At 50.3% G+C, this 57,671-nt stretch carries 50 protein-coding genes and 3 tRNA genes; 27 read left to right on the top strand and 26 right to left on the bottom strand.

Going from position 1 to position 57,671, the window contains the following annotated elements; translation table 11 throughout:
• Window positions 1–200: 200 nt before the first annotated feature.
• The 3 genes from G445_RS0107395 to G445_RS0107385 form a co-directional block, all read right to left on the bottom strand.
• Window positions 201–2,582 (bottom strand): hypothetical protein, encoded by a 2,382-nt coding sequence (locus G445_RS0107395; RefSeq protein ID WP_022866904.1) that lies wholly within the window; start codon window positions 2,580–2,582, stop codon window positions 201–203.
• A 155-nt stretch (window positions 2,583–2,737) separates the two neighbouring features.
• Window positions 2,738–5,146, bottom strand: a complete 2,409-nt coding sequence (locus tag G445_RS0107390) for a DUF6049 family protein (RefSeq protein ID WP_040430898.1) — start codon at window positions 5,144–5,146, stop codon at window positions 2,738–2,740.
• Window positions 5,143–5,682, bottom strand: coding sequence for an NUDIX hydrolase (locus tag G445_RS0107385; RefSeq protein ID WP_022866902.1), 540 nt, complete (start codon window positions 5,680–5,682; stop codon window positions 5,143–5,145). The genes G445_RS0107390 and G445_RS0107385 overlap by 4 nt, the downstream gene beginning before the upstream one ends.
• A 222-nt stretch (window positions 5,683–5,904) precedes the next feature.
• On the opposite strand from G445_RS0107385, the gene G445_RS10325 reads away from it, so the two are divergent.
• The 8 genes from G445_RS10325 to rplI all read left to right on the top strand — a co-directional run bounded on the left by G445_RS10325 (window position 5,905) and on the right by rplI (window position 13,973).
• Window positions 5,905–7,308: a CCA tRNA nucleotidyltransferase gene (locus G445_RS10325; protein WP_306718333.1), complete on the top strand. Its 1,404-nt coding sequence runs from the start codon at window positions 5,905–5,907 to the stop codon at window positions 7,306–7,308.
• Window positions 7,305–8,597, top strand: a complete 1,293-nt coding sequence (locus G445_RS0107375) for an MFS transporter (RefSeq protein ID WP_022866900.1) — start codon at window positions 7,305–7,307, stop codon at window positions 8,595–8,597. The genes G445_RS10325 and G445_RS0107375 overlap by 4 nt, the downstream gene beginning before the upstream one ends.
• 90 nt (window positions 8,598–8,687) lie before the next feature.
• A complete protein-coding gene (locus G445_RS10320) occupies window positions 8,688–10,007 on the top strand; it encodes an AI-2E family transporter (protein WP_022866899.1) in 1,320 nt (439 codons plus the stop codon).
• 20 nt (window positions 10,008–10,027) lie between these two features.
• Window positions 10,028–12,166 carry a transglycosylase domain-containing protein gene (locus tag G445_RS10315; RefSeq protein WP_022866898.1) on the top strand — a complete coding sequence of 713 codons (2,139 nt, stop codon included), beginning with the start codon at window positions 10,028–10,030 and terminating at the stop codon, window positions 12,164–12,166.
• A 163-nt stretch (window positions 12,167–12,329) separates the two neighbouring features.
• Window positions 12,330–12,620, top strand: a complete 291-nt coding sequence (rpsF, locus tag G445_RS0107360; RefSeq protein WP_022866897.1) for a 30S ribosomal protein S6 — start codon at window positions 12,330–12,332, stop codon at window positions 12,618–12,620.
• Window positions 12,621–12,641: 21 nt separating this feature from the next.
• Window positions 12,642–13,184: a single-stranded DNA-binding protein gene (locus G445_RS0107355; protein ID WP_022866896.1), complete on the top strand. Its 543-nt coding sequence runs from the start codon at window positions 12,642–12,644 to the stop codon at window positions 13,182–13,184.
• 81 nt (window positions 13,185–13,265) lie between these two features.
• Window positions 13,266–13,505, top strand: coding sequence for a 30S ribosomal protein S18 (rpsR, locus tag G445_RS0107350; protein ID WP_022866895.1), 240 nt, complete (start codon window positions 13,266–13,268; stop codon window positions 13,503–13,505).
• A gap of 12 nt (window positions 13,506–13,517) precedes the next feature.
• The gene (gene rplI / locus G445_RS0107345) at window positions 13,518–13,973 is read left to right on the top strand and encodes a 50S ribosomal protein L9 (protein ID WP_022866894.1); all 456 of its coding nucleotides are present in this window, start codon (window positions 13,518–13,520) and stop codon (window positions 13,971–13,973) included.
• Window positions 13,974–14,369: 396 nt separating this feature from the next.
• Here the strand turns inward: rplI and G445_RS0107340 are convergent, their stop codons facing one another.
• Window positions 14,370–15,698, bottom strand: a complete 1,329-nt coding sequence (locus tag G445_RS0107340; RefSeq protein WP_022866893.1) for an MATE family efflux transporter — start codon at window positions 15,696–15,698, stop codon at window positions 14,370–14,372.
• A 458-nt stretch (window positions 15,699–16,156) separates the two neighbouring features.
• Between G445_RS0107340 and dnaB the strand changes: the two genes are divergently transcribed.
• On the top strand, window positions 16,157–17,491 hold the full coding sequence (gene dnaB, locus G445_RS0107335) for a replicative DNA helicase (protein WP_040430923.1): 1,335 nt from the start codon (window positions 16,157–16,159) through the stop codon (window positions 17,489–17,491).
• 55 nt (window positions 17,492–17,546) lie between these two features.
• Here the strand turns inward: dnaB and G445_RS0107330 are convergent, their stop codons facing one another.
• The 3 genes from G445_RS0107330 to G445_RS0107320 all read right to left on the bottom strand — a co-directional run bounded on the left by G445_RS0107330 (window position 17,547) and on the right by G445_RS0107320 (window position 19,984).
• Complete coding sequence (locus G445_RS0107330; RefSeq protein WP_022866891.1) at window positions 17,547–18,230, bottom strand: HD domain-containing protein; 684 nt, start codon at window positions 18,228–18,230, stop codon at window positions 17,547–17,549.
• A 70-nt stretch (window positions 18,231–18,300) separates the two neighbouring features.
• Window positions 18,301–19,074, bottom strand: a complete 774-nt coding sequence (locus G445_RS0107325) for a YdcF family protein (protein ID WP_156825582.1) — start codon at window positions 19,072–19,074, stop codon at window positions 18,301–18,303.
• Between the two features lie 70 nt (window positions 19,075–19,144).
• Complete coding sequence (locus tag G445_RS0107320; protein ID WP_022866889.1) at window positions 19,145–19,984, bottom strand: aldo/keto reductase; 840 nt, start codon at window positions 19,982–19,984, stop codon at window positions 19,145–19,147.
• 100 nt (window positions 19,985–20,084) lie between these two features.
• Here G445_RS0107320 and G445_RS0107315 point away from each other — a divergent pair, with 100 nt between their 5' ends.
• Window positions 20,085–21,446, top strand: coding sequence for an alpha/beta fold hydrolase (locus G445_RS0107315; RefSeq protein ID WP_022866888.1), 1,362 nt, complete (start codon window positions 20,085–20,087; stop codon window positions 21,444–21,446).
• A 98-nt stretch (window positions 21,447–21,544) separates the two neighbouring features.
• Here G445_RS0107315 and G445_RS0107310 read toward each other — a convergent pair whose 3' ends face one another.
• Complete coding sequence (locus G445_RS0107310) at window positions 21,545–22,219, bottom strand: 1-acyl-sn-glycerol-3-phosphate acyltransferase (RefSeq protein ID WP_022866887.1); 675 nt, start codon at window positions 22,217–22,219, stop codon at window positions 21,545–21,547.
• A gap of 97 nt (window positions 22,220–22,316) precedes the next feature.
• Window positions 22,317–23,588, bottom strand: a complete 1,272-nt coding sequence (gene ilvA, locus G445_RS0107305) for a threonine ammonia-lyase IlvA (protein WP_022866886.1) — start codon at window positions 23,586–23,588, stop codon at window positions 22,317–22,319.
• 333 nt (window positions 23,589–23,921) lie between these two features.
• Between ilvA and G445_RS0107300 the strand changes: the two genes are divergently transcribed.
• The 3 genes from G445_RS0107300 (at window position 23,922) to tgt (ending at window position 27,275) form a co-directional block, all read left to right on the top strand.
• A complete protein-coding gene (locus G445_RS0107300; RefSeq protein WP_022866885.1) occupies window positions 23,922–24,692 on the top strand; it encodes a DUF4261 domain-containing protein in 771 nt (256 codons plus the stop codon).
• Between the two features lie 228 nt (window positions 24,693–24,920).
• A complete protein-coding gene (locus tag G445_RS0107295) occupies window positions 24,921–25,631 on the top strand; it encodes a queuosine precursor transporter (RefSeq protein ID WP_022866884.1) in 711 nt (236 codons plus the stop codon).
• Window positions 25,632–25,958: 327 nt separating this feature from the next.
• Window positions 25,959–27,275, top strand: a complete 1,317-nt coding sequence (tgt, locus tag G445_RS0107290; protein WP_022866883.1) for a tRNA guanosine(34) transglycosylase Tgt — start codon at window positions 25,959–25,961, stop codon at window positions 27,273–27,275.
• Between the two features lie 264 nt (window positions 27,276–27,539).
• Here the strand turns inward: tgt and G445_RS10310 are convergent, their stop codons facing one another.
• Window positions 27,540–28,883 (bottom strand): hypothetical protein, encoded by a 1,344-nt coding sequence (locus G445_RS10310; RefSeq protein ID WP_022866882.1) that lies wholly within the window; start codon window positions 28,881–28,883, stop codon window positions 27,540–27,542.
• A gap of 63 nt (window positions 28,884–28,946) precedes the next feature.
• Between G445_RS10310 and G445_RS0107280 the strand changes: the two genes are divergently transcribed.
• The gene (locus G445_RS0107280; protein ID WP_026421037.1) at window positions 28,947–29,894 is read left to right on the top strand and encodes a hypothetical protein; all 948 of its coding nucleotides are present in this window, start codon (window positions 28,947–28,949) and stop codon (window positions 29,892–29,894) included.
• Here the strand turns inward: G445_RS0107280 and G445_RS0107275 are convergent.
• The gene (locus G445_RS0107275) at window positions 29,891–31,414 is read right to left on the bottom strand and encodes a DUF1846 domain-containing protein (protein WP_022866880.1); all 1,524 of its coding nucleotides are present in this window, start codon (window positions 31,412–31,414) and stop codon (window positions 29,891–29,893) included. The genes G445_RS0107280 and G445_RS0107275 overlap by 4 nt on opposite strands.
• 148 nt (window positions 31,415–31,562) lie before the next feature.
• Here G445_RS0107275 and G445_RS10960 point away from each other — a divergent pair, with 148 nt between their 5' ends.
• Genes G445_RS10960 through G445_RS0107265 form a run of 3 tightly spaced genes read left to right on the top strand, consistent with a single transcriptional unit; the run spans window position 31,563 to window position 33,216 of the window.
• Window positions 31,563–32,006 (top strand): TetR/AcrR family transcriptional regulator, encoded by a 444-nt coding sequence (locus tag G445_RS10960; protein WP_156825581.1) that lies wholly within the window; start codon window positions 31,563–31,565, stop codon window positions 32,004–32,006.
• Window positions 32,000–32,179: a hypothetical protein gene (locus G445_RS11555; protein ID WP_040430895.1), complete on the top strand. Its 180-nt coding sequence runs from the start codon at window positions 32,000–32,002 to the stop codon at window positions 32,177–32,179. Before G445_RS10960 ends, G445_RS11555 begins: the two co-directional genes overlap by 7 nt.
• Window positions 32,180–32,238: 59 nt before the next feature.
• On the top strand, window positions 32,239–33,216 hold the full coding sequence (locus G445_RS0107265) for a diaminopimelate dehydrogenase (RefSeq protein WP_022866879.1): 978 nt from the start codon (window positions 32,239–32,241) through the stop codon (window positions 33,214–33,216).
• A 341-nt stretch (window positions 33,217–33,557) separates the two neighbouring features.
• Here G445_RS0107265 and G445_RS0107260 read toward each other — a convergent pair whose 3' ends face one another.
• On the bottom strand, window positions 33,558–34,136 hold the full coding sequence (locus G445_RS0107260) for a flavodoxin (RefSeq protein WP_022866878.1): 579 nt from the start codon (window positions 34,134–34,136) through the stop codon (window positions 33,558–33,560).
• Window positions 34,137–34,314: 178 nt separating this feature from the next.
• Between G445_RS0107260 and G445_RS10295 the strand changes: the two genes are divergently transcribed.
• Window positions 34,315–37,275 (top strand): ATP-dependent RNA helicase, encoded by a 2,961-nt coding sequence (locus G445_RS10295; protein WP_051127037.1) that lies wholly within the window; start codon window positions 34,315–34,317, stop codon window positions 37,273–37,275.
• On the opposite strand, the gene G445_RS0107250 is transcribed toward G445_RS10295, so the two are convergent.
• The gene (locus G445_RS0107250) at window positions 37,272–38,468 is read right to left on the bottom strand and encodes a hypothetical protein (protein WP_156825580.1); all 1,197 of its coding nucleotides are present in this window, start codon (window positions 38,466–38,468) and stop codon (window positions 37,272–37,274) included. The two genes, G445_RS10295 and G445_RS0107250, sit on opposite strands and share 4 nt — an antisense overlap.
• A gap of 220 nt (window positions 38,469–38,688) precedes the next feature.
• On the opposite strand from G445_RS0107250, the gene G445_RS0107245 reads away from it, so the two are divergent.
• Window positions 38,689–39,453 carry a hypothetical protein gene (locus G445_RS0107245; protein ID WP_022866875.1) on the top strand — a complete coding sequence of 255 codons (765 nt, stop codon included), beginning with the start codon at window positions 38,689–38,691 and terminating at the stop codon, window positions 39,451–39,453.
• Between the two features lie 151 nt (window positions 39,454–39,604).
• Here the strand turns inward: G445_RS0107245 and G445_RS0107240 are convergent, their stop codons facing one another.
• On the bottom strand, window positions 39,605–40,723 hold the full coding sequence (locus tag G445_RS0107240; protein WP_022866874.1) for a hypothetical protein: 1,119 nt from the start codon (window positions 40,721–40,723) through the stop codon (window positions 39,605–39,607).
• Window positions 40,724–40,989: 266 nt separating this feature from the next.
• On the opposite strand from G445_RS0107240, the gene G445_RS0107235 reads away from it, so the two are divergent.
• Genes G445_RS0107235 through G445_RS0107225 form a run of 3 tightly spaced genes read left to right on the top strand, consistent with a single transcriptional unit; the run spans window position 40,990 to window position 43,821 of the window.
• Entirely contained in the window at window positions 40,990–41,925 is a 936-nt protein-coding gene (locus tag G445_RS0107235; RefSeq protein WP_022866873.1) for a metal ABC transporter substrate-binding protein, read from the top strand.
• A 37-nt stretch (window positions 41,926–41,962) separates the two neighbouring features.
• Window positions 41,963–42,937, top strand: a complete 975-nt coding sequence (locus G445_RS10290; RefSeq protein ID WP_022866872.1) for a metal ABC transporter ATP-binding protein — start codon at window positions 41,963–41,965, stop codon at window positions 42,935–42,937.
• A gap of 8 nt (window positions 42,938–42,945) precedes the next feature.
• The gene (locus tag G445_RS0107225) at window positions 42,946–43,821 is read left to right on the top strand and encodes a metal ABC transporter permease (protein ID WP_022866871.1); all 876 of its coding nucleotides are present in this window, start codon (window positions 42,946–42,948) and stop codon (window positions 43,819–43,821) included.
• Between the two features lie 200 nt (window positions 43,822–44,021).
• Here G445_RS0107225 and G445_RS10285 read toward each other — a convergent pair whose 3' ends face one another.
• The 8 genes from G445_RS10285 to G445_RS0107185 all read right to left on the bottom strand — a co-directional run bounded on the left by G445_RS10285 (window position 44,022) and on the right by G445_RS0107185 (window position 50,444).
• Window positions 44,022–44,576 (bottom strand): ArsR/SmtB family transcription factor, encoded by a 555-nt coding sequence (locus tag G445_RS10285; protein WP_022866870.1) that lies wholly within the window; start codon window positions 44,574–44,576, stop codon window positions 44,022–44,024.
• A gap of 9 nt (window positions 44,577–44,585) precedes the next feature.
• Window positions 44,586–45,602, bottom strand: coding sequence for an urease accessory protein UreD (locus G445_RS0107215; RefSeq protein WP_022866869.1), 1,017 nt, complete (start codon window positions 45,600–45,602; stop codon window positions 44,586–44,588).
• Between the two features lie 11 nt (window positions 45,603–45,613).
• Window positions 45,614–46,228 (bottom strand): urease accessory protein UreG, encoded by a 615-nt coding sequence (gene ureG / locus G445_RS0107210; RefSeq protein WP_022866868.1) that lies wholly within the window; start codon window positions 46,226–46,228, stop codon window positions 45,614–45,616.
• Between the two features lie 85 nt (window positions 46,229–46,313).
• Window positions 46,314–47,045 (bottom strand): urease accessory protein UreF, encoded by a 732-nt coding sequence (locus G445_RS0107205; protein WP_022866867.1) that lies wholly within the window; start codon window positions 47,043–47,045, stop codon window positions 46,314–46,316.
• 19 nt (window positions 47,046–47,064) lie between these two features.
• On the bottom strand, window positions 47,065–47,541 hold the full coding sequence (ureE, locus tag G445_RS0107200; RefSeq protein ID WP_022866866.1) for an urease accessory protein UreE: 477 nt from the start codon (window positions 47,539–47,541) through the stop codon (window positions 47,065–47,067).
• A 499-nt stretch (window positions 47,542–48,040) separates the two neighbouring features.
• Window positions 48,041–49,762, bottom strand: coding sequence for an urease subunit alpha (gene ureC / locus G445_RS0107195; RefSeq protein ID WP_022866865.1), 1,722 nt, complete (start codon window positions 49,760–49,762; stop codon window positions 48,041–48,043).
• A 46-nt stretch (window positions 49,763–49,808) separates the two neighbouring features.
• On the bottom strand, window positions 49,809–50,117 hold the full coding sequence (locus G445_RS0107190) for an urease subunit beta (RefSeq protein ID WP_022866864.1): 309 nt from the start codon (window positions 50,115–50,117) through the stop codon (window positions 49,809–49,811).
• 24 nt (window positions 50,118–50,141) lie between these two features.
• A complete protein-coding gene (locus G445_RS0107185) occupies window positions 50,142–50,444 on the bottom strand; it encodes an urease subunit gamma (RefSeq protein WP_022866863.1) in 303 nt (100 codons plus the stop codon).
• Between the two features lie 353 nt (window positions 50,445–50,797).
• Here G445_RS0107185 and G445_RS10280 point away from each other — a divergent pair, with 353 nt between their 5' ends.
• Window positions 50,798–52,009: a DMT family transporter gene (locus tag G445_RS10280; protein ID WP_022866862.1), complete on the top strand. Its 1,212-nt coding sequence runs from the start codon at window positions 50,798–50,800 to the stop codon at window positions 52,007–52,009.
• Window positions 52,010–52,299: 290 nt separating this feature from the next.
• Here G445_RS10280 and G445_RS10275 read toward each other — a convergent pair whose 3' ends face one another.
• The 4 genes from G445_RS10275 to G445_RS0107160 form a co-directional block, all read right to left on the bottom strand.
• Entirely contained in the window at window positions 52,300–53,127 is an 828-nt protein-coding gene (locus G445_RS10275) for an ABC transporter ATP-binding protein (protein WP_022866861.1), read from the bottom strand.
• Window positions 53,120–54,214 (bottom strand): FecCD family ABC transporter permease, encoded by a 1,095-nt coding sequence (locus tag G445_RS0107170; protein WP_022866860.1) that lies wholly within the window; start codon window positions 54,212–54,214, stop codon window positions 53,120–53,122. Before G445_RS0107170 ends, G445_RS10275 begins: the two co-directional genes overlap by 8 nt.
• A gap of 18 nt (window positions 54,215–54,232) precedes the next feature.
• Window positions 54,233–55,222, bottom strand: a complete 990-nt coding sequence (locus G445_RS10270; RefSeq protein WP_022866859.1) for an ABC transporter substrate-binding protein — start codon at window positions 55,220–55,222, stop codon at window positions 54,233–54,235.
• Window positions 55,223–55,678: 456 nt separating this feature from the next.
• Window positions 55,679–55,754 (bottom strand) — tRNA-Arg (locus tag G445_RS0107160).
• Between the two features lie 205 nt (window positions 55,755–55,959).
• Here G445_RS0107160 and G445_RS0107155 point away from each other — a divergent pair.
• From G445_RS0107155 to G445_RS11810, 4 genes are all read left to right on the top strand, one after another.
• A complete protein-coding gene (locus G445_RS0107155) occupies window positions 55,960–56,943 on the top strand; it encodes a DUF1684 domain-containing protein (protein ID WP_022866858.1) in 984 nt (327 codons plus the stop codon).
• 81 nt (window positions 56,944–57,024) lie between these two features.
• Window positions 57,025–57,115: transfer RNA gene (locus tag G445_RS0107150), tRNA-Ser, on the top strand.
• 53 nt (window positions 57,116–57,168) lie between these two features.
• Window positions 57,169–57,258, top strand: a tRNA-Ser gene (locus G445_RS0107145).
• A 190-nt stretch (window positions 57,259–57,448) separates the two neighbouring features.
• The coding region (locus G445_RS11810; protein WP_211210517.1) for a hypothetical protein at window positions 57,449–57,671 on the top strand (223 nt) is incomplete at its 3' end.

The raw sequence follows: 57,671 nt of genomic DNA, 5'->3' as shown, positions 1-57,671 counted from the left end.
AGCTTCACGAGAGATTGCCCGGAAGAAGGAAGAACGACGAAAAATCTTCCTTAAACTGCCCTATATGGGTGTATCCGATAATGGCGGGTATGTATAACGACTAAAAATCCCCGTTCCAAAATCATCTTAAATTCGGAGAGCTTTTTAAATACGAAGTGCCATCTTAAAGGGATAAAAATAAACGACTATAGAAAGCGCGTTTATTGGACAGTTACCTCAAAGAGTTGCAAACTCCATGAACCACGAGAATCCTTAGGAAGTTCAGTTACCCACAAAATAATTGTGTCGGTTTTCTCCGGCTTTGGTGGAGTAATCGTTGTTTGAGGAGCTAAAGCTGTTTGAGTAATAAGATCTCCCGACGACGGATTAGAGGACGTCGTTCTACGCCACTCAACCATGCCACCAGAACTGCCGGTGTTGAGAGTAATGGAGTGAACATCTGTAGGTTGTTTCAACTTAATTTCAAAGCCAAACCCCGGTTTGAGCCCAGAGAACTGGGCATTTGCCGTGTAACGCCACGATGTCCAACGGCTTTGAGGATTTTTATCGAAAGCCCTTGTTAACAAGCCAGGATTATCTTCATTAGGTTCGCCGGCATTCGGATTAATGAGTTGATAAGAAGCAACTTCAGGCGGTGGAGCCGGAGTTGTTGGTGTAGGTGAAGGAGTTGGGGAAGATTGAGCTGCGGACTCCTGTTTTTCCTTTTCCTCGTCCTGTTTTTTATTTTGGGAACTCGTAATCGAAGGACGAGGTTTCTGGTTCACCGTTGGAATAGTGAAAAAGTTCTTGGCAGCAAAGAACAAAGCGAAAATAACAAGCAATACAGTTGCCGTCACAATAAGTTTCGACGAGTTAAAAATACGCTTAGAAATCGGTTTATCCGTTTGGGTATCGCGAATAATGGCGCGCGAAAGTATATTTTCGTGAAGTTTTTTCGGATCAACCGTCAAAGGTGACTTCTTTTTAACATCATGCGCAGAGTTTTCCGGTTCGGGCGGTTGTCCCGTTTTTGGGAAACTAGGCTGAAGATGAGATGGAATATCCGTTTCCTGAAGGCGAGTCGCACCACTAGAAAGGGGGTGAACAGGGATTGAAGCAATTCCCTTTGTTTGGGGTGTACCGGTGTCTACATCGGCAGAAATAGACGGTTCGCCTTCCTTCTCAACGTTGGAAGGTGGAACTTTTTCGTCGTCACTATGTGGAGGTGTGCTGTTCGAAGAATTTTCAAAATGTACCGACGGGAAAGAAACCTCTTGCGTCAGATGAACATCACGAAGGACATCGTCACCATGAGCGACGTCAAGTTTATCAATATGTGAGGTGACATCAGGTGCAGGTGGTTTCGTGGAATCTGCCGTATCCGCCGGCGGATTTTCTTTGGTATCGCCCTGAGGAGAAGGTTGGGTTTGAGGTTCCTCAACTGCACCAGGGAAATCCCACTGGGGTTGTAAGTGGACGTCTGCCGGTGTAGGAGCTCCAAGGAGAGGGTCAACATTTTCTTGGAAATCGGAGGACTTTAAGGATGAAACATCAATCGGTACCTTACCGATAACCGTTGTGTCCTCAGGTGTTTGAGAATCTGCAGGCAAGAGTTGTTCAGATGTTACGTCAGGTGTGGATTCTCCAACTGCGTCCGTCGGCAACACATCAGATGCATTATCGGGTGAAGAAGTAGGAGAGTTACCGTGCGGCTCATGTTCTTGTGACCCATCGTTTTCAGAAATTTCGGACGACGAAAGGCCCGGAGCTGATTCTTGAGAATCTGTTTTCTGAGGGGACGAAGAATGAGGGTGAGAACCTTCCTTTTCACTATTTTGATCAACAGCGAAAACAGGAGAATATTCACGGTAAGGAGGAAGTTGGTGCAAATTAACTTTGTCGAAGGGCGCTAAAACACGGAGCACTTCACCCGGAGAAAGAATTTTAGTTTCAGAAGATGAGCGACGGAAAACTTCACGGATATCGTCGGGAAGAGAAGTGTCTGAAACAAGAGATGAAACCGTTTCATCAGACGCAGGTTTCCCTGTAATTAATGTAGCTAAGAAAATGGTGAGGCCTTCTGCCTCCATATTGTCTGCGCTCGTCAGATAGGTGGTATTTGGGTGAATATTTGCGAGGGCGGCGTCGATAGCTAAACCGTCTACATACACATCGCCAGCATCTCCAACACGAACGCGACTAGGAACAAGACGCAAATGACGCAAGCCATGCGAGGCAGATTGTGAAAGAATAGCAGCCAGCTCACCAACAATTGCTTTAGCGACACTCGGAGAGAACTCGTAACCATTTACGTAACCCTGGAGGGACTTGCCCAAAGGAACTTCTGTGACAACATAATTAGAACCAACAGATAAGGTGCGAACCACGTGTGCGTCCTCAATTAAAGAAGCACGTCGCGCAGCATCGAGCGCATCAGGACGAGTGGGAATGTCGTCAATAAGAAGAATACGAACAGTGGTATTTAAAGCTAAATCAATCGCGAGCCACTGCTGGGTTCCAATAATATCAAGCTGATCGGAATAAGGCTGGAGTAACTGGTAACGCCCAGCAATTTCAAGGCCTTGAGAACCCAAGGTATTCACTTATCCTCCTCAGAACATAAACAACAACACTATTCTACTAGGAAATCTTGTTGAAATAATGGATTTATTCCGATATAAGAAGATATATATTTTAGTATGATGATGCAAAAAAGATGGGTGCGTGAAGCGTTATCGAACTATATTATGTTGCGTCGTCATGTTGCGTCGTTATCCGGAAAAGACGTATCTGAACGCAAGGATTCCAGATGGCTGTCGGGATTAACTTGTGGGGAACGGCGTCCGCGCCTCAAGGAACGCGAAATACCGAAAACGAAAAGAGCGACCGTAGCTACCCCAACAATAATGATGCCCGTATTTTCCCAGTGTGCACGCAAACGAACCTTGATTTCGGTTGATCGAGTTATAGTGCGACCATCTTGAGTTTCCAAGGAAACCAAAATGTTAATATTCCCGGAACCCCTTGCAGTAATGGGAAGAGAGGCAGTCACAGTGCTTGCCGGCGGAATAGTTATCTTCACAGGAGCGTCAGACACAAGACGATAATCTGGTGAATGTAAATGAACAAAAACAGTTGCCTGCGTAGGTAACGAATTTTTCACGTGAACGGGAAAATCAGTTTTCTCAGAAATAACATTCACTGTTGAGGATTGATCAACCGTTAATCCGCGTTGAACATAGTCACTCAAAGAACGAACCTGCGTGAGGAGCTTTGCCCGCTCTTTCGTGTGCGAACGCAAAGACACCGATGAAATGAAGCCAACATAGTCATTCAATTTTTCTTGAATGAGGTCAAAATGATCCAAAGAAGAAGCAAAATGTTCAATATTTTCAATATTTTTAAAGACGCCATTCAACTGGGAAGGATTAAGAGAAGAAGATGAAGAATTCGGGTTAAGGGGAACAATGGTGTCCGTTGGAGATTGGAGAACGGAAGGAAGAGGTGTCGGCTCCAACCAGGGCGCACTCAATAAAATATTGACATTTTTTGCAAGAACCTGGGGAGATAATGATGAATTATGGGAACGTTTCGGCCCCGCCCACGCCACATCTTCACGGTCAATAACAATATTGTGTGAAGCGTCCTTTGTGTTATTTGATTGATAGGAAATCGCGGAAAGAGCTAATGCCAGCTGGCGCCCCTTATCAGAATTTAAAGGTAAAGAATCAGAATTCGTGGAATAGTAATCTTTGTTCGACGGATTAAGTGCATTCGCCTGTTTTTCTGTGGGAAGAACACCTGATAACGCTGAGGACATTAGGGACGACGAAACAATAACTTTTGGAGCGCCCGATGAATTACGCGAAGAAGCCTGTTGGGAAGAAAGGTAAACCGTTCCCGTACCTACCTGAGAAGAGGACAGACGAGCATCGGCGTCGCTGACCAAAAAACCCCCATAATTGAATGAACGTACAAAATCTGCGGTGACGTCGTCAAAAGATTGAGAGCTGAAAAAAATATTCGAACTTGCCTGAGGGCCTAAAGAAGTGGTAACCTGATTCGCTTTTTCTATTGCTTTACGAGGGAAATCGGCACGTTGAGTATGAGCAAAAGGAGCAATATCGAGATCTCCTGCCGGAAGAACAAGAACATGTGTCCCCGAAACCGCAGCAAAACGGCGAATAGCTTCAGCGTCCTGTTTATTGTCCATGAGTAAAGGATCAATGGCAATGGTGACCCCAGGTAGCGCCATAGTGGTTAAATAATCCAGGCTTTGGGCGGAAAGAATAGGTTTTTTACCCTGAGATGTCTCAAATTTTGAGGAACTTTCTGTTGGTGAAGAGACTGCGGAAGGGGACAGTGTTTGAGAAGGGTGAGAAGAGGACCGTGAAGATTCACCAGTGGGTGTGTGGGAAAGTTTAGGTGAGGGGGATTGGGACGGTTCATGAGTCGGAGTTTGTTCACTGCCTTTAAAAAGATCCTTGAACTCTTGAACAGCGTTTTTTTCGACTAAAGACTGTGAATATTGAGCGGTGATGGGGATAGTTACCGTCACCGGAATTTTTTGAACAGGAGTCGATGGGGCAAAAATAAGAAAATTACGGTCAGTGAATTCCTCATCACCCAGGGAGGCACGAATTTCCATGCCACGTGGTCCCCACTGAGAAGGGAACATTGATCGAGGAAGTGAAAAAGAAATATCTGTGGAGGAACCCGGGGCTAGACTCGTACCCACAACTTTTTTCTCGTAGAGAGCAAGATTATGTGTTTCTCCACGCAAAAACGCGAGAGCAGCATTCGCGGTGGAGGGAATGCGTCGCTGAGCATAGAAAGACACGTGAGAAAGACGGAGTTCAGTATTTTTAGTATTTGTAATACGAGCCGTTACCTCAACCTTTCCGTCATGTTCAATAATCGGCGCTCCGTAAGAGGTTAACGAAATAACTCGTTTCTCACTTTTCGTGTTATCTCGCGGAAAAGACATAGTTGACGACGACGTAGCGTGCGCCAAAACCCCCGAAGAAGAGGAGGATAAAGAAGCGCGCGAGGAAACCGTCGTCGAAAAAGAAGGAAAAAACGAAGAAAGAGCGTAGGGCGACGAAGCGTTCGCAACACACAATCCCGCACATAACCCCGCAACAAGGCGCGACAAGCGAGGCATCATTCATCCCCCGCTAAAAGTTGTAGAACAGAAGATATAATTCGGCGCTCATTCGGGTAAGCCAAACGTGAAGCAACACGATCCAAACGAACCCATTCAGCTTTTTCTGCCTCATGATCCGGGTCGTTTTCCACAGAAATAGTCCCAGATTTAGCTTCCATGAGGTAATGGTGGACAACCTTGTGGACACGATGATTAGTTCCGGAAAACCAATAATCAATTGTTGCTAAATGCATAATGACGCGCCCATGAATACCTGTTTCCTCGGCAACTTCACGAACCGCGGCCTGGCGAGGCGTTTCTTTACCCTCCAAATGACCTTTAGGAAGGCACCATTCTAAGCGCTTTCCGCGATTCAAACGGGCAATAACAGCAACATAGGCATGTCCATTTTTGACGGTGAGGACAACTCCGCCCGCACTAGTTTCATTCACAATGGGCAGAGAATGACGTCGAGCAGCAACCTTACGAGCGGCACCACTGTGCCACAAAGATTTACGGCCTTTAAATTGAGAAGGCAGGGGGGCTGAACTCGACATACATACACATTAACAGTTTGACGGCTCAACACCCATCGTACTCGCCACATTATTACGTTAATTTTTCGTAAAGTGTGTAAAGTGGCGAACTTAGAGAATGTTCGCCCTGAAAGATATGCACCAGGAATGTAACATAAAGGATGTGTAAACAAGGGTGTGAAGATAATCGAACAGAAATTAGGTGTTATGAATATTTCTGCGAATAATAACGCAAAAGCACTTATGCTCATGCGCGGGCAGCAGACGTTCTCCCGGATGCCTGAAGAAATAGTGAAGTTAGGTGAACTCTTCACGAAGGAAGGCGAAGAACTCGCGCTTGTTGGCGGACCGGTACGAGACGCATTCTTGGGTAAACCTATTCATGACTACGATTTCACCACCTCTGCACGCCCCGATGTCACCCAAAAAATATTGAACACGTGGGGAAATACGTGGGATATTGGGAAAGAATTTGGAACTATCGGGGCGCAAAATGCCGGCTATACCGTCGAAATAACAACATATCGCACCGACGAATACGATATGGAATCCCGTAAACCAGAGGTGACCTACGGAGATACTCTGGAAGGCGATCTCACGCGCCGCGATTTCACGGTTAACGCAATGGCAATACGCCTGCCGAATATGCATCTTGTAGACCCATGTAATGGGCTTGATGATCTTGAACGTTACGTATTGCGCACACCCGTGAATCCCGCACAATCTTTCGACGACGACCCGTTGAGGATTATGCGCGCGGCTCGATTTGCTGCGCAGTTAGGTTTCGATATTTCCCCAGACGTTTTACGCGCCATGGAAGATTTCGCTCCGCGGCTAGAAATTGTTTCCAGAGAACGCATCCAGAGCGAGCTTAAGAGGCTTATTACCTCACCTCAGCCACGACGTGGCATAGAAGCCCTAGTACACACGGGAATCGCGGACGTTGTACTTCCCGAAATTAGCATGTTAAAAAACACGGTCGATGCACACCATCGCCACAAAGATGTTTACGAACATACCCTTCAAGTCCTCGATAATGCGATCGCTTTGGAAGACGATGAACTTCCCGGCCCGGATTTTGTTCTTCGTTTCGCAGCATTAATGCACGATATTGGTAAACCGAAAACACGAAAATTTGAAAAAGACGGCTCCGTAACCTTCCGTTGGCACGACGTTGTTGGCGCAAAAATGGCAACACAACGGATGAAAGAACTGCGTTTCGACAAGAAAACAACGCAGGATGTTGCCCGGCTTGTGGAGCTACATTTACGCGCTTTCGGTTTCGCTGATTCGGGGTGGACAGATAGCGCAGTACGTCGTTTTGTGAAAGATGCGGGGCCACTGTTGTCGCGGTTGTTGCGTCTTATACGCGCCGATATAACGTCACAAAACCGTCGAAAAGTAAATATTCTTCAAGCGGCCAACGACGAACTTGAACGGCGCATTATTGAACTTCGCGAAAAAGAAGAACTTGATGCGGTTCGCCCCGATATTGACGGTAACGAAATTATGGAAATCCTCGGAATTTCACCGGGGAGAACCGTGGGTGAAGCATATAAATATATGTTGAATATACGGCTTGAAGAAGGCCCTTTAGAGCACGACGAAGCCGCCAAGCGCCTAAAAAAATGGTGGGCTGAAAGATGAAACTCGTTGATGACCTGAAATCGCTACTGCGTTCGCGTGGCTTTTTTAAACTCCTTGGGGTTCGGCTTGTCACCCAATGTGGGGATGGAATGTTTCAAGCCGGCCTAGCGTCCCTCTTTTTCTTCAACCCCGCAGCCGGCGCAAACGTTACAGATGTTGCGATTTCCTTCCTCGTCCTTCTGCTACCGTTCTCCCTGGTGGGTCCCTTCACGGGACCGTTTATTGATCGCTGGCCACGTCGTCAAATATTGTTCTACGGGAACCTGATACGTGGATTTCTTGTTGCATGTATTGTTGCGGCAACACTTTCGGGAATAGGTTGGCTTACCTATGTTATCGCCCTCACCGCATTGGGCGTGAACCGAATGCTTCTCGCGTCTTTGTCCGCATCGCTACCTAACGTCGTGGAATCGAATCAAAGGCTTCTTACAGCAAATTCTCTTGTTCCGACATTGGGTGGCGCCTCAACACTGTGCGGGGCGGCCATTGGTTTTCTTCTGCGCCTCATGCTTCCCACCCAAGCCCTCCAACAAACCGGAGCACTTATTGCTGCAGGTATTTTGTACGTATGCGGTTCGGGCGTGGCAACACTTCTGGGTAAACAAGAGCTTGGTCCGAAAGAAGTTCCCGGAGGAACTCTCTTCACTGCACTTCGCACAGCGGTAAAAGAACTTGCAGACGGCGTTCGCTACCTTATTCGCAGAGGAACACCAGCCGCAGCCCTTGGCACCATGAGTCTCCACCGTTTTATCTACCAGCTCCACGTCATGATGGTGATTTTGGCGGGAAGAAATCTCTACGCAGATCCTGCCAACGCAGATGCGGGAATAGCTTTCTTCGGGGGCCTTTTTGGCGCGATGGTAGCCGGGCACGGAATATCCATTATTCTTACCCCTCTCGCCCACGAAAAAATGCGCCCCCACACGTGGATTGTGTGTTGCCTGATTGGGGGAGCGGTTGGGCAAATCATTATCGCCTCAACCCCGGCATATTCCAGGGTTGTTGCCGGCATGTTTATTTTTGGCATCGGTATTCAGGGCGCCAAAATCGCGGTGGACACCATCGTCCAATCAGATACGGCAGACACCTACCGTGGACGCGCTTTCTCACTCTACGACGTATTATTCAACATTTCCGAATGTATTGCCGCGGTTGTTGCTATCTTTATTTTTCCGCCCGTGGGATGGTCGCGCGGAATAGAAATAGGGATGATTGTTTTCGTCGTCCTTACAGCTGTATGGTACGCAACAACCATTAAAAAATTTAAAGGAATTCCGCGTAAAGTGTAAGTCACGATAAGAAAAACGTGCCGTTTGATCATCTTCCGAATTTTCCTGGCAAAATAGAATAAGCGTTCAAAAAATATTCAAGGAGAACTCATGTCTACTGGTGTCGGACCGGGTAACTTACCCCAAACAACAGTCCATGAAGGCATAGAAGTTGCGAAGAAAAATCAACTTCGAGCGGCTTTATCTCGCGGTAGTCAACCTTTCGGTTTGAAACTTTTACAAGTGTGTGCGTTCGCAGTTATTGTGTGTGCGGGCATGTACATGTTGCAAGATATTATTGCCCCTGTTTTTCTTGCGTTAACGCTGGTATTAACGGTTCGTCCTGTGCATCGCGCACTCATTAAAAAACGTGTCCCGCCCGCAATATCCGGCATGGTGACGGTTCTTATTATTGTTGCTGTTCTTGTCACAATGTTCGGTTTAATGGCGTGGGCAATTTCCGGTTTACCGGGTTTCCTCAGGGGATATAGCGATAAATTCGCCATGCTTTTCACCGAGTTAAAAGGGTTCCTCAACGGGTGGGGAATTGACGCAGAACTCATGTTCAAAGAGGCCGGAAATAACGTCAATGTAGATATGATCGTAAGTATTATTTCTTACGCATCTCAAACGTTACTTTCCGCTAGCTCACTTCTATTTATTCTCACCATCGCCATTTTCTTCACGACGATTGACACCTTATCTATTCGCCACCGCGGTTGGGTTTTACGCAAGTACGACGAAAACCTCTATAACGCTTTAGCTTCCTTTGAAGGGCGTGTTCGCCAATACTGGCTTGTGGCAACGATTTTCGGGCTCATAGTATCCGCTATTAACTACGCGGTGATGCTGTGGCTCGCTGTTCCCATGGCTTTCGCGTGGACACTGTGGACCTTTGTGACGAACTATATTCCTAATATTGGTTTTATTATTGGCGTGATTCCTCCGGCGCTTGTAGGTTTATTGGATTCAGGATGGGGAACATGCATAGCTGTTCTCGTTATTTTCACAGTCGTGAATGTTAGTATCCAGGGTGTGGTTCAGCCAAAAATTGTGGGAGATGCCGTGGGGTTGTCCACAACGGTAACATTCGTCTCGTTGCTGTTTTGGGCTGTTGTTTTGGGCGGAATGGGAACGATTCTTGCTGTTCCCCTCACCTTGTTCTTCAAAGCTGTTTTCGTCGATTCCTCACCACTCACACGGTGGACTGAAGCATTCCTTATACCAGAAGCAGAAGCGAAGAAAAATAGGTATGAAGGGCATTATGACGGCGAAGCCCCCGTCGAAATTTTTCAAGATTTCTTGCATCGCGATCGGGACGGTAGCGCTTCGCGCGATGTAAGCGAAAGCACGGAAACGAACACGGAGAAAAAACGTCGATCTAGGTTCCGTTCTGTTTTACGCAGATCACGTGGCGTTAAAAATAGGTAGTGTTTGGGGTAAGGAGCAACGTGACTAAGAAAAAAATTCAGAAGAGAAGGAAAAAAACCAAGTTTTGGAATTATCCACGCGCCGGAAAAGGCCCTGTTCATCGTTGGATTCCGTCGTGGCGTTTTACAGTAATCAGTACATTCACTCTCTTTTTGACAGGGTGCGCAACAATTTTGGGAATGTATTTTAGTTTGGGCATTCCCGAACCTGACGAATTAGCACTTGCTCAAAAAACAACCGTTTATTACAACGACGGAAAAACAGGGATGGGCGATATTTACGAATATGATCGTACGCCCGTACAGTTAGATACCCTGCCGAAATATATTGGGGAATCTGTTATCGCATCTGAAGATCGCACGTTTTACACGAACTCAGGTGTTGATTTTGCGGGAATAGTCCGCGCGGCGTGGAACAATATTCGTGGCGGGGCGCGCCAGGGAGCTTCAACTCTTACCCAGCAGTATGTAGAAAATTATTATTTGGGTAAAACCCGTGGATATTTGGATAAACTCAAGGAAGCCCTTCTCGCTATCAAGGTTGATAGGAATATGGGGAAAAACGAGATTCTCCAGGATTATCTCAACACGATTTATTATGGGCGCGGTGCTTACGGTATTGAATCCGCAGCTATTCGTTATTTCGGGAAACATGCTTCCGAGATTGATCTTAATCAGGCAGCACTTTTGACTGCCGTTATTCCAGCTCCCTCTTCGTGGGATCCGGCGGTAAATCCGAAAAAAGCGAAAGAACGATTTAATCGTGTTATTAAATTGATGCGAGAAGATGGTTATATCACCGATGAGGACGTGAAAAAAGCGACGATGCCACAAACTCTTCCGCCGTCGAAAGGTAATCAGGAACAGTATCGTGGCCCAAAGGGGTATTTGTTAGACCAGGCTCAGCGTGAGCTTATCGCCACCGGTAAATTTACCGAGGACACTTTGCGTCAAGGTGGATATAGGATTACGACGACGATTGATCCGACACTGCAAAAATATGCGGAAGAAGCGATTGGGACTTTGCCGACGAGCCGGCCTGCAAATAATTACGTTGGGTTGCTGTCCGCAGATCCGCGAACCGGCGAAATTTATGCCATGTATGGTGGAGCCGATTATTTGGCACGTCAACGCAATAGCGCTACCCAAGATCATGCGCAGGCAGGTTCGACGTTTAAGGTGTTTGGAGCCTTAGCTGCTTTGGAGCAGGGTAAAGGTATTTATACGACGAAATACGATAACACTTCCCCGGTTCGTGTGGGTGGCATGAGTTTTCAAAATTACGGAAATTATTCGTATAGTCCCAGCGACATGTATGTTGCGACTCGTGATTCTCTGAACACGTACTATATTCAGCTCAATAGGGATGTGAAGCCGAGGAACACAAAGGCGGCCGCTATTCAGGCAGGTATTCCTGAAAATACGCCCGGTTTGGACGATGGGTTATCGAATGTTTTAGGTTCTTCTTCTCCACGAAATGTTGATATGACTCGCGCATATGCGACTTTTGCGAGCAGGGGAATTAAACATGACATTCACATTGTGAAGGAAGTGCGCGATAGTTCCGGAAACATTGTCTATTCTGCGGATACCAAAGGAAAACGTGCAATCGATGAAAAAGTCGCGGACAACATGAATCTTTTGTTGGGTGCCGTTACAGGCAGTGACGGTACGGCTTCGGTAGCGGGCAGGCTAGGTTTTGATGTTTCTGGTAAAACGGGGACATCTTCAGGGCCGGTTTCTGCGTGGTTTGCCGGATATACGCCCGAGATGGTGACTGTTGTGAATATGTATCAAATTGGTGCGAATGGAGAAGAAGAAGTTTTGACTGGTTTCGGGCGCCATGCACGAACAATGACGGGTGGCGATTATCCGGCCGAGGTGTGGGTTGCCTATATGAAGAAGGCGTCGAAAGACGTTAAGATGTCGAAGTTTGAGAAGGTTGAGACGCCGATTGGCGGGAAGCCCACGTTTGCGCCACGTCCGACGGGTGATCCACAAACAGAGGGGGAGAATCCCGAAAACGGGCAAAATAATGATTCTGGACAACAACCTCAGCCTGCTGGGCCACAGCCACCTCAGCCCGCTGGGCCTGCCCAGCCAGCTCAGCCTGCTCAGCCCGCCCAACCTGCTCAGCCCGGTCAGCCCGGACAACGATAATGTGGCGGAATACAAAGGATTATTCCTAGAATTCACCACATTAGACAGGTATAGTTAATAGATGTGTTTCTTCATCACATAGGGTGGTGGAGAAAGGCAAAGTCGCATAACCCTCCTGCCATGGAAGGACCATGGCCGTGTAGTCCAAAGGAGGTGGGTGTACATGCGTGATTACGAGATGATGATTATTCTCTCCGCCAACGTTGATGAACGTAATTTGTCCACAAACGTTGAAAAAATGCTCCAGGTTGTTCCCAATGAAGGCGGAACACTTGAAAAAGTTGATATTTGGGGTCGTCGCAAGCTTGCTTACGAAATTAACAAGCAAACGGAAGCCATTTATATCGTCGTGACGATGAAGTGCACTCCTGCAACCGCGAAGGAACTTGATCGTCAGCTTGGCTTGAACGAATCCATTATTCGTACCAAGCTCCTTCGTTTGGAAGAAAAGTAAGAAACGGGCATAGGAGCAATCATGGCTAATGAACCGAATATTACTATCGTCGGGAATCTGACAGCTGATCCTGAATTGCGTTTCACGAATAGTGGCATCGCTGTTGCAAGCTTTACGGTTGCCCAAACGCCACGTAAAAAGAACGCACAGGGAGCGTGGGAAGATGGCGATGCCATGTTCTTCCGTTGCAGCGTATGGCGTGAATATGCCGAAAACGTTGCAGAATCCTTGAAGAAGGGCGCACGTGTAGTGGTGATGGGGCGCATGAGCGTCAGCAATTACACCACACAAAACGGAGAACAGCGTCAAAGTTTGGAAATCCAGGTTGATGAAATTGGTCCGTCGTTGCGTTACGCGAAAGCTGAAGTTACGAAAGTAACCGGTGGCGCGAATGCTGGCGGAAACTACAACCGTGGTGGCGGGCAAGGTTTTGTAAACCAAGGCGGAAGCGGGCAAGCCCACAACCAGCCAACATATAATGCCCCCCAAGGTGGATCAGCTTATGATGCGTGGGGTCAACCGCCTGCCGGTGGGTCACCTTACGATGATCTTCCTCCCTTCTAAAGCGTATTCTTTACCGCGAAATCACATATATTAACTTTGCATAACCCCGTGTGGGTATGCGTATTATTCAAGGAGAACATTATGGCGAGGGGAAATCTTCGCAAGCCGGTTAAGCGCAAGATCGTTCCGGTCAAGGCGATTAAGGTTGGCAATATTGATTACAAGGACACCGCAACACTGCGTAAGTTCATTTCGGACCGTGGCAAGATTCGAGCACGTCGCGTAACCGGTGTCAGCACACAGGAGCAGCGCTTGATCGCCAAGGCGATTAAGAACGCCCGCGAAATGGCTCTGCTTCCCTACTCGAGCAACGCACGCTAAGGAGGCAGAAACATGAAGCTTATTCTTACACACGATGTTGATCGTTTGGGCGAAGCTGGCGATGTTGTAACAGTCAAAGATGGTTACGGCCGCAACTACCTTCTTCCACGTGGCTATGCTCAGCTGTGGACAAAGGGTGCTCAGAAGCAGATTGATCAGATGGCAGAAGCACGCCGTAAGCGCGCTATCAACGATCTTGAAGCAGCTCATGCACTTCGTGATGCCATTTCGGAAGCAAATATCCAAATCAAGCGTTCCGCAGGCGACAACGGCCGTCTTTTCGGCGCCGTCAAGCCGCGTGACATTGCGCATGCCGCAACCGAACAGCTCGGTAAGACAGTGGATCGTCGTTGGGTTACGTTGGCAAAGCCGATTAAGTCGCTTGGCCACTACACCGCAACCGTAAAGTTGCACGACGACGTTCTTGCAACAATGGCTATTGAAGTTCAGCCTGCTCCCAAGAAGTAGCGCTGGATCCGGGTGTGTGATGCGTGCATGAAGGTGCATGTATCGTCGTCGTTATATCTGTAGAAAAACGACGAAACGTGCCCTTAACATTATCTCTATACCCCGTTATTTATGGGACTTGTTTTCACAGTTCCGTAAGTAACGGGGTATTTTGTGGGTTAGGCGTCAAAATGGGGTTTAGGACGGCGTATAGGACAGATCGTATTGGTTTTTAGGATTTTTTGCGGGGTGGTGTTGTGGTGTGTCGTGTGGATGCTTTATTTAGGAGTAGAGGAGAAAATCGGAGGAATATAGGACAAAAGAGAGGATGCGGGGTCTAGTTTTCGTTGGCGTGCTGGGGGAAAGTTGGGTTGGCTGTTGGTTGGCGCGTTGAGTTCTGGTTGGAGCGCAAAGTGTTTAAGTGCCGAGGGTAATCCAGGCATCTGTGCGCACACGAAGATATGTGGCAAGCGCACGCGCACCCATGCACACGCCCGCATATCCTCCCCACAACCACATGAAACCATCCGCGCCTTTTCCCCACATATACAGTGAGCCGGCAACGGGCGCGAAGGCGAGGAGCGGAATAAGCATGAGGAAGGCGAGAGCTTTCATGTCGTCGGCGCCCATAAGAACTCCGTCGAGAATAAATGCGACGGAAATCAGAGGCATAAAGAAAGAAACCATGAAAAGACCAAGCATGGCGGCCCAACGAACCTGAGAATCGCTCGTCATGAGCATGGGGATGAAGGGGGAGGAGCAGATAAGTGCCGTACCGACGAGAGCGCCGATCCACAAACCCCGGCGTAAACAACGTGAGAGGACGAGGCGAACGCGGTCTTTATGACCCGAACCGGAGGCTTGGCCCACAAGGATTTGGGCAGCCATGGCGAGTGCATCGAGGCCGTAAATCGCGAAAGTCCATATCGACATGACCACCTGGTTGGCTGCCAAAGCCTGAGTTCCTAACTTTGTGGCGACGGCTATTTCCATGAGGATAATGACGCGGAGAATCACGGTGCGCATCATGAGCGGTATGGCGTTATTCAATGCGCCAAGAACGCCTGCACCGCGCGGTGTGAGGCTTACCTTTTCGACGCGGCATCGACGAATAATATGTGCGGTGAGGAAAAGTCCGCCAACGGTTTGGGCAATGGCCGTGCCGAGCGCCGCCCCTGCAACACCCATGTGTGAGGGGTAAATGAAAATGTAGTTGAGGGGAATATTGAGAACAGCGGTGAGGAGTGAAGCGTGGAAGGGAGTACGGGTATCTCCTAGTCCGCGTAACGTTCCTGTTGCGGCTAAAACGAGGAGCATTCCGGGTAGCCCAAAGGAACTAAAACGCACATAGTGGTTTCCTTGAGTAATAACGTTACCTTCAGCTCCGAAGAGTCCAAGAATTGAGGGTGAAAATATGGCAAGAAGCGCGCCGAGAATAACGCCCAAAAGGAGCGCGAGCCATATTCCGTCCACCCCATAACGTAGGGCGCGCCCAATTTTTCCGGCGCCCATGAACCGTGCTGTAGATGCGGTTGTGGCGTAGGCAAGGAAAATACATAGACCGACGATGGTGCTCAAAATAGTTGAGGATAGCGATAGACCCGCAAGAGAATCTGTTCCCAGATGCCCGACCATAATCGTATCTGTTGCGACGAGGACGGGTTCAATGAGAAGGGCTCCGAGGGTGGGGAGGGCTAATCTCAAAATGTCTTTGTCAATGGTATTGATATCGTCTTGTGTGGTCATTTCAGTAAGCATACCTAGGGTCGATAGAAATGGATATGTTCCACGCTATAAGGGGAGAGGGGGCGGGAGCTCGTGCGGGGATTTTTGTGTCGAGGTTTACTCATATGCAGGGGCGAATGTCCTAGAGACGACGAAAACATCACGAAAGAAAAATGAAATGTGACGTACACAACAGCGTGCGCATGTGGGTAATTTTATCCCCAATTGTGGATAAAGTCGGGGATGAATTCTCGCCCTTTTAGGTACTTATATCCACAGAATGTAAACATTGTGAATAACTCTGGGGATAAGTAGGGGTTTTATCCACCACTTATCCACATAATTAAAGACTTAATGACATGGTTATCCACAGTTAACTTTATGGCACGGGTTGAAATCCACAACCTTAAGCTATTAGAGATAGCACCAGAAGATATATGTAACGACTGAGGGAGCCATACGTGTCCGTACAACAGGGGATGAACAATTCTTCCTTTGAACGAATTCCACCCCAAAATATTGAGGCTGAAATCGCCACCTTGGGTGCCATGATGCTCTCCAAAGACGCCATTACTGACGCCGTAGAAATATTGACGGCAGATGATTTTTATCGCCCAGCCCATGCCACAATTTTCAGCATTATTTTGGATCTTTTCGGGCGAAGCGAACCGGCTGATCCCATTACAGTATCTGCCGAACTGAAGAAAAATGGTGACCTTGAACGTGTTGGCGGCGATACCTACCTCCACACCCTTATCGCTACCGTACCTACCGTTACGAACGCAGAGCATTATGCACATATTGTGCGCGAACAGGCGCAACTTCGTCGTCTTGTAGAAGTAGGTACACGAATCGCCCAACTCGGATATACCACCGATGGCGCCGATGTCGCGGGACTCATTAACATGGCGCAGTCCGAAGTCTTTAATATGAGCAACTCGCGCGAAAGCACAGAATATTCGAGTTTGCGCGACCTTCTTCCAAGCGTTTTGGAGGAACTTCAAAAAAACGAGGCACGTGGAGATAACGTTGAAGGAGTATCCACCGGGTTCGTGGCTCTCGACGATAAACTCAATGGTTTACGTGAAGGACAAATGATTATTGTGGCCGCCCGCCCCGGTGCGGGTAAATCAACGCTCGCCATGGACTTTTGCCGCAATGCAGCCGTACATGAAGGCAAGCCCTGCCTTTATTTCTCCCTGGAAATGAACCGAACCGAGCTTGCCATGCGTCTGCTCGCAGCCGAAGCCAGCGTATTCCAAGATCGCATGATAAAAGGAGAAATGGAGCAAAAAGACTGGGAGAGAATGGTCAAAGCGATGGAACGGGTAGAAAAAGCCCCGCTCCTTGTAGACGATTCACCTAATCTTACGCTCGGTGAAATACGCGCGAAAACGCGACGCCTCAAACAACAACACGATATTCAACTCGTCGTCATCGACTACCTGCAACTCCTCTCCTCCGGTGGACGCACACCCGAATCGCGCCAACAGGAAGTGTCCGAATTTTCACGATCAATTAAACTGCTCGCCAAAGAGCTGGAAATCCCCATCGTTGCCGTAGCCCAGCTGAACCGTGATTCCGAACGACGGAACGACAAGCGTCCACAGGTGTCGGATCTACGTGAATCAGGGTCGTTGGAACAGGATGCGGACGTTGTGTTGTTGATCCACCGCGAGGATATGTATTCTCAGGACGACGACGTGAAAGGCATGGCTGAAATTATCGTCGGGAAACAACGAAGTGGCCCCACAGGTTCAATCCAGGTAGCCTTCCAAGGGCACTATGCGCGTTTCGCGAATCTTGCTGAATGACGGTGTTTTTCATAGTTACGTTGGTTGATGAGTTCGCCCCTTGGTGTACGTGTATCTAATCAAGATAGGGTAGAGCGCTACCGAGTTGCTCGCGCAAACCCACGAAAAATGATTCTTGGCGTTCGAGTGCCTCAATCCAGAGGCGTTGGGCGCTACGAGTTGCACAGCGATAGGTGCGTTCGTTGGCAAGGCGTTCTAGGTAACCGTCGATAAAATCAATTTGCCGAGGGACGTTCAACGCGGCAAAATTCTTGTACATGAGCGTGTCATGAATCCGATAGAGTGAAAAACGATCAATATTATCGCAATCCCCAACACTACGCGCAAGAATAGTTGGTTCCTCGGGGAAATCAATTTTTCCCGAAAAATTTGGGGATTCCTCGGGATAATTCGGGCGACCATCCGTATGCATTGCAATTCCCTGGCATATTTCTTCAACACTTGTGGTGTCCATGCCTAAATTAAGTAAAAACGGGCGGATAAGTGTTGCCGCAACCCGGCCATGATCAACGTGCCAGGTGGCATCGAATTTTCCAATATCGTGAAGAAGGCACGCCAATTCTAAACGGTTTGGGTCAAGCCCTTCGGACTCGGCAACTCGTCGCCCAATACTCGCAACTCGTAAAGAATGTAGAAGACGATACGTGCGTGCACTTTTCGACACCTGAGCATTTTCAAGATGGGAACGTAGGAAACCGATAGACGGTTCGAGGTAGGGATTCGTCGTTGAAGTAACCATATATCTACTTTAGCCCGGAACAAAAGGTGAAGAACAGTTGGTGAAAAATGTTGATAAAAAATAGTTTGGATTAATGGCGACGGCGAAAACTTTGAATTTTATGGAACGAACCGCGGATTATTCCCATAACAATAGCGCCGCTTTCCCAAAGGAGAGATTTGGGTAGAAGATCTAGGGGCACATTGACGCCTCTCATGACAGGGTCGAAATCGTAGTAGAGCGCCCAGAGGCGGGAGCGGAAGGTGTGAATCCAAGATGTGAGAATAACGCAGGCGATCCGGCCGTCGGGAAGTAGCCCCGGAACATTGGGGAGCGGGCTTGGAGTGTTGGGGAGCGAGTTTGGGGCGCCGGTAAGCGGTTTCGGAATGCTTGGAAGTTGGCTCGGGCTTTCGGGAAGTGAGCGTAGGAGGCGCGCGGTGCATCCGAAATTCTCTTGGGTGGTGCGCGATAATTCTTCACGAATAATTGAGGATTCGGGAATTCCGTGGGAGATGAGCCAGGACGCCATAACGGCGGCTTCGCTAGGCGAGTTTTCGGTGGCCTGCCCGCCACTGCACACAATGAGCGGGCGATGATTGGCGTGAAGCGCGGCTTCGTATTCTTTGATTGCGCCGAGCAGACGAAGCTGCAGACCGCGACCGGGCGCGCCGTTCACGGTTTTTCCGCCCAACACAATAATGACGGGAGTTACCGGGAGAAGTGGGGTGGGCTGTTCGACGGGTGATGGCGTGGATTGGGTACCGGTGGGGTTGGAGGCTGGTTGAGTTGTGGAGCTGTGGGCTGGTTGTGTTGTGGGGTCGGAAAAAGGCGAGCCACCTCCAGAACCGTCATTCACACGTGACATAATAATCATCCGCTCCTTAATGACAAGAAAGTTGGGCGCCAAGGGCGCCCAACCGTCGTCATACTATATCTTATTCACCCGGACGCTTCATGGTGTCGGGATGCATTCCAATACGCCCGGCCTCAAACTCATCGAGCCCATCAATCAACTCAACATCTTCCTTGAGGAGCTGAACCTGAGTGCTTTTGAAATTCTCAACAAGATGCTTGCGACTGGACGCCTTGGGGAAGAGAACCCGCGCGCGGCTGAGGTGCCAGGCGATAACAAGCTGCGAAACCGCACAACCCTTCTCCGCCGCCAACTCAACCAAAACAGGATCCGTGAGAATACGCCCGCGAGCCAACGGCGACCACGCCTCAACAACAATCCCGGCATCATAGCAATAATTACTCGCCACAACATTCTGGAAATAGGGATGGAGTTCAATCTGGTTTACGGACGGAAGAATCTCAGAATTAAAACGCAAATTCTCCAGGTGGTGAGGTTCAAAATTGCAGACACCCAGGGTTTTCACGCGCCCGTCAGCAACGAACTCCTCCATGGTTTTCCACGCATCCACGTAGCTACCGGTGAGCATCGGCCAGTGAATCATGAACATATCCACATAGTCGGTGCCCAAATCGCGAAGCGACTGTTCGAAAGTGCGACGAACATCGGCAGGCGCATGATTGGGGTTATTGAGCTTCGTGACGAGGAAAATATCTTCACGATCAACGCTGGTTCGGCGCAAAGCCTCGCCAACTTCTGCTTCATTCGTGTACATCTGGGCGGTATCAATATGGCGATAGCCGATATCGAGAGCCTCAAGCACAGCATTCGTGCATTGCTCGCCAAGGAGCTTGTAGGTTCCTAGGCCAAACTGGGGAATTGTGTGACCGGACAACATTGGCAGTCGAGAAATCGTATTCATGCTTATATATGTTACTAATATTTGGACAAGATAATGAGAGTTTAGGTACATTGCGTGAAATTTATGTAGGAACGAAACTTATTTCAGTACCCTGGAATGTATGAGTGCTTTTACAATGCGTGTCAACGGACACACGGTGATCGAACACTGGATACAAGTTCCCTACGATTATTTTGGAGCCTTTGCGGAGCTTTCCGGGGAAGATAAGCCTAATTTTGTGCCAGGAAAGATTGAACTGTATGCTCGCGAAATTGTGCGCGACGGTAACGAAAAAGCACCGAGGTTACTGTATCTTGAGGGAGGGCCTGGGAACAGTGCTCCGCGCCCCTCGCCACTCATGGGGTGGATGGATGAGGCGCTCAACCACTACAGACTCGTGTTGATGGATCAGCGCGGGACGGGAAATTCGTGGCCCATGGATGCGCACACAATATCAATGTTTGGGAGCGCGCAAGTTCAGGGAACACTACTGTATGCTTTGCGTCAAGATTCCATTATTCGCGACGCTGAAATGTTGCGTCGTTACCTCCAGGACGACGAACCGTGGAGCATTTTAGGGCAAAGCTATGGTGGTTTTTGTGCACTCAGCTACCTGAGCGACGCCCCGAAGGGTTTGCGGGAAGTGATGATTACGGGAGGGCTTCCATCCTTGCGTAAACACGCAACGGATGTTTACCGCCACACGTATGTGGAAACGTCACGAAAAAATAAAGAATATTTTGAACGCTACCCTCAGGATGAGGCAACGACTTGGTTTATTGCGAAACACCTTGCAGATGTTGAAGAAATATTGCCGACGGGAGAGCGTTTAACTCCTGGGCGTTTTAGGATGCTCGGTTTAGGGCTCGGTTCCCATTACGGTTTTGAGAAGTTGCACTACCTGTTGGAAGATCCGTTCCGAACCTTCTATGGGCAACGCCGTTTGCGTCCCCAATTATTGGCGAAGGTGGGTCAGGAACTTTCCGCCACTCACCATCCGCTGTATTGGGGGATTCACGAAACGATTTATGCGCAAACCATGACGGGTTCAATTAACTGGGCTGCTCATCGCGTGCGAAGCGAATTCCCCGAGTTCTACCTGCCGAATATCGAACAGGGTGGTGCTGGCGAATCCGATTTGCAACGTGAAAAATACGGTTTCCGTTTCACCGGCGAACACGTTTACCCCTGGCAATTTGAACAGGATCCCACGCTCACACCCATGCGCGATGCCGCTCAAAATCTTGCTTTCCGCACCCAGTGGAAAGACATGTATAACGCGGACGTCCTGGCGGAAAATCAGGTACCCGTTGCCGCCTATATTTATTATGACGATATGTATGTTCCCCGCGAGTTTTCATTGGACACTGCCGAGCGTGTGCGTGGATTGAAGCCGATTATTACGAATAAATATCAGCACGACGGTTTGCGCGTCGACGGGAAAAACATTATCCGCGACCTGTTAGGTAAGTTGCGCGCCTAACTAGCTTAAGTTACGTTGCAATACCTAGCCAACTGCGAGGTGATTTCGTGGGTAAGTTGGGCGCCTAGATTCCGGGGTTCGCAGTCACCGGCGAAAAACTACTCGGTTACCCCCAACCCGCCCGTGGATTTATTCATTTCGATTGCGTAGGCGCGCGCTTCCTCAAGGTCAATTCCCTGGAGAAGGCGTTCGCGAGCAACTTCATCCTCTTCTGCGCGAAGAATCGGGTTGGCAATTTTCTTGCTACGCATACCCACTTTCCCTTCAAAATGGCGGCGAATAACATCCATATCGGCAACAACGTCGCCGGAAAGATACATGTGCCCGGACCACCCGAACGTTTTGGTTGAAGAATCAATGAAACCGAGAACAATCGGAAGGCGCGTTTCCAAACCCATACGGTAGAAGCCCGAACGCCAGTATTTCACAGGTTTACGAGTGGCTTCCGGCGCAATTGCCAGCGTGAAAGTTTCCTGATTCTTTGCGGCATCAACAATTGAACCGACCATGCCACGCGGATGCTTACGGTCCACCGCCAGCCCGCCCGCAGCCTTCACAATTGAACCGAGAACCGGGATTTTCATGAGCGAATTCTTCACAAGGAACTTCATATTCCGCCCCTCGCGCCAAAACGCCACAACATTCATCACACCGTCCCAGTTGGATGAATGAGGCGCACCAATAAGAATAATTTTCTCTGGAATTCGTGTGCGAATCAGCTTCCAACGGCTACACGCCAAATACATGCGTGCAAGCAGACTTTTGCAACTCATTTCTTCTCCTCAAGTACGCCGACTCAGAGCGATCGGCACGTGGTTAGGGGTAATGTACGACGAATGATTGCCACGCGGTTATTCGTCGTCGAAAAAATTAAATAAAGAACTGGAACTCTGGGGAATCCGGTTCAATCTTTTGAATATGGATACCTGAATTTTTCATACGGGCCAGAAGGGAATCAATATTTGCGGGGTTGTCAATATCGATGCCAACAAGCGCAGGGCCGGTGTCGCGATTATTCTTTTTCGTATATTCAAAGAATACAATATCCTCGTTATCCGTGAGAACGTCGCTGAGGAAGTGAAGCAAAGCGCCCGGTTTTTGCGCGAAGGTGACAAGGAAATAGTGGCGCAAACCCTCGTAGACGACGCTGCGTTCAATAATGTCCGCATAGCGCGAAACATCATTATTTCCGCCAGAAATAAGAGCAATGACGGGGCCGGCGGGCAGATCGTTGAGGCTGGGCAGGAAGCGTGCAACTGCGCAACTCGCAAGCGCCCCACTCGGCTCAGCAATAATGCCCTCAACCTGATACAGGTCAAGCATTTCCGTGCTGAGCGCGCCCTCCGGAACGTGGACAAGTTCATCGACGAGTCGGTGCGAAATCGAGTAGGTGAGATCGCCAACGCGCGCAACCGCGGTGCCATCGGCGAAAGTATCAATAGAATCCAAAGAAACCGGGCCGCCGTTATTAAACGCAGCCTCCATGGAACGTGCCCCATCCGGTTCCACGCCAATAACTTTGACGTTCGGGTGGAATTGTTTCGTCCACAGAGCTGTACCGGAAAGGAGACCTCCTCCACCAACAGGGACGACGATGGCGACGGGTTCCTCGCCGGTTTTCGCGACGCACTGTTCGAAAGATTCTTTAACGAGGGTGCCCTGGCCGGCGATGGTGAGCGGGGCGTCGAAGGGGTGAACGAAGGTTGCGCCGGTTTTTTTGGCGTAGTCAATGGCGGCGGCTGAGGCTTCGTCGAAGGTTGCTCCGCCAACGATTTGTTCAATCCATTCGCCACCAATATCGGCGATGCGCTCGCGTTTTTGGCGGGGGGTTGTGGCGGGGAGAAAGACTTTTCCGTGAATGTTGAGTTGGTTGCAGGCGAAGGCAACACCCTGGGCGTGGTTTCCTGCCGATGCGCAGACGATACCTGCGGCGCGTTCCTCGGCGTTGAGGGAGGAAATGTAGTTGTAGGCTCCACGAACTTTGTAGCTTCGGCCAACTTGGACATCTTCGCGTTTAAGGTAAACTGGGCGTCCAATTTTTGTGCTCAGGCGTTCGGACAGGAGGAGCGGGGTGCGATGAACGGTATCGCCGAGAGTTTGAGCGGCGATGACGACATCTGCGCCGGTAGGTTCTTGAGTCATATGTTTATTGTGCTATCTTTTGGGCGAAAAAACATCTTGCACGTGCGTAATGTGGTGGGTGTGACGTTCTAGTGATGGTGATGTGTTGTTTTTTTAGGGCGGGAATGTCTTGTTTTTTAGGGCGCTTCTTTGAGGTTCTTGGGGCGCTCCGGGGAGATTTGGGGGGGCGCTGCGAGATTATGGAAAGGTATTTCGCGGACATTACGAAATATAAAATCTAGTGTCATGTTTCAAACATGTGCACACTGCGATAGCACCCTTCCTCGTGAGGTGAGCACGAGGAAGGGTGCTATCGTTTAGACGGTGCGTAGTCCCGATTGCTAAGCTTGTTTTATGAACAGAATTCCCACCAGCACAATTCACCCCTCAGCGCCTGATGCATTAAGCGCCATCGCACTTTTCACCGCACCTATTAATTGCGAAGAGGTTCTCGAACGGGTGGAATTTCACGGGAAACCCCTCAAAGTTAACGTCGAAGAACACGAGGGACGCCACATTTTTTCCGCAGAAGCTGAGGAATTCACGCTACTTCTTACGCCCGTCAGTGGCACGGCGCCCATAAAAGGAACGCTACCACCACACAACTTTTACGTCGTCGTAACAATTATTTCTCCACTCGGTCGCGCTCGCGTTGATCTTCCCGCAAATCTTCCCGATGACGTCACCGCACAACTTCGCGCAACGATGCGAGATATGCATAATCTTTACACTCCGCTCATGTGCTCCCTTATGGCGGAGGACGCTGCTGTCGGCGTTGCGCGGCCGGAGCTTAAAGCTGTTTTCCCAGCGCATGTTGTTCTGTCCTACGGAACAAACGAGGACATGTCCTTTATGTTGTGGATTCGAGTGGCGGTGAACCGTGGCGATGTACGAAGCGGGCGAACATACGGGCTGAATCTTTTTGGGCATCTTGACCTTCTTATAGCGGAAAGTACCCGCCCGGCTGAGGATATTTACGATATTCTCGCCAACACTGCGGGATACATTATTACGAATGACGCGGTGCTTATGCCCGGGCAAACCCTGGGAAAAACGGAAGATCAACAGATTGCGATTGTTCAAGGCGAAAGCGAAGGCGTTTCCTTGCTGCGCTTAATCGTGTAGGCGCTCCTTATTTCCAAGCTACGACGTTTCATGTGCGTGGCAAAACGTTTTTAGTTTCACGTGGAACATTAGCCGCTTATCGTCGTACTAATATAAACGACGAAAGCCGTGCCCCCTTAAGACATTGTGCGCAAAAGTGGGGTGAATCGGGGACGCGGTATATAATGGAGGGGTCCGTGCGGTGGCAGAGCCGGACACATGTGTTGTAACTTTCGCGAAAGGTCCGTTATGGCTTCCCAGCCCACCGCGCGTTTTGCAGATATTACGCGCTCCAAAATTTTCGTATATGTGGCAGTGTTTTTTGTGTCATTCCTGCTTATTTCTAACATTGGCGCAACGAAGCTCATTTCCTTCCATATTTTAGGTATGGAAATTTATACCGACGGTGGCGCGATTCTTTTCCCACTCACCTACATTATTGGTGACCTTCTCTCCGAAGTGTATGGATTTAAATCCGCCTCCCGCGTGATTGTGCTCGGGTTTGGTGTGCAGATTTTGGCGTCGTTCAGTTTCTGGCTTGTGCAAATCGCCCCGCCCGCAAGCGATTACCAGAATCAGGCGGCGTTCGAAGCAGTTTTGGGTATTGTTCCGCGCTTTGTGGCGGCCTCGCTCATGGGATTCCTGTTTGGGCAGCTCCTCAATTCTTACGTGCTTGTATGGTTGAAGAAGCGTTTCGGAGAAAATGCCCTGTGGGTGCGGCTCATCGGTTCCACGGTTGTTGGGGAGCTGGCGGATACGCTGATTTTCTGTTTCATTGCGTGGACACCCGATATTATTGCCGGAAACGTTGAATTCGGTTCCATTATGAACCTCACGATTGTGGGGTGGATCTATAAAGTTGGCGTGGAGGTCATTCTGCTTCCTGTCACGTACGTTGTTGTGGCGGCCGTGAAACGCGCGGAAGGAATTGCGCCGAAAAAGGCGCGGATAATCGCTTAGAAGGTAAAGTACTCGTAGATGCGTGATGACATTCGATGTACGACGGTGGCCGGTGCGCGTCAATAACCGGCGCGCGAAGGTAGCCGATGTGCGTCGATAAACAGTGTGCGACGGTGGTCGGTGCGCGCAGACGTGCGGCGCGTGTCAACAACCGGCGCCCGTCGTAACACGGCGCGTGTCAACAACCGGCGCCCGGCGTAACACGGCGCGTGTCAACAACCGGCGCCCGGCGTAACGCGGTGCCCGTCGTAACCCGGCGCGTGATAAGCAAAAATTGTTACGCGCCCGCGCAACAATTGAAACGTGAACAACCACAAAAGGAGAAAAGTGGACAAAGTAGGATTTACCGTCGAAACTCGCCTTGACGTCCGGTGCGGTAGCGAAACGGGGAAATCCCTAGGGAGAACTGGTGTTATTCACACACCACACGGCAATATCGCTACCCCCGCATTCATTCCCGTGGGTACAAAGGCGACGGTAAAAACTCTGAATCCCGAACAGGTGAAGGGGGTGGGCGCCCAAGCTGTTCTTTCTAACGCCTACCACCTCTACTTGCAGCCGGGTTCCGATGTTGTGGACGAGGCCGGCGGGCTGGGTGCATTCATGAACTGGGATGGCCCAACATACACGGATTCTGGCGGTTTCCAGGTCCTTTCCCTCGGTAGCGGTTTCAAAAAAGTGTTGAGTAACGAATATGCGTCGAAGGCGGATGGTCGGGCGGATATGGAAACAGCAACCGATCGGGAGCGTTTGGCAAATGTGGACGACGACGGCGTATGGTTCCGTTCTCACCTCGACGGTTCCAAGCACCGTTTCACCCCGGAAGTTTCCATGGGGATTCAGCACGAACTGGGCGCGGATATTATGTTTGCCTTCGATGAGCTAACAACTCTCCTTAATTCGCGCGGATACCAGGAAACGAGTTTGGAGCGTACCCGTTTGTGGGCGCAGCGTTGCCTTATTGAGCATCAGCGTTTAACACAGGAACGTGTGGGCAAACCCTATCAGCAACTTTTTGGTGTTGTTCAGGGTGCTCAATATGAGGATTTACGGCGTAAAGCGGCGCGCGATTTGGGTGCGATGAATATGAACGGCCAGATGTTCGACGGATTTGGCATCGGTGGTGCGCTGGAAAAAGAAAACCTGGGCACGATTGTTGGTTGGGTTTCGGAGGAACTCCCGGAAAATAAGGCACGGCACCTTCTGGGTATTTCCGAGCCGGACGATTTCTTTGCGGCGATTGAGGCCGGTGCAGATACCTTTGATTGCGTGAATCCCTCACGAGTTGCGCGTAATGGAGCGATTTATTCGCCAGATGGACGGTTTAACGTGACACGCTACCAGTTCCGTCGCGATTTTAGGCAACTTGTTGAAGGATGCGAGTGTTATACGTGTTCGAACTACACCCGCGCTTATCTCAACCATTTATTTAAAGCAAAAGAAATGCTTGGCTACGCATTGGCGACGATTCACAACGAGCACTACACCGTAAAACTTGTGGATGATATTCGTGCAAGCATTGAAAATGGCAACTATACCGACTTCAAGGAAGAAACCCTGGGGCGTTTTTATGCAGGAAACTGGGGGCGTATTGACGCAAAACCTAAATCTGCGTTGAAAAAGCGCGGTGAAAAAGCGCGGTGAAAAAGATCGGTGAAGGATAGGAAAAACAGGATAGGAAAAACCGAAAACACTTGAAGCGGGGAAAGCGAGGCGAGCTGTAGACGCCAAGGCGAAGCGCGCAAGAAGCCACTCTGTAAATTTGCCACCCAGAACCGCGCAACTCAAGACTGCGCAGTGAATACGCTACTCAAACAAGTCAGTTAATACGCACCCGCGACCAGGCAGTAACACAATGAAAATCACGAGTTAACAATGTAGCTTGGCGATACACACCTTGAGATTGTTCTAGATTGTTCGGTGTGATTGGGACTTCAGAGCCTCGCGGGTTGCCTTGTCTGGAAAATGCGTAATTTCGTAGCGTGGTGGCCAGACTTTGGGCATAGGTTTAATGCCCTCCGGCCATACATCTCTGGCAACCTCAAGGCTGAGCGTGATGGGTTCCGTCGTTGTATCATCAATATCATCCACGAAGGTAATGTAATCCGCTTTAGGAATTGATCCGGCAGGGTAGGATTCTTTCCACACAGTTGAGGAAACCGTTCCTGAAGGCAGTTTGTGGACGTCGTAGGTGGCAAGTTTTCCAACATCTATGGACCAATGCAACATGTACTCCAGCTGGGCATCGTAGATGCGGGAACGGAAATGGGAGCGCATCTGGGACAGAATTTTTGACGCCGGGTGCCCGGGCAAGGGAATCCATTCCATCCAACCATCAGCCGCAATCGTGTGGGGAAGCGGATAAATCATGTCCTGATCCGGGTAGTGCATAATATTTTCCAGTGCTTCCGGAAGGAACTCATCATCGGCTCGAACAATGAATAGAGCGTATGGCGTGGCGGGAATAAAAAGGAAAAGGGTATCCGGATACTCTTCCTTAAGAGATTCCGCAACCGTTCTGAGCATTTCCACATCGGCGAACCAGGCACACTGGTGGGGCGAGGGCGTTTCCATCATAAAGACTTTGGCGCCATTTCCTTCATATACGCCAAGTTCGATACGCGCTGCTTTTCCGTCGGAATTCAATCGGTGAAAAGTGTGGACGGCGTCGTGGAATAAGGGGTATAAATCATCGGTTTCGGGATCAAAACCGATGTCGTTGAAGAAGATGGTTTGAATATCGTCGCCTTCGACACTACTAAGGCCTACGCCGATGAAATCTGTCAGGGGTATGAAAATCGGGGAGTCTTCTGTTCCGTTGCGGAGGTTGACGAAAAAATCTGCTGCGCGTACAAGAGGGATAACTGGGCTATCCTCGGAAGGAATTTTCCCAATAATACTGTCAATAATTTGTTGCTTACGTTCTTCTTCGCTTATTTGGTAGGCCGACGGGTGGTCATCATGTGACGAAGTGTTCTCTCCAGGGTGAGCGCGGTTGGCGTGGTCTGACAGGCTTGGCTCTTCAACGCTGGCTTTTGTGGCATTGCTAATGCCGATGGTGAGGAGTTGTATGAGGCGTTTTTGACGTACGTCCGGGGGAAGGTTATCTCGAATAAGTTCGAAAGGGCGGAAGCGGAAAGTGCGTCCGTCTGCCAGAAGAATATCGAGCCAGGGACCAGATGTTGTAATAAGCGCATCGGCGAGCTGGGGATGTTTTGTGGCGACCTCAAGGGCCCAGTGCATGTCGGACATAGGATAATCATCTCAAAATTTAACGAGAGAGTCATTATTCTTGGCACAAGAGTTGTGGATTGTATGAATTTCGTTCGGTATGTGGATAAAAATGTCCACAAACTGTGGATAGAGCTCGTCAAGGAAGAGGGGCTGTGGATAGAGAAAATAATGCTGGACGGAGAGTGGCAAACTAGGCGAAACGGAAGGAGATATATGGGCACAGTTCTTCAAGCACGGACTGGACAGCATCACATGCGGTTGCGTCCGGGAGAAATTTGCACGGTAGGGAAAAACGGTTTATTGAAGATGTCGGATATTCCGGACGCGCCTGGGATACCTCCAATATTCCTGAGCTTAGCTTGGGTGTATGACTCGTGGCGGATAACAAATATTGGGCGCGCAATAAGCGTCGATATTCAGGTTTCGGCCCCAGAAGGAGGCCGTGAATTCGCAAGTCTTCAGGAGGCAAGTTCGTGTTCGTTACCGCGCGGAAACTATTCTGTGGCAATACACCATTGTTACGGAACATACGATGTAGAGATTTCCGTAGGGCACATTTACGTCGTGAAAGGACCAACGGATTCGGGGATGCGGTTTACATCGAGCCAAAAGAAGTTGCTGGTTGCTTTAGGCGAGCGCATATTGCGTAAAGCGCACAACGAAAGTGTAGAGGAAAAATTTCGCGGAGAAAATGCCGGCAGGTTTCGCGAATATTCTGCGCGTTGCAGTGGATTAGTCGACGGGCAAGCATACGGACATAGATGCGGTGAACAGCCTTTCTGTAGTCACATGTTGTACGACGAGGACATTCCTCCGTCGTACATTATTGCGGAAAAACTCGGGTGGAGAATGACGCAATTTAACCGAAAACTCGATAATGTGTGTCAAAAATTTGCGCGCCTTGGTGTTGAAGGCATGCTTGGAAACCGGAAGCAGAAAGCAATGTTTCGACGAAATAGGGCGGTCGCCTATGCTCTGTATACGGGGGTGATTACACCGCAGGATGTATCCTTACTTGCCGCAATCTAGTGCTTTTGGAAAAGTTTTTTCTGCTGGAACTCAGGTTCGCTGGTGGTGTTGACTCCGAGGTTTCGGAAAATTCCTTCATCGACGGATCCGAGAATCGTCGTCGTGTGAACGTCACATCCGTGGAGTTTATGGAGACTGTTGAGAGCTTCCTGAGCCAGGGGGTTCGACGCGGCAGAAACGGCGAGCGCAATCAGCACTTCATCTGTGTGAAGGCGGGGATTGTGTGAACCTAGATGTGTGGTTTTGAGATTCTGGATAGGAGCAATAATTTCCGGGGCGAGGAGCTTCACGGAATCATCCATTCCGCACAAAACTTTCAAAGCATTAAGAAGCATTGTGGATGAGCAACCGAGCAGAGGCGTTGTTTTTCCGGTAACAATTGTTCCGTCGGGAAGCTGAATGGCTGCGGCTGGGCCTTTCGTGGATTTAGCCTTGGCACGTGCGGGTGGGACAACTGGGCGATCTGTTGCTTTTAAACCAAGTTTGGACATGGTAATAGCGATACGCCCAGAGGCAACGGATTCTGATTCTGCACGTTTCTCCTGGACGAGCGCGTGATAGTAGCGACGAATAATTTCTTGCCTTGCGGCTTCTTGGCACACGGCATCGTCGGAAATGCAGAATCCGACCATGTTAACGCCCATATCCGTCGGGCTTTTGTACGGGGTGTCTCCGGTCAGTTCGCGCAAAAGAACTGTTAGGAGGGGGAAAACTTCAACGTCGCGATTGTAATTCACGGTTTGTATGCCGTAGGCAACAAGATGGAAGGGGTCAATCATGTTGACATCGTCCAAATCCGCCGTTGCGGCTTCATAGGCAAGGTTAACAGGATGATCGAGAGGGAGGTTCCATACCGGGAAGGTTTCAAACTTCGCATAGTTTGATTCCAGTCCGCGTTGGTGATCCTGGTACAGCTGGGATAGGCATGTGGCTAATTTTCCGCTGCCCGGGCCCGGTGCGGTGACGATAATGAGGTTTCGTTCCGTTTCGACATAATCGTTTTTCCCAAAACCGGCCTCGGACATAATGAGAGAGGTGTTGGAAGGGTATCCGTTGATGCGACGATGTCGCGAAACTTTCATTCCAAGTCTTTTCAAACGACGACGGAAGTCTTTCGCGTTCTCGTTATCGTCTTCCCACTGGGTGAGGACTACATTGTTGACGAAAAACCCTGCTTCACGAAAGACGTCAATAAGGCGAAGAGTTTCTTCTTCATAGGTGATGCCTAGATCGGCACGTGTTTTAGCTCGTAGATCGCGTGCATTGCATGCGACGACGATTTCTAGTTCATCGCGTAGTTCACCAAGCATGGTAATTTTATTATCGGGTGTGAAGCCGGGCAGAACGCGCGAGGCGTGGTAATCGTCGAATAATTTTCCACCCATTTCTAGATAGAGTTTGCCATTAATGGCTTCGCGGCGTTTGCGAATTTCCTGGGATTGAAGTTGGATGTATTTTTCACGATCAAAACCGATAGCGTGAGACGCCGGAAGTGTGGGGGCGTTAGAAGCAGAAGACATTCGTTTCTCCACGGTAATTAAGGCAATAAAACACGTACGAAAGTAGCTTACTCTGAAGTGTGATATTTTTGCTGAAATTCCCTCCAAATAATTAATTATTAACGGGTTAAGATTTGATGTTCATCGGTTACAATCAAAGAAGGAGGTAATGATGCCAAAAATACAAGCACCAACAGTTGATGAACATCGTGCAATGCAAACACGTAAATTAGTGGACGCCGCCGAAGCCCTTTTGCGAGAAAGTAATGGTCGGCACTTATCGGGAGGGGCTGTTGCCGTGAAAGCGGGAATGGCTCGTAACTCTATTTACAGATACGTCCAATCTGTAGATGAATTACGTTTACTCGTTCTGGAGAGAAATATTCCACTGTGGCGTGCTCAAGTCATGCAGGATATTAATATGAACGGCACTCCCGCAGAACGTTTGGCCGAAATCGTGGCGGCATGTATAAGACAATCTGCCGAGGGGAGTTCGCATCAGTGGTTGATGGGACTTATGCGCAACTCGGGCGGAAAACCTGTTCGCAAAGAAGCGGAAAACAAGGTTGCTCGAAAAGTTGCCTCGGTTCACAACTTTTTGATGACATGCTGAATAAATGCTGGAAAGACCTTGGGGTAGCTCACCCAGATGTGTGGGCATCCTTTACGCGAGCCATCATCGTTGATGGTTTTAAGCAAATTGAACACGGCGCAACCCCGGCAATAGTATGTTCTACAGCAAAAAACGCTGTTCTCCTAATGACTAATGAGCAAAAAGGTGATTAAAATTTCTTCGTTACATTTATGCACATTGCGTAGACAATGTTCTGAAGAAAGGATCACACATGTCAACAATCAAAGTCGCAATTAACGGATACGGTAATCTTGGCCGTGGTGTCGAGAAAGCAATCGCACATGCTAAGGATATGGAACTGGTAGCGGTTTTCACTCGCCGTGATCCTGAGTCTGTTACCACACAAGGCGCACCTGTTGTTTCTCTGGACGATGTGGACGCATGGGCCGATAAAGTGGATGTTGTCGTTAACTGTGGCGGTAGCGCAACAGACCTTCATGTTCAAACACCTATCATTGCGAAGAAGTTCAACGTCGTTGATTCTTTCGATACCCACGCAAAAATTCCGGAACATTTTGAAGAAGTTAACAAAGCGGCAGAAGGTGGCTCCAACCTCGCTCTTATTTCAGGCGGTTGGGATCCCGGATTCTTCTCACTTCTTCGCGTGTACGGAGCAGCTTTCCTTCCCGAAAGTGACGTCTACACATTCTGGGGTCCGGGTCTTTCCCAAGGGCACTCAGACGCCGTTCGTCGTATCGAAGGTGTGAAGAAAGGTGTTCAGTACACGATTCCTGTGGAAGAAGCACGCCAGCGTATCCTCGGAGGTGAACACGCAGAGCTGACTGTGCGTGAAAAGCATGAACGTGTTGTTTACCTTGTTGCTGAAGACGGCGCAGATAAGGATAAGATTCGCGACGAAATCGTGAATATGCCGAACTACTTCGACGAATACAACACAACCGTTAACTTCATTAGCGATGCAGAATTCGATGCTGAACACACGGGAATGCCTCACGGAGGAGACGTTATTCGCCTCGGTAAGACGTCAGAAGGCGTGCAGCATGTTATTCACTTCAACCTCAAGCTGGATTCCAACCCGGAATTCACGGGTTCTGTTCTTGTGGCATGTGCTCGTGCAGTTGTCCGCATGAATGCTGAGGGCGCGCAGGGCGCCATCACCCTCTTCGACGTTCCTCCGGCAAAGCTTCATCCGGCAACCCCGGCGGAGCTTCGCGCACACATGCTCTAAACTACGGGGTTGGGCTTACATAACGTAAGGCCACCAAAGTAAATTCTCTAGAATTAACCTGTGGGGGGTGTGGATTTCTTCCGAAATCCACACCCCCCACAATTTATTTACCTAATCAAAAGTTAAGCCAAACTGACTCTACACCTGATTTTCCTTGGTATATCAAGAAAAAATGCCCGGTATGCGAAGGAATAGTCCCCGAAACCAACACGTTTTATCCACTATCCCCATTGTTATATTGAGGAGTTTTTGGCGACTACCGCAGTTTTCTTATTGCTCAAGCGTGTTCTTCATTTTCTGCCCGGCGCTAGGCACACAGGGCAGGCAACAATTTTTGCTGATTAGAAAATCGGCTTTAGCCCTGCGCTTGTCAACCACTCTTGAATCTTTTCGTCATTTTCAAGATCATCAAGAGTTTCGCCACGAAGTGTTAATGGTGTTCCCAAGGTGGCTTCCGGTGCTAAATCGTTGAAAATCGGTTCCAAAATACCATCAGGTTCAATACTGTACGTGTAGAAAGGCAGAATAAGACGTTCCCCGATATCAGCCTTGCGAATAAAGTTTTGTACGATGCGCGGAACCGTTGTGAGCCATAGCGGGAAACCAATAAGAATCACGTCGTAGCCCTCAAGATCGGGAACGTCGCGAGTAAACGGTGGATAAAGATTGGCGACTAGTTCGAGATTATGACGGTTTTTGCAATTCTCAACATTGCCGGGGTAAGTAAGAATAGGTTCGATGGCAAAAGTATCAGCCCCGAGCTTTCGCGCAATCCGTGTTGCCAGCACTTGCGTTTGCCCAACAAGCATGTACTTTTCGTCGTCGTACCACATGTTTAAACCGGGGCGTGAAAAATAGGCAACGAGAGTTTTTGGGTGAGATAAGCCCGCTTGGGACTCGCTATTATTCTCGTGACACATAAATCCTCCAATTTACAAAAAGTGTGGTGCCCGAAAGCACCAAGTCACAATACCATGAGATTATTGGAAATACGGGGATAAAAGGGCAAAGTATGAGCGAGTAAACGTCAAGAGCGAGTTGGATTTCACACAATTTTGTTTGTAATGTTGTATTTTTGAGGCCATGAAAGGCGGTGACATGAGAGAAAACGGCGTAATATCAAGGATACATCGGCTTCTCGAAGGTGAGTCCGGGCAGGATGGAGAGGTTTCTGCGCGGATATTGCCTGTAGCCAAGCATCTGAACGCTATTCGCGAATCCTTCCCATTTTGCATTATTCAGGCACCTCCTGGAACGGGAAAAACGACGATTGTTCCACCACTTCTCGCCCAGTGGATTTTGGAAAAATCTCGCGTGCGTAACGTTGATGAGCGCAGCGAAAATGTGCGTACTGTAGATGCAGGTGCCGAAGATGCGCTTACCCCAGATGCGCGTCTTGAAGATTCCCGTTCCGCAGATTCACGTCCGGCAGTGGAACGAGTAATCGTCACCCAACCGCGCAGGGTTGCGGTGCGCGCGGTTGCCCGTCGAATAGCGCAACTTTTAGGCGAAAAAGTTGGAGAAACCGTGGGATATACGGTTCGCGCAGAAAGCGTAACATCGCCACGCACACTCATTGAAATCATGACACCCGGCGTACTTCTGCGCCACCTACAAACAAATCCCGAACTTGTGGGAATTTCCGCCATAGTTTTCGATGAAGTACATGAGAGGCACCTGATCTCGGACCTCACCCTCGCATGCTGCTTGGAAACGGCAAGCCTGCGGGAGGACCTGGCTATCGTCGTCATGTCAGCAACGATGGAAACGGGAAAAATTGAAAAAATTTTCGCCGAAACCCTGGGAACACCGCCCGAAATAGTAAATATTTCCGCCGACATTCACCCGTTGCACATTCGCTACTGTCCGCCAGCGAGGGGAGATGAAGCGCTGGGCGTCATTTCACGTGAGGGCGCTACAGGTGTGAGGAAAGAATTTTTGGGACACGTTGCGCGAATATGTGTAGCAGCTTTGCAAGAAACAGCCACGGGCGACGTTCTTGTATTCCTCCCGGGGGTGCGCGAAGTGGATAACGTTGTGGATAACCTGAGGTCACTGTGCGGAAATACTGTGGATATTTATCCTCTTCATGGAGGAATGACCGCGCGTGAGCAAGATAAAGTGCTCGACGGAAATAGCGACACCCGTCGCGTCATTGTTTCAACCGCAATAGCCGAATCCTCGCTCACCGTGCCTGGAGTGAGAATTGTGGTGGACGGGGGACTCAGCCGAGAACCACGCGAAGATATAGCGCGAGGAATATCCGGGCTCGTGACCGTGATGGAATCACAAGCCTCAGGAATACAGCGCGCCGGACGCGCGGCTCGCCTCGGCCCAGGAATCGCCTACCGTTGCATGAGCGAAAACACCTGGGCGAGACTCGCAGCCCACAGTGAACCAGAAATACGGATAGCAAACCTTACAGATTTCGTGCTCAACGCTTGCGTATGGGCAGGAAGCGTGGATGGAATTGCGCAACTACCCCTTCTCGATCAACCGCCAACCGTTGCAGTTCAGGCCGCTTGCCATACCCTTCGCAGTCTGGGAATTATGGATGGGGAAGGAACAATTCCGGATGGTGCCCTCTATGCGCAATTCCCTAGCGATGTTCGACTCGCCCGCGCCATGTTTGAAACAGAACATATTGTGGGGAGAAAAAGGGTAGCGCAATATGCCGCGGCGCTCGCGGATAAGCCACGCATACCCGGTGCAGATTTCACACAGTGGAGAAAATACGTGGGATCCGACTGGGCATATAATACTCGGCGTTTCGAAAAAGAACTTAGGCGACGCGAAAGGGAAATCTCAGACGGGGCAGGCGGGGATTATTTGCCAGCACTTGAGCCCGGAAACAGCAGTCGTCACGCAAGCCAAGGTTACTTAACCGAAGGCCAGTCAAGCCGACGTAACCAAACCCAAAGCCACTCAAGCCGACGTAACCAAACCCAAAGCCACTCAAGCCGACACCACTCAAGCCAAGGTCACCAAATCCAAGGCGATAATGAAGCAGGAATGAGCGACACAATCAGCGCAAAAAACCATAACGTCGCAACACGAGAAAAAGATTCGTCGCCGGTGAAATGTGACAATGCCACTGCCCTCGCCTTGGTTATCGCAAACGCCTATCCAGAAAATATTGCACAGCGACGCGCTCGCACCTCCAGGTACCTCCTTGCGAACGGTACAGGGGCCGTTCTTCCTGAAAATTCGCCACTAGAAGGGGAAGAATGGCTTGCCATAGCCGATATTTCGTCCAGTGCAGGGAAATCCGATGCCCTTATTCGCGCAGCTGTGCCCCTCACCAAAGAGATGGCATTGAGCGCAGGCGCAAACCTTCGTCATAAAGAAACAGAAATATATGTAGCGGGAAGAACAATACACGCAAGAACCCGAGAACTTTTGGGAAACATAGAGATATCGAGTCTTGATATGCAAAAGGTTGATGCCGCCGAAGCCCGCACATACCTTATTCGCGCCCTTAAGGACGGAGAAATTCCGCTCGTTTTCACCGACGAAGCAGAAAAACTCCGGCAACGCATAGAGTTCTTGCGACGCGAATGTGGGGATAGTTGGCCTGATGTGAGCAACGAATTTTTAATAACTCATGTTGAAGAATGGGCGGGGATAGAGATTGACGCAGCATCTCGCGGAAAGGAGTGGGCATCTGTAACAGCGGAGATGCTCATGCGGTTATTGCCCTGGCCACTTTCCATGCAGATCGACGAACTCGCGCCCGCGAGAATCCAGGTTCCGACGGGAGACACGCGGCAAGTGGATTACAGCAAGGAGCGTCCCGTGGTGCGTTTGCGTGTTCAGGAGGCGTTTGGTTGGAAAAATGCCCCGCTTCTTGCGGGTGGAAAGGTGCGGCTCACCTTGGAGTTGCTTTCTCCCGCACAGCGTCCGCTTGCTGTAACGGACGACTTGCGCGGTTTTTGGGAGGGGAGTTATGTGCAAGTTCGCGCGGAAATGCGCGGACGATACCCGCGCCATCCCTGGCCGGAGGACGCTCTTAATGCTCAACCGACGCGCCGCGCGAAAAAGAAACGAGACGCGAATTAGCCGAAAGTAAGAAGAGAATCATCCGTTTCGCCAGCGAAATCGAGGCGCAAAGCAGTTGCGGCACCGGCGAAGTTGCGAAGTTTTTCTTCGAGCATTTCTCGGGTTAAACCTTCCATTGGCAAAGTTAAACGCAACTGAAGCTCTCCCGAATCCATGACGACATCGCCTTCAAGCAAGCGCGACACCTCCGTCAAGATTTCGCGCGCAACCTTTTCTCGTGGCGAGAACAGAATGGGGGCGTGAATGTACAGGAAATTACCGAGCCCTTCGACGGGTGCGTAGCTCGCGCGGATGGTTTGTGCATCACTGTCGGCTCGCCACACGACTTTGAATTCATAGGTGATACCGTCCCGGGAGATTGCCCTATAGTCCGTTACCAATATTTCGTAGAGTCGGGCGGCGTTCAAGAAGGGTTCATTTGTTGTTGCTGAATTTGTGGAGGAACGTTGAGCGTGGTGGGCAGAACCGTGGTGGGCCTGCGTGCTGGGAGCCTGCGTGCTGGGAGTCGACGCATCGCGTGTGAGAGTGGAGGAAATCTCTGTTGGGTGCGAGTCCTTTAGGGAGTTTGGGGCGTCTTGAGACTCCTCCAAACTTTGGGCCTGAGCCACACATAATTTGAGGAACAGTTCGAGGCGTGATGCCGTCGTCGGAAGAGAAACGGTGTAGTGAAGGCAGGGGGTGGCGTGAATGAGCCGAATTCCGCCAAGGGGTAGCACGTGGGCATCGCGGATGAGTTGCATTAAATCCGGGCTGTTCGGGTCGATTCCGGATGCGCGAAGAAGCTCATTTTCGCGCGCAGAAAGCTGAGTTCGAGATGAAATTGGGGTGGCAATATGGATGACTTCGCGAGTCGTTTCACGGCTGGAAATACCTAGCCAGCACAGTATGCTGCGCCCAGAAATATGAATAATACGCGATTCGGAAGCATTCGTGTGGGGCGTTGTGTGCGCGGTGTTGTTTCCGTTATTATGTGCGGTGTCGTTTTCGTTGTTGTGCCCGGTGTTGTTTCCGCTGTTGTGCCCAGTGTCTTTTCCGTCGCCGTGAGCTTTGTGTTCATTGGGGAAAGTGTCGTTTCCGCTATCGTCGGTGGTGTTCTTAGCGTCAACGGTGGAAAATTCATCGAGGATGGCGCACACGGCCTTCCACGTGTCCAAAGTGTCTGATGTCCGGGGTGCACAAGAAGGTTCGCTCATATTCACCCCTTAAGTATGACACGGTTAGGCAAGATATGTGGGACGAAGATCGTAAACCTGGGCGTGATCAATGTGAGATTACCGTGTGGTGAATTATGCGTGTCGAGAAAATAAGTTATTAGTGTGCGTTTCGGATAAAATAGGGGAAAGCTAATTTTGTTACACACTTTTATCGTCATGCGCAAAGGAGGAGGTTTCGGTGAGGTTTTTCCGTAAAAAAATGTCGGCTAATTTACCGGAAATTTCTCAGGACACCATAGATATTGCACTTCTTAACATTATTAAAGAGGAAGCTCCTTTAACGTCGCCTCGCCTATGGATAAATCGCATGGAGTTTACGTCCCGCGCGGCGGCGCTGAATGCGCAAAAACGCCTTGACCGCAACAGTTGGATTCAGCAATATCAGTTAACGCAGTTTGCTCGCGGGCGCGACGATTGGATGCTCACCCTGTGGTCTGTTACCGCTATTGATAGTGGCGTTATTCTTGATACTCACGCCTATTTGGACATGATTGCCAAGGGCAGTGGCGGAAAATTTGTGGGATGGGAAGTTTCTTTGGAAGCCGCTATCCGTGATGTGGATAATCCCGATTATTATCCACAGCCTTGTTTGGGTTACCAGATTCCTGGGGATAAACGTTATATGGAGGAATCGCGACGGTTGGGTTCGCGCCTTCTCGATCGCGCACGTGTTACCGCAGGTAGTTTCGACGCAGTGTGTGGCGCCTTTGAAAACCTTCGCACACGCCGTTCGCCACACGCCTTAAGGCAAGGGATAGGCGTATTGCTGGGAGATACTTTGGTAAAAGATCTCCCCCTTGTGTGGATGGCGTACCGCGAATATGGCGGTTTCTACCCCGCAATTCTTGGTCTAGAGAAGGCTAACCTCTACTATCCCGAAAACCTTGTGGCAATGGCTCTTGACGAGGAACGCGAACTGCGCGAGGTTGTGAAGGAAAACGTAGCGGAGGCCGAAGTCTACTAGCGCATTGCAGGTTTGCCGTGTGCGCGGGCTTGCAAAAGCGTTGGCTTGTCAAAGGTGCGAGCTTGCAAAAGCGCGGACTTACCGTATCCACAACTTGAACCCTGGATGCGATACGTCCCCAACAATCACCTACATGTATGCGGGTAGGGAATTAGCTCGCATTTTCCATTAATGTCGCATAATTATTGGCCGCTGAATCGATTTGCCCGATGACCCACGCCAATGTTTGCCCGGTCAGCTCAAATGCATGCACATACAACACGTCATTATGAACTACGACGACGCCACCTGCCGCTAACTCGCCACAAAGCTGAGAAAACCGGGGGACCGAATCTAGGGTTGCTTCGCCTGCCAAGAACGCCACGGTGACGGTGTCCGCGCCGGTGGGAAGTTGGTTTCGCATCAAAACAAGAGTTGTAGGGGGTGTTGCGGATTCTGTTGAAGACGATTCGCCCACATTCTTTGATGGGTATAACCAGCGAAGGGGAAGTGCGTCCGCAACGCTTTCGCCACATTCCGTTTCTGGAATTAAAGCTGTAACGGCGTGAAAAACGTCTTTCCATGAAAAAACAGGGCGACTTGCGTCAATGTTAACGCGCTCCAGCGCCTTCGCCCAGCTTTCGTCAACGTCGGCCCGTTCTTTATACTGATCGGCATCGCCGGGCGTGGCACCCACGTGTGGATGAACCTCGGGTTTCGTTGTAAACGCCATGTCGAGAGATTCGTTCATTCCCACAATGGGTTGCTCACCGAAAAGCTCGCCCTTTTTTGGCGGAACATTGTCTAAACCACCCACGAAAACCGCTGTGGCATCAATAGTTGCGACGACGAGGAACTTGACGAGATTCATCAGCCTGGAAACTGTGAGCCCTGAGAGCCGCACCGCGACATGGATGCAGGCTTGATCGTCAATCATGCGTACATCCCCGAGGCTGAACGTGGTGAAAACCCAGCCAGCTAAACCGTGTATGTCTATCAAATCGGCTTTGCCAACCCGGCAGTACAAGTTGAGGTAGGAGCGCCCGGCGGTGTCCTTCATGGGGATGAGCTCCACATGTTTGAGGTTCGGGCCAATAGCGATAGGCAGGCGCAGGCCATCGGTTGTGTCTACGGGTTTCATTGCGGTTCGACATGCACGAATAATGCGTTCCCAGCTGTGTAGTGAATAGCCGGGCTCGCCGGGTTCTGGTTCTGGAACGGCGCCGAGATGTTCTGCTATCTCGTCAATTTCTCTGCCAAGCTCATTTAGTTCATCGTACATATCGCTCATTCTGCTATTTTACGTGGTGCGCCCAGTCTTATGTGAGCCGGCGGCGTTTTGGGTGAGTAAGCAAGCTCATATAGAAGGCTTTGTTGCCGTCGTGAACAAAAAATGAGAAGGAAGGGATACTGCGAAAATTGTAGAGTAAAAAGTTTATTAAGACGTTATCTACAGGCGCTATTTTCAACGAATGAAATATTAAAAACGTAGAACTGAAATCTGTATTACTAACTAAGTATTGAAAAGTTAGGGACACCGAACGTAAGCTGAGAATTATGTTGAAATTGTCAAACCGTATCTTTTCTCACGTTATCCTTGCTATTCTCGTTGCCGTCGCGCTCGTGTTGAGTGTGGGGTGTTCAGCCGGTGCGAAAAAATCTGCGAACGGTAAACCAAAAGTTCTTACCACATTCACCGTTATCGCGGATATTGCGCAAAATATTGCCGGTGAGCACATGGACGTCACTTCCATTACCAACGAAGGTGAAGAAATCCACGATTACCAGCCAACCCCCAACGACATTAAAAAAGCCGAAACCGCTGATTTAATTCTTAATAACGGGCTTGGCTTGGAACGCTGGTTCGAACGTTTCATGGAGAATACGAAAGCTAAGCGCGTGAACCTCTCCGAAGGAGTTAAGCCCATTGACATCGCAGAGGGAGACTACGCCGGAAAGCCGAACCCCCACGCATGGATGAGCCCGAAAAACGGCAAAATTTATGTAGACAACATTGTGAAGGCTTTCTCCGAATTTGATCCGAAAAACGCCGACGACTACAAGAAAAATGGCGAAGCGTACAAGGCGAAAATTGACGAAATCGCTAAGGATATGGATGCAAAGCTCGCCACGATTCCCGAACCTTCCCGCGCACTCGTTACTTGTGAAGGCGCATTCTCCTACCTCGCGCGCGATCATGGCTTGAAAGAAAAATATCTGTGGGCAGTGAACGCGGAAGGCGCCATCACACCCAAAGCCAAGGCGGATCTTGAGACCTTTGTAAAGAAATCCGGCGTGAAGGCACTATTCTGCGAGACGACGGTCGACGATAAAATGGCGGCCGTTTCCGCAGACACCAAGGTTCCCGTGGCAGGACTCCTCTACGTGGATTCACTATCCAAGAAAAATGGCCCGGTGCCCACGTATCTCGATTTGCTCAAGTACGACGCGGATCTGATTACTAAAGGTTTGACGGGGCAAGCCAAGAAATAGGGCGGTGGCGCGGGGGTGCTGAAAGGAAGAAGAATAAGTGTCAGCTCTTGAAGTTAAGGACGTTCGCGCAAGTTACGCGACGGTCCAAGCGTTAACGGGTGTTAGCTTTACACTGGAAGAAGGTCGCATTTGTGGGCTTGTGGGGCAAAACGGTTCAGGAAAGTCCACGCTCATGAAATCCATTATGGGTTCCGTGGCGGCCTCCGGTTCGGTGAGGATTATGGACACTGAACCTGAAAAAGCGCGCAAAGCCGGGCTTGTCGGGTATGTCCCTCAAAACGAAGGCGTGGATTGGGCATTCCCCGTGTCCGTCCACGACGTTGTTATGATGGGACGCTACGGCTTTATGGGTATGATGCGTCGTCCTAAAAAAGAGGACCACGAAGCCGTTCAACACGCCCTCGACATGGTGGAAATGTCCCAGTATTCCGGGCGTCAGATCGGTTCGCTCTCCGGCGGGCAACGCAAACGTGTATTTATTGCTCGCGCTATAGCTCAAGGCGCCAAACTTATGCTCCTCGACGAACCTTTCGCGGGTGTGGACAAGCCCTCCGAGGCGATGATTACACGCCTTTTGCGTACACTTTCCAGCCAGGGTGTCGCCATTCTCGTCGCCACTCATGACTTGGGTGGATTAGATGTGTTGTGCGACGAAGTGTTGCTTCTCAACCGTCGTGTTATTTTCCACGGTTCCGTTGCCGAGGCAACCAGGCCGGAAATCATTGTTCAAGCGTTCGGAGGAAGCGCAGATGCTGCGGAAGCTACGGCACATGCAGAAGCGTCGGGCGTGAATATTGAGGCATTTGAGCAACATCGAGGCGTGGTAAACAGTGCGGAAAACGGTGTAAAAAACGGTATCGAAAATGCCGTGCAAAACGCTACACACAACAGCCCACAAGGCGACGCACAAATCAGCGCGCAAAACGCTACACACAACAGCCCACAAGGCGACGCACAAATCAGCGCGCAAAACGCTACACACAACAGCCAAAAAAACGGTGAGGAAAACTAGGAGAACTTATGGACTTTTACATGTTATTCCTTGAAATGTGGGAGCATCCCTTTATGCAGCGTGGTGCGACTGTCACCATCGTTGCCGCGGTAACCTGCGCCGTGATTAGCTGCTGGCTGGTACTTATTGGTTGGTCGCTCATGGGCGATGCGCTCTCGCACGCTATTCTTCCGGGCGTTGTGGTGGCGTATCTTTTGGGTGTCCCATTTGCCGCCGGCGCAATTTTGGCCGCGCTTCTTGCGGTGGGCCTGATTTTCCTGTTGCGTAGCACGTCGCGCGTAAAAGAAGATGCTTCGATGGGCTCTATCTTCACCCTATTTTTCGCAATCGGGCTGATTCTCATTAAACTGAATCCCTCGAATGTTGATCTTAACCACGTAATTTTCGGTGATCTTCTGGGTGTCACGTTCGTAGACATGCTTCAGGTGCTTATTTTGGCGCCGATTGCTCTGGTTATCCTGCTGGTTAAGCGCAAGGATCTCACGGCCTATGCCTTCGACCCCATGCATTTGCAGGCGATCGGCTTTCCGGCACGTCGCATGGGTGCGCTTCTTCTCTTCTGCCTCGCCTTAACGGTTGTGACGGCAATGCAGGCGGTTGGCGCAATACTCATTATTGCGCTGGTGATTGTTCCGGGCGCGACGGCGTATCTGCTCACGAATAAATTCGGACGTATGTTGGTTATCGCCCCGACCTTTGCCGCCATTTCCGCGATTCTTGGAATCTACGTCTCCTATTGGGTTGATTTACCATCCGGTGCGACGGTGGTGACCTTCCAGGGGTGCATGTTCCTTATTGTGTGGCTGTTCTCGCCCCACGGGTTGCGGGGTAATCTTGCAGGGCGCCGTGCCAGAAGGAAAGAAAACGCGGTGGCGCTTGTGTAAAACTGCTCGGGAAACCTCGCGTAATAAAGCGTAGAACGTAGTGTCGCGCTAAATGCAACACCAAACGTGCTACCTAGCTAATAAATATATAAAACGTACTATCGAAATATATACATCACCCCCCTTAACCTCATGTGAGAGAGGCAGGGGGGTGAGTATTGTGGGTTACTTGAGCGAATCCTCGGGCTGTGCCCGGAGTTTTACAGGTGTGGGTGGCGCGGTTCTTCGTAGAGGGCCGCGTCATCCGGACGCCCGTTATTGTGCTCTTCGTGTTCTGCCATATCTTTTGCGCGAATCGCATGGATGCCACCAATTGCGTGCAAAAGCGCGTGAATTTCGGGGCCAATCAGCTCATAGAGCATTTGGCGTCCGTGCCTGCGGGCCTTCACGACTCCGGAAACTTCCATGAGGCGTAATGCGGCTGAAGCGGTAGCTGTCCGCACATCTACGGCTTCAGCAATATCCGTCACTGTTAGAGCGTGAGGTCCTGCGTAGTGGAGAACCAATAAAATCCTCAAACGTGTTGCATCTCCAAGGAGCTTGAAAATATCAGACCATTCATCTGCCAATTCAAGCAAACGAAGAATTTCCGATTCCTCCATAGGGCAGTGGGGATCGGAGTAATGCGCCACAAGATTACCCCGGTGATCGTGCGGATGCTCGTGAACAGACTGATGTTCGTGCACATGCCCATGGACGGTCCCAAAATTGACCTCTGACGCGGTTCCTTTTTCATAGTCTCGTAACCTGGACATTTTACACCCCTAATATTTTCTCAAAACAATTTTGCCTTGCCCGCGCAACAGGCCTCGCAACTCACTAGCAATAGCGATGATGAGTCCGTACAAATCTTCGGTACGTGTTCCCAAAGCGCGGATACTTAAACCATTAACGTTCGGCGTTGACGAAACCCCGCATATAACAGGCTCCGGTGCCGTATCAACATACGTATTCATAATATCGCGAATATGTTTCACCATGTTTTCATCAATTCTTTGATCGATGGCGGTGAGGGTTGCAATATGTGTGTTTTCTTCTCGCAGAAGGAGCTGATCTCCTGCGGTTGTCTCATCTTTCGGGCGTACACAGAACACATCCACAACTTTAATTTCACCATTGAAGGAAACTGCTGTGCGAACCGTACATTCGTCGTAACTAAAATCGCTACCCTCGGGGCTCCATCCGGGAGTAATGATTTCCGCCGTTAAGAAAGATGCCGATGGATGCATATTCACCTGCATATGCTGGCGGTAGCTTGCCCCGCGATACATAATGAGCTGGTCGGGAATATACTCAAAAACGGCGTTTTCCCCCAGGATAATATTCATATCCTGTTGGGCGTAATCGCCGGGCGTCCGGTAAACTTTGGTGGCCGCCTGCCCGGAGAGGAGCAGGCTCGCCTCCGGGTCAACGGCAATATTCATGTGGTAATCGTCCCCGCCCAGGTATCCTCCACCCGGAAGAACAAGCGTGTAGTAAACCTGCCCAGAATCATCAAGATAGTGGGGTCGAATAATTTTCATCGCCCCGCGATGATACTGTTCGGTAGCAATAGATTTTCCTGCTCGCACACCAACGCGCAAACGCAAAATACCCATGTGGTCGCGAAGGGCGTGGTATCCGGTAGGTAGGTCGCCGTCGGGCATTCCGGGTGTTTCCCGAATAGCGTCGAGATAGGCATCCTGCCCCGCCTCTTCGCCCGCAATCTGGCGCGCGGTTGAGAGCCTTGCCCCCGCGTGGCGCTGAGCTACCGTAAGTTTCTTCTCCTGTTCTGCGGACACGCTCACCTCGCCTAGTTATCAAGATCTTGCATGAGGACGTCGTGGCGAATCCAGCGGATAACTCCATCCAGGCCTTCGTCCGTCATAAGGTTCGTGAAAACAAACGGTTTTTCCTTACGGAATACCTTAGAATCGGCCTCCATGACGGACAAGTCCGCACCAACATAGGGTGCCAGATCCGTCTTGTTAATGACGAACAGATCGGATTTAATCATGCCCTGCCCGGCCTTGCGCGGAATCTTTTCACCCTGCGCCACGTCAATAATGTAGATGGAAAAATCGACAAGTTCGGGGGAGAAGGTCGCGGAAAGATTGTCCCCGCCGGATTCAATGAACACCAGCTCCAGATCCGGGTGGCGCCGCACGAGTTCCTCATACGCCGCGTCATTCATGGACGTATCTTCACGAATCGCGGTGTGCGGGCACCCGCCGGTTTCTACGCCAATAATACGATCCTCAGGAAGGAGGCCGTTGCGCGCAAGAATCCGCGCGTCCTCCGTCGTATAAATATCGTTTGTAATGGCGGCCGTGGAAATTTCGCCGTCCAATGCGCGCGTAATGCGCTCAATCAGCTGCGTTTTCCCCGATCCAACCGGGCCTCCCACGCCAACTTTAATCGCTGTCATTTTTTCTCCTGTGTTGTGTTGTTTCTTTAAGCGTTGTTTTCCGTGTTTGTGTTTTTCCGACGACGATAAACGTAGCTTTCGACCACTAGCTCATAAACATTCGAGCGTGCAGGGCTTCATGTTGCATTTGCGCGAGTTCAAGCCCCGGTGCCGTGCATCCGAATTCTTCTGCGGTTAGGCGCATAACGGTGTCTGTTGCCTTGTTAATTGCCGGGTAGGCGTTCACAAGTGCCTGTTGTCCCGCGTCTTGTCCGAGCGGAATTCCGCGAATCGCGTTTTGGGTGATGGATGTTGCGAGCTGCATGAGGAAGGCGCGCACTGCCGTGCGCACATCCATGCCTGCTTCGCCCAAGCCCAGTCCGAACACAATAGCCGGGTTGCCGTGGTACCTGCCCTCGTTAATTCCGGCGAGATATTCGTGAACATAGTGCGATTCAGGGAGCGCGATAGCGGCAACTTTCGCGGTTCGTTTGCCCATCGCGGTTTGTGCATCGCGCACCTGACGCGGGATTTGCACCGCATATGTGAGGGTGTCTAGTTCGGTAACCGTTGTAATTTCGGTGGCTTCCCCGCGCGCAATTTCCGCCGCGTACCTCGCAACGAGCCCTTCCGTATATGCGCTTTGATGGATGAACCCGATAAGCCAATCCGTGTAGGTTGGCCCGTTGTGGACGATATCGCGCTGCATATAGATTTCCAGACCCTGTGAGTGGGCGAAAGAACCTGTGGGCAACGCGGAATCCGTGAGGTGCCAAAGGACGAGTTGGACTTTGGGGTCGATGTCCTGAGCGTTGTTCGTCGTCGTGCTGTGAAGCATAAAAACTGGTTACTCCATTTTAGTGGGTGTGTTCCGCGTGGCGGAAGGGATGCGGCATGACGCGCTCTTCGCGTGTGTAGATGGCGTTGTGATGCTTGAGGAAATCTTCAACGGTGTGGTCGTATTGAACGACCATCACACCCTGCCCGTATTCGGATTCGGGGCCGAAGAACTGCGCCTGCATGTGCCGGTTGCCGAGCGAGTGGGCAAGAAACGCCATATCTTCAATGGTTTCGGGGCGAAGCACGAGCACATCGGTAGGCGCCACATCAATGGTGATAATGCGCGTTTCGTCGCGGAAGAGAATATCGCCGTGGTGGAATTCGCGGAATCCTGTGGGCATACGCAAGCCGATTTCGTTGCCGGCGTCCGTGGTTGTGCGCTGCACTCGCTTCACAAGATCAAGGTTACCCATACGGACTTTTTCCTGAGTGAGGTAAGCAAGTTCTTCGGTGGCGAGGTCGCGAATGTTTCCAACGACTTCAGTGATAAGCATGGTTATGGTTTTCCTTTCGGATTGTTGTGTACGTGGTGTGGTCTGCCGGTACAGTTACGAGGCCATTGTGTGATGACATCGTGCCATGGCGTGAGTGTACGTCCACGCGTCAATGCTGGTGCGACCACCTAACCAATGTACCGAAATTCTCAAGAATAAGCGAATAATTGAATAAGAAATATACGAAAAAGCGAGTCTGTGGTTGCAGTTTTGTAGCGTTTAAGGTTTTTAACGTCGAAAGGTTTGTAGCCTCTAAGGTGTTTGTAGCGTTGAAACTGCTTGTAGTGTTGGTAAACACGCGTTGTCCCGGTTTTTGTTTACGACGATGTATCGACGTTCAAAACCGGGAACCTTTTGTGCTAGAAACCTTTGTGTTATTTACGACGGAGGAGCTGTGGGATGGTGGTGGGCTAACTGTGATAATACGGCTAGCCCACCACGGTGAACCTTTACGCGGTTCATGGAAACTGCGAAGTGCGTAAAGGTTCACCCTAACCTCTTAGAAGAGGTAGTAGAGCTGACCCATGGATACTGTTTCAGCCGGTTCGGAGGTGATCTCTTCTCCGTCGACAGAAACGACGTAGGTTTCGGGATCAACTTCGATATTCGGCATGGCGTCGTTGAGTTTCATATCCTTCTTGGTGAGGTTACGAATTCCCTTGACGGCTTCAATCTTGCGTTCAAGTCCGAGCTCTTCCGGAACGCCAGCTTCAATGGCTGCCTTGGACATGAAGGTAATGCTTGTCTTGTGGACGAGCTTGCCCATGGCGCCGTAGCTGTCACGCATGGTGCGTGGTTGCGGGGTGGGGATGGATGCATTGGAATCACCCATGAGGGTGCGGTTAACGTAGCCACCCTTAATAACGAGCTTGGGCTTAACGCCAAAGAACTTCGGCTCCCACAGAACAAGATCAGCGAACTTGCCAACTTCAACGGAACCAATAATGTGTCCCATACCGTGCGCAATGGCGGGGTTAATTGTGTACTTGGCAATGTAGCGCTTAATACGGTTGTTATCGTTATCTTCTGTATCGCCATCGAGCGGACCACGCTGGATCTTCATGCGGTCTGCAACCTGCCAGGTGCGAGTAACGACTTCGCCAGGGCGTCCCATCGCCTGTGAATCGGAGGAGGTGATGGAGAGGATACCCATATCGTGAAGAACGTCTTCAGCTGCAATGGTTTCCTTACGGACACGGGAATCTGCGAAGGCCACATCTTCCGGAATATCCGGGTTCAAGTGGTGGCACACCATAATCATGTCAAGGTGTTCGTCAATGGTGTTGACGGTGTAAGGAAGTGTTGGGTTTGTGGAGGCTGGCAGAACGTTCGGTAAGCCTGCAACCTTGAGAATATCGGGGGCGTGGCCACCTCCGGCACCTTCGGTGTGGAAGGTGTGGATAACGCGATCCTTGAAGGCGCCGATGGTGTCATCAGCAAAACCGCCTTCGTTGAGCGTATCGGTGTGGATAGCGATCTGAACGTCCATTTCATCAGCAACCGTAAGTGAGTTGTTGATGGCTGCGGTTGTTGCGCCCCAATCTTCGTGGATCTTTAGGCCGACGGCTCCTGCGCGAATCTGTTCGCGCAGTGTTTCAAGGTTGGATGCGTGCCCCTTACCAAGAATTCCGAAGTTAATCGGGAAATCTTCCATGGCGAGCAGCATGCTCTTAATGTTTTCAGGACCTGCTGTGACGGTTGTTGCACCCGTCGAATCTACCGGACCGGTACCGCCACCAACGTGTGTGGTGATGCCGTTATCGAGCGCAACACGAATCTGACCTGGATCAATGTAGTGAATGTGGGTGTCAATACCGCCTGCGGTGAGGATTTTACCTTCGCCGGCAATGACTTCGGTTGCGACACCAATAGTGATATCAACGTTATCTTGAATATCCGGGTTGCCGGCCTTGCCGATTCCGCAGATGTAACCGTCGCGAATGGCAACGTCTGCCTTGTAAATTCCGGTGTAATCGATAATGAGGACATTAATAATCACGAGGTCCGGGATCATCGCTTTGTCGTCGTCGCGTGTGAAACGCCCGTTTTGTCCCATGCCGTCGCGGATAACTTTACCGCCACCGAAGGAAACTTCTTCACCGTAGGTGGTGAAATCTTTTTCGACGCGGGCAATAAGGTTGGTATCTGCAAGGCGGATGCCGTCGCCCGTTGTCGGGCCGTAGATTTCGGCGTATTCGCGCCGACTCATTTCAAAAGACATATATGTTTCTCCTAATGCATGTAGCCGCTAGGCGACCACTGGACCGTTACTTGAGGTCCCCGTTGACCTTGTCGTTGAAGCCGTAAACGCGACGTGATCCGCCAAAGTCGATGAGCTGGACTGTGCGCTTATCGCCTGGTTCGAGGCGGACGGCGGTTCCCGCTGGGATATCGAGACGCTTACCGTAGGCGGCTTCGCGGTCGAATTCCAATCCGGGGTTTGCTTCGTAGAAATGGAAGTGTGAGCCAACCTGGACCGGGCGGTCTCCTCGGTTGGTGACTTCGATAGATACCGCTTCCTTGCCTTCGTTAATGACAAGGGAGCCTTCTTGGATGAAGTATTCACCAGGAATCATGGGGTTTCTCCTTATCTTTCCGGCTTAGCGGATGGGGTTGTGTACGGTAACCAGTTTTGTGCCATCGGGGAAGGTGACTTCAATCTGGATGTCTGGGATGAGTTCCGCGACGCCTTCCATGACGTCCTCGCGGGTAAGAATTTTGGCTCCGGCTTCCATAAGTTCGGCTACCGTTTTGCCATCGCGGGCACCCTCCATTACGGCGGCGGTAATGAGAGCTTTTGCTTCAGGGTGGTTGAGTTTGAGGCCACGGTCCCTGCGCTTCTGTGCGAGGTCAGCGGCGACGACGATAAGCAGTTTCTCCTGCTCACGATTTGTCAGGTGCATGTCGCTCCTTCTTCGGCTTGCATGTCCTTTAATTTTAGTCCGTTCCTGAAAATTTTATCCTTTTTTTCAGTATAAAATAATGCACGGTCCATTTTTTATTATATCCTATTTTCGACGAGAGGGGTAGGCGCTTATGCCCCTTTTTTCATAAAAATTTAGAAAATGATAAAAATCTTTTACAACACCTATTTTTGTCAGTATCTGTCTGCTATTCTAATGAAGTAGAAGGTTGTTTGTTAAAAATATTCAAACAAACAAAAGAACATTTTAATCATAGCATATTTGTGACGCGAATCGCTTTGAAAACATAAAACGCCTGGTTTTTTCCTGAAAAAATACTGTAAAATCATCACATGGTTATCAATAATCAGGCTTCTGCCTCCGCAAAGGCTGCGCCGGCGCTACCTCACGTTAGTAACGCCAAGGCCGCAACCGTTTTAATGATTGGCGTGGTCGCCCTCGCCTTCTCCGGCATTATGGTAAAGGAAGCGAACTTCGAACCAGCAACAAACGCGTTCCTGCGCGTTGCCATCGGTTTGGTCGCCCTTCTTCCATTTGGCTGGAATGAAATCCGCAAGGGACGCAAGCTCGATAGCTACAGCATCAAGATGTCCCTTATTGCCGGTATCTTCCTTGGAATCGATTTCACCTGCTGGAACTTCTCCATCTTCTTCGTGGGTGCCGGTATCGCCTCTATTCTTCTGAATCTTCAGGTTATTATCGTTCCCATGCTGGCGTGGATTTTCGATAAGTACCATGTGCCCAAGAGCTTTATCGTCCTTGTTCCGATATTCATCGTCGGTATTGTGATGACGGGTGGTGTTCTCAACCCCATGATTGGTTGGGAAGCCGGAGCTGCCGGCCCTGAAACTGCCTACGGTATGCGTACGGCTGTTTTGGGTACAATCCTCGGTTGTAGCTCGGGCGTCTGCTACTCCTTCTACCTCTACTTCTCCCGTAAGGGCGGTATGAAGGTTGAAGGTGCATATGCTCAGCCGATGATTTACACGAATATTTCCCAGCTTATTGCGCCAGTTATCTTCATGATTGCTTTGGCTCCCAAGCCTCACTACGGTTTCAATCTCACGCACGGCACAATGCGCTGGGTTGATGGAGCATGGCGTCTGCCAACAGAATATGCCGCGGATAATTGGGCATCGTTGCCCGATACCGCACTTCTCGGCGACGAAATTACGGCATATAACTGGTGGATGATTATTGGTTTGGGTGTCCTTGGGCAGGCAATGGCATGGACCTTCGTTCAGTACGGTTCTGTTGTTCTCGATCCAACGGTTTCTGCCGGATTGCTCCTACTGTCCCCGGTGACAACGGTTCTTATTACTCCGTTTATTCAGGGCGAACAGAACTCCTGGTTGCAGTATGTTGGCGTCGTCGTGGTTCTCATATGTGTGGCTTACCAGAACGGGCTACTACAGCCACTATTTGGAAAGAAACACAAACCTGATGACGATATCGAAGAGATGGCTCTAGAAGCGGTAGATAGACATACCGAAGAAAATAGAGAACGTGCCGCTCATAAACACGATAAGCACAAGAACGAATAGCGCCTAATAACCCTGTAAGTCCCGTTCGGTTTATTAACCACAAGGACGCGGCTTACACGGAGGTGAGAATACACAAAAGTTGGGGTTCTGCCATATGGCAGAACCCCAACTTTATTCATGTGAACGAACCTCATTGTTCATTCGCGTAACAAAGCCCGGACGCATTCGTGAGGTAGAATCACATTTCATTGCCCACTTTATGTGGCGTTTTCAAGGCTTTATTTCGCGGGTGTGGCACTTGTGTCGTTACTGCATACGTTACGAGCGTGCTTGTTGTGTACTACGTGACGTTACCATTCACCCACGGCGCCGGTAACGCGAAGGGAGCCGTCGTCGGCACGTCGTGCTTCTAAACCGAAAACGTCGAGGAGGAGCTCCTTGTTGAAGACGTCGTCGGGAGGGCCACATTGAACGATTCCTTCGCTGGGAGCCAACACAACAATCCAATCCGCGTAACGCGACGCCATTTCCAGATCGTGCTGTGCCAAAATGACGCAGGAGTTGTGGTTTTTCGCGACATACCGTAATTGCTCCATGAGGCGAATTTGGTGGTGCAAATCAAGGTGGTTCGTTGGCTCATCGAGGAGCATGGATCGCGAATGTTGCGCCATGGCTCGCGCCAACTGGGTGCGTTGTTTTTCGCCACCGGACATGGAATTCCATTGCCGATGGGCGAGCTTTCCGATACCAAGATTTTGTATTGCTTCGTCGACGAGAGCTTCGTCCTCATCGGTGAGCCCCGCGAAAGGTCCGCGCCCCACAAGGATTCCCATTTCCACAACTTCGCGAACCGTCAAATCTGTGCTTGACTCATTGTGTTGTTCGACGAAAGAGAGCTCGCGAACACGGTCGGCGCGACTCATGGAATCGAGGGATTTTCCGTGGGCGAGAATGGTGCCTTGGAAGGGGTGAACGGCCGCGATGGCTCGAAGTAGGGTGGATTTTCCCGCGCCATTGGGGCCAACAAGTGCGGTGACTTTTCCGGCCTCAAAAGTGGTGGAAATTCCTTGAAGAACAGGGTTTTTGCCGTAGCCTACAGAAACGTTGTTGAGTTCGAGAGCTTCAGCGTACTTGGCTGTATCGAGGCGTTCAACAACATATTTTGGGGTGTTATCCATTGGCCTTCGTCCTCCTGCGCAAAATAATGAAGAATACGGGGGCGCCAATAATTGCGGTAATAACGCCAACCGGGAGTTCCTTGGGGGCGAAGGCGACTCGTGCCAGTGCATCACACAAGACGAGGAAGATGGCCCCGACTCCCGCAGATAGCGGAATTACGTGAAGGTGACGCGAACCGACAATCATGCGTACGGCGTGGGGAATAATAAGGCCGACGAATCCAATTGCGCCGACGGCGGAGACGCAGGCGGCGGTGAGGAGAGAAACGATAACGAGGACAGCGCCACGAACCTGTTTAACGGGAACGCCCATGCTTTGTGCGGTGGCGTCGCCGAAACTGAGGGCGTCCAGGTATCGCGCCATCATCCACAGAAGCATGATTGCGATAATGGAGACGAAAATGACCGGCCAGAGTGTTTCCCAGCGGGCTGCGCCCATTGCTCCAAGGAGCCAGAAGGTGATGCCACGGACTTCCTCTTCGCTTCCTTCCGCCATAAGGATGAGGGAGGTACTAGCGGAGAAGAATTGGCCGACGAGAACACCCGTGAGGACAACTCGGGTTGTGGCGAAACCCGATCCGCGCAAGAGGAGCATGAGGCAACAGAAGGAAGCAAGTGCACCAAGGGATGCACCGGTAACGAGACTCATTGTGCTGTTGGCAAGGACGACAACGGAAATAACCGCGCCTGTTGAGGCGCCGTGGGAGATGCCGAGCAGGTAGGGTTCAGCAAGTTCGTTGCGCGTGATTGACTGGAGGACAACACCGGCAACCGACAGCGCCGCTCCAACAAAAACTGCCATGAGGACTCGTGGGACACGCAAATCCATAAGAATTGATGCGCGCAGAGGGGATGGTTCCGGGTATGCGCTACTGGTAAATATGCCGAGTTTATGGGTGAGCACGCCCCAAATTTCTGCGTTGCTCAGGGAGCTGGCACCCATAAAAAAGCTACCAAAAACGGATGCAATCAGGAGGATGGGCATGAGAACCCAGAGTGTTATTCTCAATCGCGCTAGTTTCGCCACGGCGACCCGCTTACTCGAAGAGGGTCGCTTGGTTTCAGCGCCTTTTGTGACGTTAACCATGAGTGCTACTAATTCTCGTTACTTCTTGAGTTTTTCGTAACCGGACACGAATTCTTTGAGTGTCGTCGCGGTTGTTGAGGACGGGTCGAAACCGCCACCGGGAACCGGGATGAACTTCTTGCCCACAACTGCATCCATTTTCTTAATGCTGGCTTCCTTGTTCATCGCGTCAACCTTTTCCTGCCAGGTATCGCCTGGCTTTCCGCGCATGGGAAGGTCAACAAGAATCAGGTAATCGGGGTTTTTATCCGCTAGGGCTTCCCAGGAAACTTCGGGCCAGGAATCGTTGAGGTCGTCAAAGACGTTACGGCCACCAACGGCTTCAATCATGTCCTGTGCCAGGGAGAGCTTTCCGCCAATGTAGGGGACACCGTTGTACATGGAATATACGACGGCGAAGGTGGGCTTGTCTTTTCCTGCGTGTTTCTTTGCGGCGGCAACAGCTTCACGGAGGTTCTTGATTTGTTCTTCCGCTACCTTTTCGGCACCCCAGAGTTTGCCGATTTGATCGAAGTCTTTTTCGAGGAGTTCAAAGCGGGATTTGCCCTTGTTGTCTCCTTGGTTTGCACATTCAAGGTTGGAGAGGAAGGGTTTTACGCCGAGTTTCTGCCATTCTTCACGGGTTCCACCCTTATCTGCGGTGTAGGTAACCTTAAAGTTTGTGTAGATCATATCGGGTTCGGCGGTGCGAATTTGTGCGGCGGTTGCGGGTTTATCGCTGAGTTTCTTGACTTTGGCAAAGTCCTTTTCGTACTTTGCCGGTATTTTTTCTTTCAGATGGGAGTAACCGGCCATTTTTCCAACCTGTCCCATGTCTAGGGTGGTGGAGATGGCGCCCTGTTCTACGGCAACAATGCGCTGGGCGGGCTTGGAGTAATCAAAGGTCATTCCGCAGTTAACAAGTGTTTTTCCGCCTGCGCTGTCTGATTTTTTATCGGAGGAGCTTGCACTGCAGGCGGTGAATGCGAGCGTGGTTGCAGCCACCAGGGCTACAAGACGTTTTTTCATTATAAAGTTCCTTCATTGGGACTGTTACAAAAATAAATAGTTCAAAAGATATATTGAACTATAAGCCATATGGTAATGCTTTTTGGTACGAAAAACAATTCGTTTTGGCAAGAAATATGTATTTCTAAAAAATTTTTATCGAAATTAGAAAAATTTTAGGCTTGCGGGGCAAGGGTTGCCTGTGGGTAGAAGCGGGTTTTCGGGGTAGTCCGGAGGGTTTTGGGCGACCCGGAGATTTGGGGATAATTCCAGGGTGTAGACAAAAGGGCTCTTCGGATTTTGGTGGGGTGAAGCTTGTGGATTGGACGTGCGCGAACCGTTGAACAGTAACAAACGAAATGCGAAGAGCCGTAAATCGGGGCAAATATGATGAGTTACGAAGTCTGAAAGGCGCGAGCGCTAACGACGGAAAATGGGTAAAAAGTTAGCCCAACGGGATAGTTCAACCGCGGGGCCTGGCGCGCCCGGAGGGATTCGAACCCCCGACCTTCTGATCCGTAGTCAGATGCTCTATCCACTGAGCCACGGGCGCATCGTTCTATTTTTTAGAACAGATTAAAGCTTACAACTGGCGGTGGATAAGGGCAAATTATTCACCGCCATTGCGTGCCATCTCACATGCTCCAACTCAAAACCTGCTCGTCCTGCGAAAAAGCGCCACCCGCCGTCGTTAACCTCATGTTCACCAATTGTGGCAATGGGTACGTTTATTAACACCCTCTCGCTAAACTAGATACATGGACTCACGCACATGGCAAGCATGGCAAGAACAGCGCGCAACCTTCCTTTCCGACCCTTATGGCTGGCTATCGGTAACGTCATTTACGTGGCTCACCGATAAACCGCAACAGCTCCCCGATTTTCCAGGAAACTGGCACGTCGAATACGAAGACGGGGACAAAATTATTGCTCACGGAATTTTTGAGCCGAACACCGTCGAATATTGTGGAAAACCCGTGACGGAAGTTACCATCGTCTGCCTCGACGAAGAAGATGATGTTGATTTACGCACCATCGCTGCCGAAGGCGAAGCGAAAATTGCTGAGGTCGGGATGCTTGGCGGACGATACCGCATTCGTGTACGCGACCCGAAATCGCAAAATTTAGCCAACTTCACCCAGGTCCCGATTTATGATTACGACGACGAATCCCGCGTCCTCGCATATTTCCGGCCATTTTCGCACGTGCGCAAGGTGGGAATAGATACGTTTTTGGACGATGTTTCGAGTACGGCGGAACTCGTGGGCGTCATTGATTTTATGTATAAAGGCGTTCCGACAAGTCTCGTGGTTCAAGGAAACCCCGAAGGGACGCTCACGGCAGTTTTCGGGGACGGAACGAACTGGAAAGAAACATCCGGGTGGCGTTTCGTGAATTTTGCGGGGCCAGATTCGCCTGACAACACAATCACTGAAGAATTGGTTCGTATTGCAACGGAAAGTGACTCCAAGGAAAAGTGGGAGAGCGGTAAGTCGGGCGTCGTCGACAATAATTTTGACTTTGAAGTGAGCGAAACTGATGTTGACGACGAATATAAAGAGGTGCCCCTAGAAAAGGACATTACGCGGGAGAATCTCGAAAAATATGCGAATGTTGTGGTCGATTTCAATACGGCACAAAATTTCATGATGGAGTTTACCGATTTCACGACGTGCCCCAAGCCTCCGGCCGGCAACACGATTTCGGCGCACGTGCGGGCAGGGGAGAAAAAATATAGGTAATATCACGCTGGACACAATGCGTGAAACCGGAAGTTACGATACTATGTACAGATGTAGTTCGCTTTTCGGCGGATTGCGCATGGAGAGTTGTCAGAGTGGCCGAATGAGGCGGTCTTGAAAACCGTTGTGTAGTAACCCTGCACCGGGGGTTCGAATCCCTCACTCTCCGCCACTAGCTTTTGGGCGGGTGTCCGCGCTAAGCTAGTTCCGCTTGGTTTCAAGCGAGGAGACGTGACTGAGTGGCCGAAAGTGGCACCCTGCTAAGGTGTTAGTCGCAATCGCGGCTCGAGGGTTCGAATCCCTCCGTCTCCGCCAAAGCCCCGCTGAATCGTTGATTTGGCGGGGTTTTCCTTTATTTTAAGCCGAAAAGTGGCGATAGTTCTTTAGGCAAGTTTAAGTAAGTTTGGGTGGTTTTTAGCGTCCTGAGGGGCACTATAGGGGCTCTTCGGATTTTGGTGGGGTGGGGGGGGTTTAAAAAGTGGTGAAGGTAGTTCATGATTAGTGTGTGAATAAAAAACGAAAAACTACCTTCACCACGTCTGATTCTACCGAAATTTTGGCTTGTTTAGTAAGTTTGAAAGATGTCAGGCTTATAGGTTATAGGCGTGATGGGCCTCGACAAGAATTATGGATAGAACAAGTTGTGAAAACACCGGTGAGGTGTTCTGCATGTTCTAGTAAAGCTGTGGTCAAAGATCGTCCTTGTGTGCGTTATATCGATCTTCCTG

This window comes from Actinotignum urinale DSM 15805 (assembly GCF_000420445.1).
Lineage (GTDB): Bacteria > Actinomycetota > Actinomycetes > Actinomycetales > Actinomycetaceae > Actinotignum > Actinotignum urinale.
This window is presented reverse-complemented; position numbering and strand designations above follow the sequence as displayed.

Bases quoted from the DNA above. Each gene is read 5' to 3' on its own strand.
- G445_RS0107390 (WP_040430898.1), bottom strand. From the start codon at position 5,146: ATGATGCCTCGCTTGTCGCGCCTTGTTGCGGGGTTATGTGCGGGATTG.
- G445_RS0107385 (WP_022866902.1), bottom strand. From the start codon at position 5,682: ATGTCGAGTTCAGCCCCCCTGCCTTCTCAATTTAAAGGCCGTAAATCT.
- G445_RS10325 (WP_306718333.1), top strand. From the start codon at position 5,905: ATGCTCATGCGCGGGCAGCAGACGTTCTCCCGGATGCCTGAAGAAATA.
- G445_RS0107375 (WP_022866900.1), top strand. From the start codon at position 7,305: ATGAAACTCGTTGATGACCTGAAATCGCTACTGCGTTCGCGTGGCTTT.
- G445_RS10320 (WP_022866899.1), top strand. From the start codon at position 8,688: ATGTCTACTGGTGTCGGACCGGGTAACTTACCCCAAACAACAGTCCAT.
- rpsF (WP_022866897.1), top strand. From the start codon at position 12,330: ATGCGTGATTACGAGATGATGATTATTCTCTCCGCCAACGTTGATGAA.
- G445_RS0107355 (WP_022866896.1), top strand. From the start codon at position 12,642: ATGGCTAATGAACCGAATATTACTATCGTCGGGAATCTGACAGCTGAT.
- rpsR (WP_022866895.1), top strand. From the start codon at position 13,266: ATGGCGAGGGGAAATCTTCGCAAGCCGGTTAAGCGCAAGATCGTTCCG.
- rplI (WP_022866894.1), top strand. From the start codon at position 13,518: ATGAAGCTTATTCTTACACACGATGTTGATCGTTTGGGCGAAGCTGGC.
- G445_RS0107340 (WP_022866893.1), bottom strand. From the start codon at position 15,698: ATGACCACACAAGACGATATCAATACCATTGACAAAGACATTTTGAGA.
- dnaB (WP_040430923.1), top strand. From the start codon at position 16,157: ATGAACAATTCTTCCTTTGAACGAATTCCACCCCAAAATATTGAGGCT.
- G445_RS0107330 (WP_022866891.1), bottom strand. From the start codon at position 18,230: ATGGTTACTTCAACGACGAATCCCTACCTCGAACCGTCTATCGGTTTC.
- G445_RS0107325 (WP_156825582.1), bottom strand. From the start codon at position 19,074: ATGTCACGTGTGAATGACGGTTCTGGAGGTGGCTCGCCTTTTTCCGAC.
- G445_RS0107320 (WP_022866889.1), bottom strand. From the start codon at position 19,984: ATGAATACGATTTCTCGACTGCCAATGTTGTCCGGTCACACAATTCCC.
- G445_RS0107315 (WP_022866888.1), top strand. From the start codon at position 20,085: ATGAGTGCTTTTACAATGCGTGTCAACGGACACACGGTGATCGAACAC.
- G445_RS0107310 (WP_022866887.1), bottom strand. From the start codon at position 22,219: ATGAGTTGCAAAAGTCTGCTTGCACGCATGTATTTGGCGTGTAGCCGT.
- ilvA (WP_022866886.1), bottom strand. From the start codon at position 23,588: ATGACTCAAGAACCTACCGGCGCAGATGTCGTCATCGCCGCTCAAACT.
- G445_RS0107300 (WP_022866885.1), top strand. From the start codon at position 23,922: ATGAACAGAATTCCCACCAGCACAATTCACCCCTCAGCGCCTGATGCA.
- G445_RS0107295 (WP_022866884.1), top strand. From the start codon at position 24,921: ATGGCTTCCCAGCCCACCGCGCGTTTTGCAGATATTACGCGCTCCAAA.
- G445_RS10310 (WP_022866882.1), bottom strand. From the start codon at position 28,883: ATGTCCGACATGCACTGGGCCCTTGAGGTCGCCACAAAACATCCCCAG.
- G445_RS0107280 (WP_026421037.1), top strand. From the start codon at position 28,947: ATGAATTTCGTTCGGTATGTGGATAAAAATGTCCACAAACTGTGGATA.
- G445_RS0107275 (WP_022866880.1), bottom strand. From the start codon at position 31,414: ATGTCTTCTGCTTCTAACGCCCCCACACTTCCGGCGTCTCACGCTATC.
- G445_RS10960 (WP_156825581.1), top strand. From the start codon at position 31,563: ATGATGCCAAAAATACAAGCACCAACAGTTGATGAACATCGTGCAATG.
- G445_RS11555 (WP_040430895.1), top strand. From the start codon at position 32,000: ATGCTGAATAAATGCTGGAAAGACCTTGGGGTAGCTCACCCAGATGTG.
- G445_RS0107265 (WP_022866879.1), top strand. From the start codon at position 32,239: ATGTCAACAATCAAAGTCGCAATTAACGGATACGGTAATCTTGGCCGT.
- G445_RS0107260 (WP_022866878.1), bottom strand. From the start codon at position 34,136: ATGTGTCACGAGAATAATAGCGAGTCCCAAGCGGGCTTATCTCACCCA.
- G445_RS10295 (WP_051127037.1), top strand. From the start codon at position 34,315: ATGAGAGAAAACGGCGTAATATCAAGGATACATCGGCTTCTCGAAGGT.
- G445_RS0107250 (WP_156825580.1), bottom strand. From the start codon at position 38,468: ATGAGCGAACCTTCTTGTGCACCCCGGACATCAGACACTTTGGACACG.
- G445_RS0107245 (WP_022866875.1), top strand. From the start codon at position 38,689: ATGTCGGCTAATTTACCGGAAATTTCTCAGGACACCATAGATATTGCA.
- G445_RS0107240 (WP_022866874.1), bottom strand. From the start codon at position 40,723: ATGAGCGATATGTACGATGAACTAAATGAGCTTGGCAGAGAAATTGAC.
- G445_RS0107235 (WP_022866873.1), top strand. From the start codon at position 40,990: ATGTTGAAATTGTCAAACCGTATCTTTTCTCACGTTATCCTTGCTATT.
- G445_RS0107225 (WP_022866871.1), top strand. From the start codon at position 42,946: ATGGACTTTTACATGTTATTCCTTGAAATGTGGGAGCATCCCTTTATG.
- G445_RS10285 (WP_022866870.1), bottom strand. From the start codon at position 44,576: ATGTCCAGGTTACGAGACTATGAAAAAGGAACCGCGTCAGAGGTCAAT.
- ureG (WP_022866868.1), bottom strand. From the start codon at position 46,228: ATGACAGCGATTAAAGTTGGCGTGGGAGGCCCGGTTGGATCGGGGAAA.
- G445_RS0107205 (WP_022866867.1), bottom strand. From the start codon at position 47,045: ATGCTTCACAGCACGACGACGAACAACGCTCAGGACATCGACCCCAAA.
- ureE (WP_022866866.1), bottom strand. From the start codon at position 47,541: ATGCTTATCACTGAAGTCGTTGGAAACATTCGCGACCTCGCCACCGAA.
- ureC (WP_022866865.1), bottom strand. From the start codon at position 49,762: ATGTCTTTTGAAATGAGTCGGCGCGAATACGCCGAAATCTACGGCCCG.
- G445_RS0107190 (WP_022866864.1), bottom strand. From the start codon at position 50,117: ATGATTCCTGGTGAATACTTCATCCAAGAAGGCTCCCTTGTCATTAAC.
- G445_RS0107185 (WP_022866863.1), bottom strand. From the start codon at position 50,444: ATGCACCTGACAAATCGTGAGCAGGAGAAACTGCTTATCGTCGTCGCC.
- G445_RS10280 (WP_022866862.1), top strand. From the start codon at position 50,798: ATGGTTATCAATAATCAGGCTTCTGCCTCCGCAAAGGCTGCGCCGGCG.
- G445_RS10275 (WP_022866861.1), bottom strand. From the start codon at position 53,127: ATGGATAACACCCCAAAATATGTTGTTGAACGCCTCGATACAGCCAAG.
- G445_RS0107170 (WP_022866860.1), bottom strand. From the start codon at position 54,214: ATGGTTAACGTCACAAAAGGCGCTGAAACCAAGCGACCCTCTTCGAGT.
- G445_RS10270 (WP_022866859.1), bottom strand. From the start codon at position 55,222: ATGAAAAAACGTCTTGTAGCCCTGGTGGCTGCAACCACGCTCGCATTC.
- G445_RS0107155 (WP_022866858.1), top strand. From the start codon at position 55,960: ATGGACTCACGCACATGGCAAGCATGGCAAGAACAGCGCGCAACCTTC.